55 protein-coding genes and 4 tRNA genes (2 of these 59 running past the window's edge) are annotated in these 56506 nt (G+C 58.8%); 48 read left to right on the top strand and 11 right to left on the bottom strand.

The genetic code is table 11. The annotated features are described in order from the left end of the window. The 9 genes from bamB to GTP41_RS20210 form a co-directional block, all read left to right on the top strand. Window positions 1-685: the 3' portion of an outer membrane protein assembly factor BamB gene (gene bamB / locus GTP41_RS20250; RefSeq protein WP_161027387.1), read on the top strand. It extends 473 nt beyond the left edge of the window; 685 of the gene's 1158 nt are visible here — the last part of the coding sequence; the start codon falls outside the window, past its left edge; it ends in the stop codon at window positions 683-685. Between the two features lie 7 nt (window positions 686-692). Next, window positions 693-2036 (top strand): ribosome biogenesis GTPase Der, encoded by a 1344-nt coding sequence (der, locus tag GTP41_RS20245; RefSeq protein ID WP_161027386.1) that lies wholly within the window; start codon window positions 693-695, stop codon window positions 2034-2036. Window positions 2037-2206: 170 nt separating this feature from the next. Continuing rightward, window positions 2207-2452 (top strand): RNA chaperone Hfq, encoded by a 246-nt coding sequence (gene hfq / locus GTP41_RS20240; RefSeq protein ID WP_161027385.1) that lies wholly within the window; start codon window positions 2207-2209, stop codon window positions 2450-2452. A gap of 10 nt (window positions 2453-2462) precedes the next feature. After that, window positions 2463-3608: a GTPase HflX gene (hflX, locus tag GTP41_RS20235; protein ID WP_161027384.1), complete on the top strand. Its 1146-nt coding sequence runs from the start codon at window positions 2463-2465 to the stop codon at window positions 3606-3608. 7 nt (window positions 3609-3615) lie between these two features. Further along, window positions 3616-4902: an FtsH protease activity modulator HflK gene (gene hflK / locus GTP41_RS20230; RefSeq protein ID WP_161027383.1), complete on the top strand. Its 1287-nt coding sequence runs from the start codon at window positions 3616-3618 to the stop codon at window positions 4900-4902. Next, on the top strand, window positions 4902-5777 hold the full coding sequence (gene hflC / locus GTP41_RS20225; RefSeq protein WP_161027382.1) for a protease modulator HflC: 876 nt from the start codon (window positions 4902-4904) through the stop codon (window positions 5775-5777). Before hflK ends, hflC begins: the two co-directional genes overlap by 1 nt. A 200-nt stretch (window positions 5778-5977) precedes the next feature. Continuing rightward, complete coding sequence (locus GTP41_RS20220) at window positions 5978-7138, top strand: ATP phosphoribosyltransferase regulatory subunit (protein ID WP_161027381.1); 1161 nt, start codon at window positions 5978-5980, stop codon at window positions 7136-7138. Between the two features lie 5 nt (window positions 7139-7143). After that, window positions 7144-8454 (top strand): adenylosuccinate synthase, encoded by a 1311-nt coding sequence (locus tag GTP41_RS20215; RefSeq protein WP_161027380.1) that lies wholly within the window; start codon window positions 7144-7146, stop codon window positions 8452-8454. A 15-nt stretch (window positions 8455-8469) separates the two neighbouring features. Continuing rightward, complete coding sequence (locus tag GTP41_RS20210) at window positions 8470-9015, top strand: phosphoribosyltransferase (RefSeq protein ID WP_161027379.1); 546 nt, start codon at window positions 8470-8472, stop codon at window positions 9013-9015. A 53-nt stretch (window positions 9016-9068) separates the two neighbouring features. On the opposite strand, the gene GTP41_RS20205 is transcribed toward GTP41_RS20210, so the two are convergent. Continuing rightward, window positions 9069-9512, bottom strand: coding sequence for an FKBP-type peptidyl-prolyl cis-trans isomerase (locus tag GTP41_RS20205; protein ID WP_161027378.1), 444 nt, complete (start codon window positions 9510-9512; stop codon window positions 9069-9071). Between the two features lie 118 nt (window positions 9513-9630). Between GTP41_RS20205 and GTP41_RS20200 the strand changes: the two genes are divergently transcribed. The 6 genes from GTP41_RS20200 to GTP41_RS20175 all read left to right on the top strand — a co-directional run bounded on the left by GTP41_RS20200 (window position 9631) and on the right by GTP41_RS20175 (window position 15773). Continuing rightward, window positions 9631-11646 (top strand): TonB-dependent receptor plug domain-containing protein, encoded by a 2016-nt coding sequence (locus GTP41_RS20200; protein ID WP_161027377.1) that lies wholly within the window; start codon window positions 9631-9633, stop codon window positions 11644-11646. A gap of 109 nt (window positions 11647-11755) precedes the next feature. Continuing rightward, a complete protein-coding gene (locus tag GTP41_RS20195; protein ID WP_161027376.1) occupies window positions 11756-12751 on the top strand; it encodes a hypothetical protein in 996 nt (331 codons plus the stop codon). Continuing rightward, window positions 12748-13344, top strand: coding sequence for a MarC family protein (locus GTP41_RS20190; RefSeq protein WP_161027375.1), 597 nt, complete (start codon window positions 12748-12750; stop codon window positions 13342-13344). Before GTP41_RS20195 ends, GTP41_RS20190 begins: the two co-directional genes overlap by 4 nt. Window positions 13345-13438: 94 nt before the next feature. Continuing rightward, on the top strand, window positions 13439-14728 hold the full coding sequence (locus GTP41_RS20185) for a TolB family protein (protein WP_161027374.1): 1290 nt from the start codon (window positions 13439-13441) through the stop codon (window positions 14726-14728). After that, window positions 14725-15042 carry a hypothetical protein gene (locus tag GTP41_RS20180; protein WP_161027373.1) on the top strand — a complete coding sequence of 106 codons (318 nt, stop codon included), beginning with the start codon at window positions 14725-14727 and terminating at the stop codon, window positions 15040-15042. Before GTP41_RS20185 ends, GTP41_RS20180 begins: the two co-directional genes overlap by 4 nt. A gap of 71 nt (window positions 15043-15113) precedes the next feature. Next, complete coding sequence (locus tag GTP41_RS20175) at window positions 15114-15773, top strand: peroxiredoxin (protein WP_161027372.1); 660 nt, start codon at window positions 15114-15116, stop codon at window positions 15771-15773. Between the two features lie 110 nt (window positions 15774-15883). Here GTP41_RS20175 and uvrB read toward each other — a convergent pair whose 3' ends face one another. After that, a complete protein-coding gene (gene uvrB, locus GTP41_RS20170) occupies window positions 15884-17950 on the bottom strand; it encodes an excinuclease ABC subunit UvrB (protein WP_161027371.1) in 2067 nt (688 codons plus the stop codon). A gap of 110 nt (window positions 17951-18060) precedes the next feature. On the opposite strand from uvrB, the gene GTP41_RS20165 reads away from it, so the two are divergent. From GTP41_RS20165 to GTP41_RS20140, 6 genes are all read left to right on the top strand, one after another. Then, window positions 18061-19263, top strand: coding sequence for an amino acid aminotransferase (locus GTP41_RS20165; protein ID WP_161027370.1), 1203 nt, complete (start codon window positions 18061-18063; stop codon window positions 19261-19263). A 36-nt stretch (window positions 19264-19299) separates the two neighbouring features. Further along, window positions 19300-19375, top strand: a tRNA-Asn gene (locus GTP41_RS20160). Between the two features lie 178 nt (window positions 19376-19553). Further along, window positions 19554-19928 (top strand): PadR family transcriptional regulator, encoded by a 375-nt coding sequence (locus GTP41_RS20155; protein WP_161027369.1) that lies wholly within the window; start codon window positions 19554-19556, stop codon window positions 19926-19928. A 1-nt stretch (window position 19929) separates the two neighbouring features. Then, window positions 19930-20490: an HAAS signaling domain-containing protein gene (locus GTP41_RS20150; RefSeq protein ID WP_161027368.1), complete on the top strand. Its 561-nt coding sequence runs from the start codon at window positions 19930-19932 to the stop codon at window positions 20488-20490. Window positions 20491-20495: 5 nt separating this feature from the next. After that, window positions 20496-21662: a metallophosphoesterase gene (locus GTP41_RS20145; RefSeq protein ID WP_161027367.1), complete on the top strand. Its 1167-nt coding sequence runs from the start codon at window positions 20496-20498 to the stop codon at window positions 21660-21662. A gap of 242 nt (window positions 21663-21904) precedes the next feature. Beyond that, window positions 21905-22438 (top strand): PEP-CTERM sorting domain-containing protein, encoded by a 534-nt coding sequence (locus GTP41_RS20140; protein ID WP_161027366.1) that lies wholly within the window; start codon window positions 21905-21907, stop codon window positions 22436-22438. A 96-nt stretch (window positions 22439-22534) separates the two neighbouring features. Here the strand turns inward: GTP41_RS20140 and GTP41_RS20135 are convergent, their stop codons facing one another. After that, complete coding sequence (locus GTP41_RS20135) at window positions 22535-23509, bottom strand: serine hydrolase domain-containing protein (protein WP_161027365.1); 975 nt, start codon at window positions 23507-23509, stop codon at window positions 22535-22537. A gap of 121 nt (window positions 23510-23630) precedes the next feature. Here GTP41_RS20135 and GTP41_RS20130 point away from each other — a divergent pair, with 121 nt between their 5' ends. The 9 genes from GTP41_RS20130 to GTP41_RS20090 all read left to right on the top strand — a co-directional run bounded on the left by GTP41_RS20130 (window position 23631) and on the right by GTP41_RS20090 (window position 30078). Beyond that, on the top strand, window positions 23631-24422 hold the full coding sequence (locus GTP41_RS20130) for a helix-turn-helix domain-containing protein (protein WP_161027364.1): 792 nt from the start codon (window positions 23631-23633) through the stop codon (window positions 24420-24422). Window positions 24423-24451: 29 nt separating this feature from the next. Beyond that, window positions 24452-25183: a hypothetical protein gene (locus GTP41_RS20125; protein WP_161027363.1), complete on the top strand. Its 732-nt coding sequence runs from the start codon at window positions 24452-24454 to the stop codon at window positions 25181-25183. A 182-nt stretch (window positions 25184-25365) separates the two neighbouring features. Next, window positions 25366-26055, top strand: a complete 690-nt coding sequence (locus GTP41_RS20120) for a DUF3334 family protein (RefSeq protein ID WP_161027362.1) — start codon at window positions 25366-25368, stop codon at window positions 26053-26055. Window positions 26056-26106: 51 nt separating this feature from the next. Next, a tRNA-Asn gene (locus GTP41_RS20115) sits at window positions 26107-26182 on the top strand. 62 nt (window positions 26183-26244) lie between these two features. Further along, the gene (locus tag GTP41_RS20110; protein ID WP_161027361.1) at window positions 26245-26490 is read left to right on the top strand and encodes a hypothetical protein; all 246 of its coding nucleotides are present in this window, start codon (window positions 26245-26247) and stop codon (window positions 26488-26490) included. Window positions 26491-26549: 59 nt separating this feature from the next. Continuing rightward, window positions 26550-26625: transfer RNA gene (locus GTP41_RS20105), tRNA-Asn, on the top strand. Window positions 26626-26897: 272 nt separating this feature from the next. After that, window positions 26898-27302, top strand: a complete 405-nt coding sequence (locus GTP41_RS20100; RefSeq protein WP_161027360.1) for a hypothetical protein — start codon at window positions 26898-26900, stop codon at window positions 27300-27302. 44 nt (window positions 27303-27346) lie between these two features. Beyond that, window positions 27347-27661 carry a hypothetical protein gene (locus tag GTP41_RS20095; protein WP_161027359.1) on the top strand — a complete coding sequence of 105 codons (315 nt, stop codon included), beginning with the start codon at window positions 27347-27349 and terminating at the stop codon, window positions 27659-27661. Window positions 27662-29154: 1493 nt separating this feature from the next. Continuing rightward, window positions 29155-30078: a hypothetical protein gene (locus tag GTP41_RS20090; protein ID WP_161027358.1), complete on the top strand. Its 924-nt coding sequence runs from the start codon at window positions 29155-29157 to the stop codon at window positions 30076-30078. Here GTP41_RS20090 and GTP41_RS20085 read toward each other — a convergent pair. The 3 genes from GTP41_RS20085 to GTP41_RS20075 form a co-directional block, all read right to left on the bottom strand. After that, window positions 30075-31151, bottom strand: a complete 1077-nt coding sequence (locus tag GTP41_RS20085) for an RES family NAD+ phosphorylase (protein WP_161027357.1) — start codon at window positions 31149-31151, stop codon at window positions 30075-30077. The two genes, GTP41_RS20090 and GTP41_RS20085, sit on opposite strands and share 4 nt — an antisense overlap. Window positions 31152-31249: 98 nt before the next feature. Further along, window positions 31250-31990 (bottom strand): DUF3800 domain-containing protein, encoded by a 741-nt coding sequence (locus GTP41_RS20080; RefSeq protein ID WP_161027356.1) that lies wholly within the window; start codon window positions 31988-31990, stop codon window positions 31250-31252. A gap of 726 nt (window positions 31991-32716) precedes the next feature. Further along, the gene (locus tag GTP41_RS20075) at window positions 32717-32989 is read right to left on the bottom strand and encodes a helix-turn-helix domain-containing protein (RefSeq protein WP_161027355.1); all 273 of its coding nucleotides are present in this window, start codon (window positions 32987-32989) and stop codon (window positions 32717-32719) included. A 221-nt stretch (window positions 32990-33210) separates the two neighbouring features. Here GTP41_RS20075 and GTP41_RS20070 point away from each other — a divergent pair, with 221 nt between their 5' ends. The 12 genes from GTP41_RS20070 (at window position 33211) to GTP41_RS20015 (ending at window position 45211) form a co-directional block, all read left to right on the top strand. Continuing rightward, the gene (locus GTP41_RS20070) at window positions 33211-33909 is read left to right on the top strand and encodes a hypothetical protein (protein ID WP_161027354.1); all 699 of its coding nucleotides are present in this window, start codon (window positions 33211-33213) and stop codon (window positions 33907-33909) included. A 165-nt stretch (window positions 33910-34074) separates the two neighbouring features. Next, window positions 34075-35247 (top strand): radical SAM protein, encoded by a 1173-nt coding sequence (locus tag GTP41_RS20065; protein ID WP_161027353.1) that lies wholly within the window; start codon window positions 34075-34077, stop codon window positions 35245-35247. Window positions 35248-35462: 215 nt separating this feature from the next. Then, entirely contained in the window at window positions 35463-36170 is a 708-nt protein-coding gene (locus GTP41_RS20060) for a hypothetical protein (RefSeq protein WP_161027352.1), read from the top strand. A gap of 90 nt (window positions 36171-36260) precedes the next feature. Then, window positions 36261-36839: a hypothetical protein gene (locus tag GTP41_RS20055; protein WP_161027351.1), complete on the top strand. Its 579-nt coding sequence runs from the start codon at window positions 36261-36263 to the stop codon at window positions 36837-36839. Between the two features lie 363 nt (window positions 36840-37202). Continuing rightward, window positions 37203-37364 (top strand): hypothetical protein, encoded by a 162-nt coding sequence (locus tag GTP41_RS20050; protein ID WP_161027350.1) that lies wholly within the window; start codon window positions 37203-37205, stop codon window positions 37362-37364. A 305-nt stretch (window positions 37365-37669) separates the two neighbouring features. Further along, on the top strand, window positions 37670-39034 hold the full coding sequence (locus GTP41_RS20045) for a VapE domain-containing protein (protein ID WP_161027349.1): 1365 nt from the start codon (window positions 37670-37672) through the stop codon (window positions 39032-39034). A 407-nt stretch (window positions 39035-39441) separates the two neighbouring features. Further along, the gene (locus GTP41_RS20040; RefSeq protein WP_161027348.1) at window positions 39442-39828 is read left to right on the top strand and encodes a hypothetical protein; all 387 of its coding nucleotides are present in this window, start codon (window positions 39442-39444) and stop codon (window positions 39826-39828) included. Between the two features lie 18 nt (window positions 39829-39846). After that, window positions 39847-41055, top strand: a complete 1209-nt coding sequence (locus GTP41_RS20035; RefSeq protein WP_161027347.1) for a site-specific integrase — start codon at window positions 39847-39849, stop codon at window positions 41053-41055. 169 nt (window positions 41056-41224) lie between these two features. Further along, on the top strand, window positions 41225-42595 hold the full coding sequence (locus GTP41_RS20030; RefSeq protein WP_161027346.1) for an AAA family ATPase: 1371 nt from the start codon (window positions 41225-41227) through the stop codon (window positions 42593-42595). Beyond that, window positions 42582-43418: a hypothetical protein gene (locus GTP41_RS20025; RefSeq protein WP_161027345.1), complete on the top strand. Its 837-nt coding sequence runs from the start codon at window positions 42582-42584 to the stop codon at window positions 43416-43418. Before GTP41_RS20030 ends, GTP41_RS20025 begins: the two co-directional genes overlap by 14 nt. Before the next feature lie 192 nt (window positions 43419-43610). Further along, window positions 43611-43680, top strand: a tRNA-Asn gene (locus GTP41_RS20020). Window positions 43681-43822: 142 nt separating this feature from the next. Beyond that, window positions 43823-45211 (top strand): tetratricopeptide repeat protein, encoded by a 1389-nt coding sequence (locus GTP41_RS20015; protein WP_161027344.1) that lies wholly within the window; start codon window positions 43823-43825, stop codon window positions 45209-45211. 167 nt (window positions 45212-45378) lie between these two features. Here the strand turns inward: GTP41_RS20015 and GTP41_RS20010 are convergent, their stop codons facing one another. Then, window positions 45379-45825 carry a nuclear transport factor 2 family protein gene (locus GTP41_RS20010; protein ID WP_161027343.1) on the bottom strand — a complete coding sequence of 149 codons (447 nt, stop codon included), beginning with the start codon at window positions 45823-45825 and terminating at the stop codon, window positions 45379-45381. A gap of 360 nt (window positions 45826-46185) precedes the next feature. Between GTP41_RS20010 and GTP41_RS20005 the strand changes: the two genes are divergently transcribed. From GTP41_RS20005 to GTP41_RS19980, 6 genes are all read left to right on the top strand, one after another. Next, on the top strand, window positions 46186-47472 hold the full coding sequence (locus GTP41_RS20005; RefSeq protein WP_161027342.1) for a tetratricopeptide repeat protein: 1287 nt from the start codon (window positions 46186-46188) through the stop codon (window positions 47470-47472). 130 nt (window positions 47473-47602) lie between these two features. After that, window positions 47603-47803 (top strand): hypothetical protein, encoded by a 201-nt coding sequence (locus GTP41_RS20000; protein ID WP_161027341.1) that lies wholly within the window; start codon window positions 47603-47605, stop codon window positions 47801-47803. 127 nt (window positions 47804-47930) lie between these two features. Beyond that, window positions 47931-48743 carry a substrate-binding periplasmic protein gene (locus GTP41_RS19995; RefSeq protein WP_161027340.1) on the top strand — a complete coding sequence of 271 codons (813 nt, stop codon included), beginning with the start codon at window positions 47931-47933 and terminating at the stop codon, window positions 48741-48743. A 12-nt stretch (window positions 48744-48755) separates the two neighbouring features. Continuing rightward, window positions 48756-51371: a TonB-dependent receptor gene (locus GTP41_RS19990; RefSeq protein WP_161027339.1), complete on the top strand. Its 2616-nt coding sequence runs from the start codon at window positions 48756-48758 to the stop codon at window positions 51369-51371. A gap of 81 nt (window positions 51372-51452) precedes the next feature. Beyond that, window positions 51453-52520 carry a sensor histidine kinase gene (locus GTP41_RS19985; RefSeq protein WP_161027338.1) on the top strand — a complete coding sequence of 356 codons (1068 nt, stop codon included), beginning with the start codon at window positions 51453-51455 and terminating at the stop codon, window positions 52518-52520. Between the two features lie 2 nt (window positions 52521-52522). Continuing rightward, window positions 52523-53314, top strand: a complete 792-nt coding sequence (locus GTP41_RS19980; protein ID WP_202419814.1) for a LytR/AlgR family response regulator transcription factor — start codon at window positions 52523-52525, stop codon at window positions 53312-53314. A gap of 2 nt (window positions 53315-53316) precedes the next feature. Here the strand turns inward: GTP41_RS19980 and GTP41_RS19975 are convergent, their stop codons facing one another. The 4 genes in view from GTP41_RS19975 to GTP41_RS19960 are tightly spaced (each overlapping or abutting the next) and all read right to left on the bottom strand, a layout consistent with a single transcriptional unit that may run on beyond the window. Next, the gene (locus GTP41_RS19975) at window positions 53317-54261 is read right to left on the bottom strand and encodes a hypothetical protein (protein ID WP_161027337.1); all 945 of its coding nucleotides are present in this window, start codon (window positions 54259-54261) and stop codon (window positions 53317-53319) included. Further along, entirely contained in the window at window positions 54248-54952 is a 705-nt protein-coding gene (locus GTP41_RS19970; RefSeq protein ID WP_161027336.1) for an outer membrane lipoprotein-sorting protein, read from the bottom strand. The genes GTP41_RS19975 and GTP41_RS19970 overlap by 14 nt, the downstream gene beginning before the upstream one ends. Continuing rightward, window positions 54945-56201: an ABC transporter permease gene (locus tag GTP41_RS19965; RefSeq protein ID WP_161027335.1), complete on the bottom strand. Its 1257-nt coding sequence runs from the start codon at window positions 56199-56201 to the stop codon at window positions 54945-54947. The genes GTP41_RS19970 and GTP41_RS19965 overlap by 8 nt, the downstream gene beginning before the upstream one ends. Further along, window positions 56191-56506, bottom strand: the 3' portion of a protein-coding gene (locus GTP41_RS19960) for an ABC transporter ATP-binding protein (RefSeq protein WP_161027334.1). It continues 383 nt past the right edge of the window; 316 of the gene's 699 nt are visible here — the last part of the coding sequence; its start codon lies off the right edge, out of view — the gene reads right to left on this strand; its stop codon occupies window positions 56191-56193. Before GTP41_RS19960 ends, GTP41_RS19965 begins: the two co-directional genes overlap by 11 nt.

Here is a 56506-nt window from a genome sequence, read left to right as displayed (position 1 = left end):
CGGCGACAACAAGGTTACCGCCTACGATGCGGCCGATGGCAAGAAACGCTGGTTCATCCAGCGCGTGACGCCGCCGCTGACCCTGCGCAATACGCCGGGCCTGGTGATCGCCAACGGCAACGTCTATTCGGCGCAGCCTGCCGGCCGCATCCTGGCGCTGGCGCTGACCAACGGCGTGCCGCGCTTTGAAGCGCCGCTGTCCGAGCCGCGCGGCGCCACCGAGCTGGAACGCGTGTCCGACATCAGCGGCACGCCGGCCGTGTACGAGGGCGACCTGTGCGCGGTGAGCTACCAGGGCAAGGTGGGCTGCCTGGACCTGGCCACCGGCGTGGCGCGCTGGAGCAAGCCGGCATCGTCGGACGTGGGCGTGGGCGTGGACCAGCGCTTCGTCTTCGTGTCGGACGAGAAGGGCGCCGTGCAGGCCTTTGCGCGCGAAGGCGGCGCCTCGGCCTGGAAAAACGACAAGCTGGCTTACCGCCGCTTGTCCGCTCCTGTCTCTTACGGCCGTTTCGTGGCCGTGGGCGACCTGGAGGGCTATGTGCACTTCCTGTCGCGGGAAGATGGCACGGTATTAGGTCGGATCGCCACCGGCGGCGGCGCCATCAAGGCGGCGCCCGTGGTGGCAGGTTCGAATGTGATTTTACAAACCCAGAATGGGACAGTGGCCGCTATCGCGGTCGAATAAAAACAATATGAAGCCGGTAATTGCACTCGTAGGTCGCCCGAACGTCGGGAAATCGACCTTATTCAATCGACTGACCCGCTCGCGCGATGCGCTGGTGGCGGACCTCCCTGGCCTGACGCGCGATCGTCACTACGGCGAGGGCCGCGTCGGCAATCGCCCGTTCCTGGTCATCGATACCGGCGGTTTCGAGCCGGTCGCCAAGGAAGGCATCATGTTCCAGATGGCCCTGCAGACCAAGCAGGCCGTGGCGGAAGCCGACGTGGTGGTGTTCCTGGTGGATGGCCGCCAGGGCATGACCCCGCACGACAAGACGATTACCGATTTCCTGCGCAAATCCGGCCGTCCGGTGCTGCTGGTGGTAAACAAGGCCGAAGGCATGCGCTACACCGCCGCCGTGTCGGACTTTTATGAACTGGGCCTGGGCGACCCGTACGCGATTTCCGGCGCCCATGGCGACGGCGTGCACGACCTGGTGCAGGAAGCGCTGGACAAGGCCTTTGCCGGCCGTCCGGCCGACGAGGAAGAACTGCTGCCGCAGGACCGCGGCGTGAAGATCGCCCTGGTGGGCCGCCCGAACGTGGGCAAATCGACCCTGATCAACACCCTGGTGGGCGAAGAGCGCGTGATCGCTTTCGACATGCCGGGCACCACCCGCGATTCGATCGAAATCCCGTTCGAGCGCGACGGCCGCCAGTACACCCTGATCGACACCGCCGGCATCCGCCGCCGCGGCAAAGTGTTTGAAGCGATCGAGAAGTTCTCGGTGGTGAAGACGCTGCAGTCGATTTCGGAAGCCAACGTGGTGATCCTGATGCTCGACGCGCAGCAAGACATCTCGGAGCAGGACGCCCACATCGCCGGCTTCATCCTGGAATCGGGCCGCGCCCTGGTGGTGGCGGTCAACAAGTGGGACGGCCTGCAGTCGGACGACCGCGACCAGGTGAAGATGGACATGGACCGCAAGCTGGACTTCCTGTCCTTCGCCAACACCCACTTCATCTCGGCCCTGCGCGGTTCCGGCATCGGCCCGCTGATGAAATCCGTGAACGGCGCCTACGCCGCCGCCACGGCCAACCTGCCGACGCCGAAGCTGACGCGCGCCCTGCAGGAAGCGATCGAGAAGCAGGAGCCGAAGCGCAAGGCCGGCACCCGTCCGAAAATGCGCTATGCGCACCAGGGCGGCCAGAACCCGCCGATCATTGTTATCCACGGCAATTCGCTGGATGCGATCTCCGAGCCGTACAAGCGCTACCTGGAGAAGCATTTCCGCGATACCTTCAAACTGGTCGGCACCCCGCTGCGCATTGAATTGCGTAATGGCAAGAATCCTTTCGACAAGCGCGAAGGCTGAAAAAGCGGGCATTCCGCTTTAAGCGGGGCTTAAAGAGGGGCCCGCCCCCCTTTAAGTTTCTGCAAAAATTGACAAAACAAGGTACAGTATCCTTGGAGCATCCCCAGCAGCACTTGAAATTTAGGCGCAGCGTCTCCATTTCGTACACAACAACATAAAACGGAGCTGTTATGAGCAATAAAGGGCAATTGTTACAAGACCCATTCCTGAACGCGCTGCGCAAAGAGCACGTTCCAGTCTCGATCTACCTGGTCAACGGCATCAAGCTGCAGGGCCATATCGAGTCTTTCGACCAGTATGTGGTACTGCTGCGTAACACCGTCACCCAGATGGTGTACAAACATGCGATTTCCACCGTGGTGCCTGCCCGCGCCGTGAACCTGAACATCGACAATTCCTCCGAGGCAGCGGAGTAAGCCCCAACGTATGCGTGCAGCTTTAGTCGGGGTAGATTTCGGTCAGGGCGACTTTGCTGCCAGTATCGAGGAGTTGATGCTGTTGGCCCGCTCAGCGGGCGCAGAGCCTGTCACCACCATTACCGGTAAGCGCTCGGCGCCGGATGCGGCGTATTTCGTCGGCACCGGCAAGGCCGACGAAATCGGCCTGGCGGTGCAGGACCACAAGCTCGAGATCGTCATCTTCAATCATGCGCTGTCCCCAGCCCAGCAGCGCAATCTGGAAAAACGCCTGCAAGTGCGGGTGCTCGACCGCACCAGCCTGATCCTCGATATCTTTGCGCAGCGCGCGCAAAGCCACGAGGGCAAGGTGCAGGTCGAACTGGCCCAGTTGCAGCACCTGGCCACGCGCCTGGTGCGCGGCTGGACCCACTTGGAACGCCAGAAGGGCGGTATCGGCCTGCGCGGCCCGGGGGAAACCCAGCTCGAGACCGACCGCCGCCTGTTGGGCGAACGGGTCAAGATGCTGCGCGCCAAACTGGCCAAGCTGCGCAAGCAGCATGAGACCCAGCGCCGCGCGCGCGGCCGCAACCATACTTTCTCGGTGTCCCTGGTCGGCTATACCAATGCCGGCAAATCGACCCTGTTCAATACGCTGACCAAGGCCGGCGTCTACGTGGCGGACCAGTTGTTCGCGACCCTCGACACCACGTCGCGCCGCGTCTACATGGGCGAGGAAATCGGCAATGTGGTCCTGTCGGACACGGTCGGCTTCGTGCGCGAACTGCCGCACCAGCTGGTGGCGGCTTTCCGCGCCACGCTGGAGGAGACCATCCACGCCGACTTGCTGCTGCACGTGGTGGACGGCGCCTCGCCCAGCCGCATGGAGCAGATCGAACAGGTCAACCTGGTGCTGCGCGAAATCGGCGCCGACCACATCCCGCAGATCCTGGTGTGGAACAAGATCGACGCGGCCGGCCTGGAGCCGACGGTCGAACGAAATGAATATGATAAGATTTCCCGCGTATTCATCAGCGCACGCACCGGGTCCGGCCTGGACCTGCTGCGCGAGGCGATCTGTGAGGCAGCACGGGATGAGCAGGAAGCGCTCGCCAACCCCAAAGAGGAGCTGGCGCCGGACAGTATTCTCACCTTTACCCAAGTAGGATCTCACTAAGAAAAATATGCCTTTTTCCTCTCTCAAGAAAAGACTAGGCCTGAAGCTGTCCTTGAACGACCATAACTGGGGCAACGACAAGGACAAGGACAAGGACAACCGCAAGGCCCAGGAAGGCAAAAAGCCCGGCGAAGGCCCGCCGGACCTCGATCAGCTCTGGCGCGACTTCAACCAGCGCCTGAACGGCCTGTTCGGCGGCGGCAAGAATCGCGGCAACGGCGGTGGCGGCGGCGGTGGCGGTGGCGACAATATGAAGGGCGCCGGCATCACCTTTGGCGCGGTCGCCTCGGTGGCGGCGCTGGTGTGGCTCGCTTCCGGCGCCTTCATCGTGCAGGAAGGCCAGACCGGCGTGGTGACCACCTTCGGCAAATTCAGCCACGAGACGCCGGCCGGCTTCAACTGGCGCTGGCCGTACCCGTTCCAGAATAATGAAACCGTCAACGTGTCGACCGTGCGCACGGTGGAAGTGGGTTATCGCGGCAGCGCGAAAACCAAGATGGCTTCCGAAGCGCTGATGCTGACCGAGGACGAGAACATCATCGACATCCAGTTCGCCGTGCAGTACAAGGTGAAGAAGGCCTTCGACTGGCTGTACTCCAACCGCGACGCGGAGGACACCGTGCGCCAGGTGGCCGAGACGGCCATCCGCGAAGTGGTGGGCCGCAGCAAGATGGACTTCGTGCTGTACGAAGGCCGCGAGAAGGTGGCCAACGACACCCAGGCCCTGATGCAGTCGATCCTGGACCGCTATAACTCGGGCGCGCAAGTGACCAATGTGACGATGCAGGGCGTGCAGCCGCCGGAGCAGGTGCAGGCCGCCTTCGACGACGCGGTGAAAGCGGGCCAGGACCGCGAGCGCCAGAAGAATGAAGGCCAGGCGTACGCCAACGACATCGTGCCGAAAGCGCGCGGCGCGGCATTCCGCCTGATCCAGGAAGCCGAAGCCTACCGCGCCCAGTCCGTGCAGAACGCGACCGGTAATGCCGACCGCTTCAAGTCCGTGCTGGCCGAGTACCAGAAGGCGCCGGCCGTGACGCGCGACCGCATGTACATCGACACCATGCAGCAGATCTTCGCCAACACCAGCAAGGTGATGGTGGACTCCAAGGCCGGCAGCAACCTGCTGTACCTGCCGCTGGACAAGCTGATCGCGCAAGTGGCCGCGACCGAGGGGCGCGCCGCCAGTGTGACCGCGCAGCCGCCGACCGCCGTGTTGCTGCCGGAACCGACTACCGACACGAGCCGCCGTGATAGCCGCTCGCGTGAATCGTCCCGTGACCGGGAGGGCCGTTAATGAACCGCTTAGTAACCATTCTGATTACGGGCTTTATCGCCCTGATGCTGCTGTCCTCTACGGTGTTCGTGGTGGACCAGCGCAAGTACGCCATCGTGTTCGCGCTGGGTGAAGTGAAGCAGGTGATTTCCGAGCCTGGCCTGCACTTCAAGCTGCCGCCGCCGTTCCAGAACGTGGTGTACCTGGACAAGCGCATCCAGACCCTGGACCCGAAAGAAGCCGACCGCTTCATCACCGCCGAAAAAATGAACATCCTGGTGGATGCCTTCGTCAAATGGCGCGTGACCGAGCCGCGCCTGTACTTCGTGTCCTTCGGCGGCGACGATAACCGCGCCGGCGACCGCATGCAGCAGATCGTCAAGGCGGCGCTGAACGATGAAATCACCAAGCGCACCGTGCGTGAAGTGATTTCGGGCCAGCGCGGCAAGGTGATGGAGTCGATCCGCAGCAAGGTGGTGGACGAGGCCAAGCAGATCGGCGTGGAAATCGTCGATGTGCGCCTGAAGCGCGTGGACTATGTTGAGCAGATCAACAACTCGGTGTACGAGCGCATGAAGGCCGAGCGCGTGCGCGTGGCCAACGAGGCGCGTTCCACCGGTTCCGCGGAATCGGAGCAGATCCGCGCCGACGCCGACAAGCAGCGCACCGTGATCCTGGCCGAGGCTTACCGCGAGGCGGAGAAGATCAAGGGCGAGGGCGATGCGAAAGCCTCCCAGATCTATGCCGAGGCCTTCGGCCGCAATCCGGAGTTCTACAAGTTCTACCGCTCGCTGGAAGCGTATCGCGCCTCCTTCAAGAGCAAGGCTGACGTGATGCTGGTCGATCCGCAGTCGGACTTCTTCAAGTACTTCAAGAACCCGGGCTCGGGCAAGTAAGGCTCTTAAACCCGGAAACCGGAAACCAGGGTCCGACCCGCAGGTCGTCCCCTGGTTTTCCGGTTTCCGGGTTTACTGTTCCAGCAGCCTCAAATTTCCACCTGCATTGCAGCAAATTCGCGTAAAATACGCGGTTTGGTTCTCCGGTTTTCGGGGCGCGCAGCCGCGCCTGCATTGTTTATATTTCAATAGCACCAACCATGCCGAATTGGCTTCTGCCTGAATACATTGCCGACGTCTTGCCGTCCGAAGCACGCAAGATCGAGGAGTTGCGCCGCCTGATGCTGGATAACTTCCGGCTGTACGGCTACGAGCTGGTCATGCCTCCGATGCTGGAGTACGTGGAGTCCTTGATGACCGGCGCCGGCGCCGACACCGACTTGCGCACCTTCAAGCTGGTGGACCAGATTTCCGGCCGCATGCTGGGCCTGCGCGCCGACATGACGACGCAAGTGGCGCGCATCGACGCCCACCTGTTGAACCGCGCCACGGTGACGCGCCTGTGCTATGCCGGCTCGGTGCTGCACACGCGCCCGTCCGGCCTGCACGCCACGCGCGAGCCGTTCCAGATCGGCGCCGAGATCTACGGCCATGCCGGCCTGGAAGCGGACGCCGAGATCCAGGAGCTGGCGCTCGGTTCGCTGGCCCTGGCCGGCTTCACCGAGGTGCGCCTGGACCTGACCCACGTCGGCGTGCTGCACGCGATCCTGGAGCAGGATGCGGCGGCGAAAAAAGACTACGACGCCATCGTGCAGCTGTTGCGCGCGAAGGATGTGCCGGGCCTGCAGCAGCAGACCGCCAAGTACAACGAAACGACGCGCGCCGCGCTCTTGGCCTTGCCAAGCCTGTACGGCGACGTGGACGTACTGAAGCGCGCGCGCGAAGCGTTGCCGGCGCTGCCGGGCATCACCCACGCGCTGGCCGAACTGGCGGCGCTGGCGGCATCGGCCATCGGCCGCGCCGACGTGGCGATCGACCTGGCCGACCTGCGCGGCTACCAGTACGAGAGCGGCGCCATGTTCGCGCTGTACGTGCCGGGCCTGCCGAACGCGGTGGCGCGGGGCGGGCGCTACGACCACGTGGGCGAGGCTTTCGGCCGCGCGCGTCCGGCCACCGGCTTCTCGCTCGACCTGCGCGAGCTGGCGCGCCTGCTGCCGACCGCCGAGCGCAAGCATTCGATCCGCGCGCCGTGGGGCAATGCGCCGGAGCTGAAGGAAAAGATCGCCGAGCTGCGCAAGGCCGGCGAGGTTGTGATCCAGTCCCTGCCGGGTCACAGCAATGAACAGGACGAGTTCGAGTGCGATCGCGCGCTGGTGCTCGACGAAAGTGGTAGTAACTGGATTCTCAAAAACTTAGGTTAATTGTGATGTCAAACAAAACTGCAAAGAACGTTGTTGTTATCGGCACCCAGTGGGGCGATGAAGGCAAAGGCAAAATCGTCGACTGGCTGACCGAACACGCCCAGGGCGTGGTGCGCTTCCAGGGCGGCCACAACGCGGGCCACACCCTCGTGATCGGCGGCGTCAAGACCGCCCTGCAGCTGATCCCTTCGGGCATCATGCGCCCAGGCGTGGCCTGCTACATCGGCAACGGCGTGGTGCTGTCCGTGCCCGACGTGCTGCGCGAAATCGACAAGCTGGAAGCGGCTGGCGTGGAAGTGTCTTCGCGCCTGAAGATTTCCGAGGCTTGCCCGGTCATCCTGCCTTACCACACCGCACTGGATGCGGCACGTGAAGCCGCGCGCGGCGCCGCCAAGATCGGCACCACCGGCAAGGGCATCGGCCCGGCCTACGAAGACAAGGTCGCCCGTCGCGCGATCCGCGTGGCCGACCTGCTGAACGCCGAGCGTTTCGCCGAGAAGCTGAAAGAGAACCTGGACTACCATAACCACGTCCTGGAAACCTACCTCAAAGCGCCGAAGATCGACTACCAGAAGACCCTGGACGACGCGCTGGCCTACGTGCCGCGCCTGCGCCCGATGGTGACCGACGTGTCGTCCGCGCTGTACGCCACCCACAAGGCCGGCGGCTCGCTGCTGTTCGAAGGCGCGCAAGGCTCGCTGCTGGACGTCGACCACGGCACCTACCCGTTCGTTACCTCGTCGAACTGCGTGGCGGGTAACGCCGCTGCCGGCGCCGGCGTCGGCCCTGGCATGCTGCACTACATCCTGGGCATCACCAAGGCCTACACCACCCGCGTTGGTTCCGGCCCGTTCCCATCCGAACTGCCGACCGATGCCGGCGTGGGCCACCACCTGTCGTCCGTGGGCCATGAGTTCGGCACCGTGACCGGCCGTGCCCGTCGTTGCGGCTGGTTCGATGCAGCGCTGCTGCGCCGCTCGGTGCAGATCAACGGCGTGTCGGGCATGTGCCTGACCAAGCTGGACGTGCTGGACGGCCTGGAAACCCTGAAGATCTGCACCGGCTACACCATCAACGGCAAGCAGGTCGACATCTTCCCGGTCGGCGCCGAAGACGCGGCCCTGTGCCAGCCGATCTACGAAGAAATGCCTGGCTGGACCGACAGCACCGTCGGCGCCAAGTCGATGGAAGCGCTGCCGGCAGCCGCGCGCGCCTACATTAAGCGTATCGAAGAAGTGGTCGGCGTGCCGATCGACATGGTATCGACCGGTCCTGACCGCGAAGAGACCATCGTCCTGCGCCACCCATTTGAATAAGAAAGAACCTAGAGCATGACCACTCCTGTATCCGACCAAAAACACCTGTGGGTTAGCTGGGACGAGTACCACCGCCTGATCGAGCGCCTGGCGCTGAAGGTCCATGAATCGGGCTGGAAGTTCGACATGGTGCTGTGCCTGGCGCGCGGCGGCGTGCGTCCGGGCGACGTGTTCTCGCGCATCTTCGACGTGCCGCTGGCGATCCTGTCGACCAGCTCCTACCGCGAAGAAGCCGGCACCGTGCGCGGCGACCTGGATATCGCCAAGTACATGACCATGACCAAGGGCCCGCTGTCCGGCAAGATCCTGCTGGTCGACGACCTGGCAGATTCCGGCGTGACCCTGACCAAGGTGATGAAGCACCTGAAGGAGAACTTCGAAGGCGTGACCGAGGTGAAATCGGCCGTGATCTGGACCAAGGGCTGCTCCGCCTTCAAGCCGGACTACCAGATGGAAGAACTGCCGCACAACCCATGGATCCATCAGCCGTTCGAAGACTACGACGGCCTGCGCCCGCACCAGCTGGCGGCATGGATCAAGAAAGGCGAGACCGGCGCTTAATTGCCGACGGTTCCTGTTAAAGAGCGGAAGGGCGCGAGCCCTTCCGCTTTTTTTTATGGGCGAACTTCCAGCAGTTCGACATCGAAGATCAGGTTGGAGTTGGGCGGGATCGGGCCGATGCCGTTGCTGCCGTAGCCCAGGGCGGCCGGCACCACCAGGGTGCGCTTGCCGCCGACCTTCATGCCCTGCACGCCTTCATCCCAGCCCGGGATGACCTGGCCCGCGCCCAGCTTAAAGTTGAACGGGCTGCGGCCGACCGAGGAGTCGAACTGGGCGCCGTGCTGCTGCGGCGAATTCGGCTCGTAAATCCAGCCGGTGTAGTTGACCACCACTGTCGCGCCGGCGACGGCTTCCGCGCCGGTGCCGGTCACGGTATCGATCTTTTGCAGGGGGAAGGCGGGGGCGGTGGCTGGCGCCGGCGCCTGGGTGCGTTCGCAGGCCGCCAGGGACAGGGCCAGGCTGGCGCCGATAATGCAGGAGGAAAGCAGTCGCTTCATCAATCTCTTTCTATAAAAGTGGACACGAGGCGCAGGGTAAGCGACTTGAGCGTTGCTAGCAATGGCGGAATGGCGACAAGCCTTTCCGCCGCATTGTTTTTATGGCTACAATGGGTTCATGACCTTGCCCCGCCAAGTTGTCGCACCCCTGATGCTGGCCTGTGCCGGTGTGGCCGCCGCCGCGCCGCCGCCCGACTCGTTCAGCGAGCTGTCGCTGGAGGAGCTGGGCCGCATCAACGTCAGCGCCGCCTCGCTGCTGCCCGCCAGCGTGCTGGATGCGGCGTCCACTGTGGCCTCCATCACGCAGGAAGACTGGCAGCGCCGCGGCGCACGGCGCCTGTTCGACGCGCTGGAAACGCAGCCGGCACTGAACGTGCTGCCGCATCTCGCGGGCAGCCAGTCGGTGGTGATGCGCGCCATGGTGCCGAGCGGTTCGCCGGCCGGCGTGGCCCTGACCTGGGACGACGCGCCGCTGACGGACCTGATGCGCTCCTCCACCCAATACATGTCGGGCCTGAACCTGGGCGTGCTGGGGCAGGTGCAGGTGATCCAGGGGCCGGGCTCGGCGATCTACGGCAGCGACGCCTTTCATGGCCTGGTGGCCCTGCGCAGTCCCGAGCCGGGCGGCGCGCCAGGCGGGGCGGGCGGCCGCGCCGGCTTGTCCGCGCGCAGCGACGGTTTCGGCGAGGCCTTCGTGCAGGATGGCCGCGTCCTTGATGGCGGCACGCGCCTGCGCCTGGCCGCCGCCGCCAACGTCCAGGCGGGGCAGGCGCTGCAGGCGCCTGCCGCTGCGGGCCTGCCGCTGCGGCGCGAGAACCGCCAGCGCGCCCAGAGCGCCGTGCTGCGCATGCTGTCCGACACCGAACAGGACACGACCTGGCAGGCCGGCCTGTACCTGCACCATTACCATATCAACGACAGCAACGGCATCGGCACGCGCGCGTCCGGCGGCCACGACATGGGCTGGTCGCGCACCCATTTCGCCATGCTGCAGGCGGGCCTGCGCCACAGCTTCAGCGTGGCGCGTTCGCTGGAAGTGAAGGGCTACTACTGGCGCGCCGACAGCACGATCGGCAGCGTGGTGGCGGGCGTGCCCAGCGTGCAGTTGCGCGACCTGCAGGCGGGGCAGCACCGCGCCGGCCTGCAGGCGACCTGGCGCGACGTGCTGCCGGCGCTGCGCACCGAGTACGCGCTGTCGGCCGGCATGGAAAAGCTGGCGGTGGACGAAGCCTATTCCGAGCTGCGCAGCCTGGACGGGCAATATCTGAGCCGCTTCGCCAACCCGACCGAGGGCGCGCGCCGCAGCGTGCGCCAGTTGACGCTGGAAGCCAATACGCGCTGGGCCGACGGCCGCTGGCGCCTGGTGTACGGCGGGCGCCTGGACCACTACTCCGGATTCGGCAGCCATGGCTCGCCGCGCGCGGGGCTGGTGTACCAGCCGGCGCCGGAAAACGCGCTCAAGCTGCTGTACGGCCAGGCCTTCCGCGCGCCGTCGGCGCAGGAGCTGGCCGGCACGCCGAACAGCATCCTGCCCAACCCCGGCCTGCAGCCGGAAATCATCGACACGCTGGAACTGGTGGCGGTGCATCAGGGTAGCCACCTGAGCGCGCAGGCCACGCTGTTCCGCAGCCAGTGGCGCGACGGCATCGTCTCGCAACTGCTGCCGGGCAACCGCCTGGTGCAGTTCGTGAACGCGGACCGCAACCAATCGCACGGCGTGGGAGCGAGCCTGCGCTACCGGACCGGCCGCCTGCTGCTGGAGTTCGACGGTTCCTATGCGCGCGGCCGCAACCAGCCCAGCGGACGTGAATTCCGTACCTTCCCGCGCGCCAAGCTGGTGGCTGGCGCGGCCTGGACGCTGGCCGACCCGGCCTGGCAGTTGATGCTGGAGCAGCACTGGCAGTCGGCGGTGAACGACGTGTCGGCCGGCGCCGCGTTTGCCGGGCAGGGCTTGCCGCACTACGTGCGCACCGATATCGGCCTGGGCAAGCGCCTGTCGCCGCACAGCGAGCTGGCGTTCCAGGTGCGCAACCTGGCGGACCGGCGCAATATTTACTCGTCGCCAAGCGGCGCGCGCGGCGGCATTCCCGATTCCGGCATCACCGGCGCCATCACCCTGCGCAGCATGTACTGATTCCACCACAAGCTGTCAAAAAAATAGCCGATAGTGGCAATTCGAGATATTTCCTTACGGAAATTACTCTACAATTCTTGGCATTGTTTTGCTGTTGCCGGGATTGTCGATGTTTCCTTCCTTGTTGTTGTCCTTATTGCTAGCCAGCGGCGCCCAGGAGCCGGGCAGCGCCGCCGCCAAGCCGCCGGTGCTGCAAAAGCAGTGGAGCGAACGTAAGTTCGAGGCGATTGAACGCGGCCTGCGCGAATGGTGCATGGGCGACGGCGCCGGCTTTGAAGCGCAGTTCGACAGCTATTTCCGCACCACGCAGAGCTGGGCGGCGGACCGTAGCGCCCTGGCCCAGTGGCGCCAGCAGGCGCCCGATTCCCTGGCCGGCGCGATGGTCGAGGCGATCTACTGGCGCGCTTACGCCTCGCAACTGCGCCTGGGCGCGATCGGCCAGATGCCGAAGGAAGCCATGGACTTCTACCAGGAGCAGCTGGGCTACGGCAAGGCGCGCCTGCAGCAGGTGAAGGCGCAGGCCAATGCCTGTCCGCTATGGCATAGCCTGAACATCAGCCTGCAGCTGGAAGGCGCGGTGTCGAACCGCAGCGCCGCACGCGCCTACCTGGACGCGGTGCAGGTCTTTCCGAACGACCCGCAGATCCACTTCGCCATGGCGCATGCCTACAGCCCGCGCCGGGGCGGCAGCCTGGTGCAGTTCGACCAGTTCGCGCGGCGCGCCGTGTTCTTCACCAGGGCGGTGGAGGGCGGCGCCATGTACGCGCGCCTGTACTGGCGCGAGGACGGCAACGGCAGCGACGCCATCCAGTTCCGCGGGCAGCGCGGCCTGCCGGAGTGGCGCATGGTGAAGACCGGTTTTGAAGACCTGTTACAGCGCAACCCGCACGACCTGCGCGGCCGCAACAAGTTCGCCTCCTTCGCCTGCCGCGCCAACGACCGCGAGACTTACCACAGGCTGCGCCAGGAACTGGGCGAGCGCATCGTGCCCGAATTGTGGCCCGACGTGGCCGACGTGGAAGCCTGCGACCGCAAATTGGGCAAGGGCGCGGCGGCGGTCGCGACTCCTGCTGCGCAAGCCAGTGGTGTAAACTCACGCTCATGACCCAAGACTTCCTCCAAACCTTTATCCTGCTGATGCTGGTCACTGACCCATTCGGCAACGTTCCGATTTTTGCATCGGCGCTGGCGACCGTGCCGCCCAAGCGGCGGCCCAAGATCGTGGTGCGCGAATGCCTGATTGCCTTCTTCGTGCTGCTGGTGTTCATGTTCTTCGGCAGCCACTTCCTCAAGGCCCTGAGCCTGTCGGAAGCATCGCTGCGCATCGCCGGCAGTGTGATCCTGATGCTGATCGCGATCCGCATGGTGTTCCCGCATCCGGACGGGGTGCTGGGCAAGCAGGAGGGCGGCGAGCCGTTCATCGTGCCGCTGGCGATCCCCGCCCTGGCCGGCCCGTCGGCGCTGGCCACCGTGCTGCTGTTCTCGCGCGATACCACGGGCGAAGTGCTGGTGCACATGGCGGCGCTGGGCGCGGTGGTGGTGGTGTGGCTGGCCGTGTTCCTGGGCGCCGAGCGCCTGCAGAAGGTGCTGGGGCCGCAGGTGATGACGGCCTTCGAACGCTTGATGGGTCTGATCCTGGCGGCGATGGCGATCGAGATGCTGCTGGGCGGCGTGCGGGAGTTCGTCAAGACGCTTTGACGCCAGGCGTGACTTTGCGTGACTTTTTCTGCCGGGCAATGGCTCTATAATCGTCGGCATTTGCCGCATTCGCGGTGCCTGGACGAGGGTGACCATGCATGTCCTGATAGTGTTGGGAATCGTAGTGCTGCTGGTGCTGGTGTTCTATAAGGCCACCAACCAGTATGTGCAGCCGGCCGGCGCGGCCGCTGCAGCGCCTGCCATGGGCGGCAACGCGCCGCCGCTGCAGGTTGGCTGGGTGTCGAACGGCAAGCTGTTCGTGCAGGGCGGCTACGGCGCGGTGCAGGAGATCAGCAGCCCCTACGCGCAGCAAGCCATTGACCGCGCGGAGCGCAGCCGCGAAAAGAACGCGTGGAAAAAGGACACCGCCTTCGGGGTCGCCGCGCAGGGCAATTATCGCGACTTTGAGCGCGACGCCGATCCGATCCTGATTTCCTCGGCGCGCTTCACGGGCGACGGCAAGCTGCTGTACTTCCAGGCCGACCATGGCATGGGCGGGCTGTTTTCCTATGACCTGGCGAGCGGCCATGAAGAGCGGCTGCTGCACCGCCAGCAATTGCGCCTGCAGGACATGGCCCTGTCGCCATCCGGCCAGACGATTTATTGCACCATGGAGTCGCGCGGCGGCACCAGCCACATAGCGAGCATGAGCGCGGGCGGCGACGGGCTGCGCGAGCTCACCGGCGGCGACACCATCGATGCGGCGCCGACGGCGGTGCCGGGCGCCGACGGCGTGGTGATCTACCAGTCGGCCGGCATCGGGCGCGACCAGCAGGGCGGCTGGGCCGGCATCGGCCACGTGACGCTGCAGGAACTGAATACGGCGACCGGCCGCATCACGCCGGTGCTGGAAGACCCGCGCTACGATTTCCTGGCGCCGCGCGTGGCGGCGGACGGGGCGCTGTTCTTTATCCGTCGGCCCTATGAGCCGCCGCAGTACAACGCCGGCAATGTGGTGCTGGACACGCTCCTGTTCCCGTTCCGCTTGCTGCGCGCGGTGTTCCATTACCTGAATTTCTTCTCGCTGATGTACTCGCGCAAGCCCTTGAGCGGCGCCGGCGGCATGCCGATGCAGGCGGACCTGAAGAACATTGTGCTGCAGGGCCGGCGCATCGACGCCGAGCGCGCGCTGCGGCGCGAAGCCAGCATCGGCGGCGTGCCTTCGCTGGTGCCGTCCACATGGCAACTGGTGCGCCGCACCCGCAGCGGCAGCGAATCCGTCGTGGCCAGCAATGTCAGCTCCTTCGATATCACGCAAAACGGCACCATCGTCTACAGCAACGGGCGCGGCATGTTCGCGCTCGATGCCCAGGGCCGTTCGTCGCTGGTGTCGCAGGGCGACCTGGTGGGCGCGGTGCTGGTGCAGGACCGGGCGGCGGCATGAGGGACGTTACGCCGAAATTCCGCTGCGCGGTCTGCAGGCGCGGCGTGTTGAACCGCGCCGTGGCGCGTTGCCTGTACTGCGGCGCCGACTTGCCGCAGGAGGTCAGGCTGGCGCCCGAGCTCGTGGCACAGCGCGAGGCCAATCTCGCGCGCGCTGAAGCGGCGCGGGCGCGCCTGGCGCAGCCAGCGCCGCAGCAGGCGGCGGAAGGGACGGGTATCGGTCCGCTGGACGTGATTGAAGGCATCGATGCGGCGGCTGGACTGGCCGACATGATCGGCGACGGCATCTCGGCCATCGGCGACCTCCTTAGCTGAAACATATTGCTTTGATAATGACGGCATGGCACGATAACAACCCACCCAAGCCAATCATTAAAGGAGTTGCCATGTCCCTGCGCATCAACGATACCGCGCCTAACTTCAAAGCCCAGACCACCCAAGGTGTGATCGACTTCCACGAATGGATTGGCGACAAGTGGGCCGTGCTGTTCTCCCATCCGAAGGACTTCACCCCGGTCTGCACTACCGAGCTGGGCTATATGGCCAAGATCGAGCCAGAATTCACCAAACGCAACACCAAGATCATCGGCCTGTCGATCGACCCGGTTGAGAACCACAGCAAGTGGGCGGCTGACATCGAGGAAACCCAGGGCGCAGCCGTGAAGTACCCGATGATCGGCGACACCGACCTGCAGGTGGCCAAGCTGTACAACATGCTGCCGGCGGAAGAAGGCGGCACCTCGGAAGGCCGCACCGCAGCGCTGAACGCGACCGTGCGCTCGGTGTTCATCGTCGGCCCGGACAAGAAGATCAAGCTGATGCTGACCTACCCGATGACCACCGGCCGCAACTTCGACGAAATCCTGCGCGTGCTCGATTCGATCCAGCTGACCGCCAAGCACCGCGTCGCGACGCCGGTGAACTGGAAGGATGGCGATGATGTGATTATTGCCGGCTCGGTCAGCGATGAGGAGGCCAAATCGATTTATCCGAATGGCTGGAAGGCACCGAAGCCTTATCTGCGGATTGTTAAGCAGCCTTCTTAAACCCGGTAGTGCGGGGGCAGACCCAAGGGTCTGACCCTGTACGGTCTCTCGGCCACGGGCGCTAGCGCTGACAGGGTCTGACCCTTGGGTCAGACCCAGGTTTACCGGGGTTAAAGAGCGTCGGCGCCGGGCGCGCCGAAGAGCTGCTCCTTGAGGTGGTGCAACTGGTCGCGTACCTGCGCCGCCTTCTCAAACTCCAGGTTCTTCGCATGATCAAGCATGAGCTTCTCCAGCCGCTTGATCTCTTTGCTGATCTGCTTCTCGCTCATGGCCTCGTACTTGGCCGCTTCCTGCGCCACTTCCAGCTGCTCGCGCGCGGCGGAGCTGTAGACGCCGTCGATCATATCCTTGATAACCTTCTTCACGCCGCGCGGGACGATGCCCATCTTCTCGTTGAAGGCCACCTGCTTGGCGCGGCGCCGCTCCGTCTCATCGATGGCGCGCTTCATCGAATCGGTCATATTGTCCGCGTACAGGATCGCCACGCCGTTCAGGTTACGCGCCGCGCGGCCGATGGTCTGGATCAGTGAACGCTCCGAACGCAGGAAGCCTTCCTTGTCCGCATCCAAGATCGCCACCAGCGACACCTCCGGCAAGTCCAGGCCCTCGCGCAGCAGGTTGATCCCCACCAGCACATCAAAAGTACCAATGCGCAGGTCGCGCAGGATTTCCACGCGCTCCACCGTGTCCACGTCGCTGTGCAGGTAGCGCACCTTGATGCCGTGGTCGCCCAGGTATTCGGTCAACTGTTCCGCCATGCGCTTGGTCAGCGTGGTGACCAGCACCCGCTCGTCCTTGGCAACGCGGTCGTTGATCTCGCCCAGCAGGTCGTCGACCTGGGTGCGGGCAGGGCGCACGATCACTTGCGGGTCGACCAGGCCGGTCGGGCGCACCACCTGCTCGACCACGGCGCCGGCATTTTTCTTCTCGTAGTCGGCCGGCGTGGCGGAGACGAAGATCGTCTGCCGCATCTTGCCCTCGAATTCCTCGAACTTGAGCGGCCGGTTGTCCAGCGCCGACGGCAGGCGGAAACCGTAGTCCACCAGGTTGGTTTTGCGCGAGCGGTCGCCGTTATACATGGCCGACAGCTGGCCCACCAGCACGTGCGACTCATCCAGGAACATCAGCGCGTCGCGCGGCAGGTAGTCCACCAGGGTCGGCGGCGGCTCGCCCGCCTTGGCGCCGGACAGGTGGCGCGAATAGTTCTCGATGCCTTTGGTAAAGCCCACCTCGGCCATCATCTCCAGGTCGAAGCGCGTGCGCTGTTCCAGGCGCTGCTCCTCAATCAGTTTGTTCTCGCGGCGGAAGAAGTCCAGGCGCTCGCGCAGCTCTGCCTTGATGGTCTCGATGGCGCGCAGCACGGTGGCGCGCGGCGTGACGTAGTGCGAGCCGGGATAGACGGTGAAGCGCGGGATCTTCTGTTTGACCTTGCCGGTCAGCGGGTCGAACAACTGGATGCTTTCCAGCTCGTCGTCGAACATTTCCAGGCGCACCGCCAGGTCGGCGTGTTCGGCCGGGAAGATGTCGATGGTGTCGCCGCGCACGCGGAAGGTGCCGCGCCCGAAGTCGACCTCATTGCGGGTGTACTGCATCTGGATCAGGCGCGCGATGACGTCGCGCTGCGAAACGCGGTCCTTGGCGCGCAAGGTCAGGATCATCTGGTGGTATTCGTTCGGGTTACCGATACCATAAATGGCCGACACGGTGGCCACGATCACCACGTCGCGCCGCTCCATCAGCGACTTGGTGCAGGACAGGCGCATCTGCTCGATGTGCTCATTGATGGACGAGTCCTTCTCAATGAACAGGTCGCGCTGCGGCACGTAGGCTTCCGGCTGGTAGTAGTCGTAGTAAGAGACGAAGTACTCGACCGCATTCTCCGGGAAGAACTCACGGAATTCGGAATACAGCTGCGCCGCCAGCGTCTTGTTCGGCGCGAACACGATGGCCGGGCGGCCCATGCGGGCGATCACGTTGGCCATGGTGTAGGTCTTGCCCGAGCCGGTCACGCCCAGCAAGGTCTGGAAGGACAGGCCGTCATCGATCCCCTCGCACAACGCTTCAATCGCGGTAGGCTGGTCGCCGGCGGGAGGGAAGGGCTGATGCAGGCGGTAGGGGGAGTCGGGGAACGTGACGACAGTCGGCGCCGGGGCGCCGGAATTTTGCGAATCAGACATGAATGCAGACCTTTGATAGAATATGCGATTGTCGGTGGCCCTGACCGGATATTCTTCGGGTGCCGGCAAGCTTCTGCATCGCCCCGCTCCCAAACGTTAATAATCTAATCATGACGAACCCTTCCGTTTTCAGCGCCATCGAGATGGCCCCGCGCGACCCGATCCTCGGCATCACCGAAGCCTTTAATGCAGACACCAACCCAGCGAAGATTAATCTGGGCGTAGGCGTCTATTATGACGACAATGGCAAAGTGCCGCTGCTCAAGTGCGTAGAAAAAGCGGAAGCAATCCTGATTGAACAGCACGCGCCGCGCACCTACCTGCCGATCGAGGGCCTGGCAGCGTACGACAAGGCGGTGCAAGAGCTGGTATTTGGCGCCGACAGCGCTGTAATTCAAGAGAAGCGTGCCGTCACCGTGCAGGCACTGGGCGGCACCGGCGCGCTGAAAATCGGCGCCGACTTCCTCAAGCGTTTCTCGCCGGATTCCGAGGTTTACATCAGCAACCCAAGCTGGGAAAACCACCGCGCCCTGTTCGAAAGCGCCGGCTTCAAAGTCAACAACTACGCCTACTACGACGAAACCACCCACGGCGTGAACTTCCCGGCCATGCTGGCTGCGCTGAAGGCCATGCCGCGCGGCGCCATCGTCGTGCTGCACGCGTGCTGCCACAACCCGACCGGCGCCGACCTGACCCAGGCGCAGTGGGATGACGTGATCGCGGCGGTGGTCGCTGGCGGCCTGGTGCCGTTCCTGGACATGGCTTACCAGGGCTTTGGCGCCGGCATCGCGGAAGACGGCGCCGTGGTACGCCGCTTCGCCGCCACCGGCGTGGCGCTGCTGGTATCGAACTCCTTCTCCAAGTCGTTCTCGCTGTACGGCGAGCGCGTGGGCGCCCTGAGCGTGGTGGCGGCATCCGCTGACGAAGCGGCACGCCTGCTGTCGCAGCTGAAGCGCGTGGTGCGCACCAACTACTCGAACCCGCCGATCCACGGCGGCAAGGTCATCGCAACCGCGCTGTCCACTCCGGAACTGCGCCAGATGTGGGAAGACGAACTGGCCGGCATGCGCGTGCGTATCAAGGAAATGCGCGAGACTTTCGTGCAGAAGCTGAAAGCCAAGGCGCCAGGCCACGACTTCGACTTCGTGCGCGAGCAGGTTGGCATGTTCTCCTACTCCGGCCTGACCAAGGAGCAGGTAGGCAAGCTGCGCGAGCAGTCGATTTACGCGGTGGACACCGGCCGTATTTGCGTGGCGGCGCTGAACTCGAAGAATATCGATGTGGTAGTTGACGCCATCGCCAAGGTTCTGTAATATCTTGGTCTCTGATCGCAACGCGGTCAGAAATGATCCCTGATAGCTCAGTCGGTAGAGCGACGGACTGTTAATCCGCAGGTCCCTGGTTCGAGTCCAGGTCGGGGAGCCAGAATTCTGCAGTATGCCAAAAACCCAGCCCTAATCCGGTTGGGTTTTTTGCATTTCCGGGCCTGTTTGTGTGGCACAGAAGGCCTGCAGGACTACGCAATCGCCCAAGCATATTGTTGACGGTCATTGTTTTGCATGATACCTTGCAATGCATAGTATGCTGTTAAGCAGGGTAACTTATGAATAGTGACGACAATCAAGACAAATGGCAGGTGCAGCTGCGGAAGGGCGCGCTGGAGCTGGTCATTCTTGCCGCCTTGCGCGGCGCTCCGGTCTACGGCCTTGAGCTGCTGCGCCATTTGCAGCAATACCCCACCACAGCGATCAGCGAGGGCACACTGTATCCCCTGATGGATCGCCTCAAGCGCGAGGAGCTGGTCAGCGCCGAGTGGGTACAGGATGGGGATACCCGGCCGCGCAAGTACTACCGGATTACGGCCAAGGGGGAGCGGAAATTCCAAGTGCTGGCCGCGTCCTGGCGCCAATCCATCACCGACATCAACGCTTTGCTGGAGCATCCCGCCGGAGCGCCAGCCGATACCAAAGGAGCCTGACATGACCTCCCGGAATTGGATCCGCGCATACACGCGCGAACTCTCGACCCATCTCAAGGTATTGGCCCCAGCCGATGCGCAAGAGGTGATACGCGAAATCGAAGGGCACCTGCATGAAGTGGCCGACCTGGCCGAGGAGCGCGGCGAAGACCTCGATGTCGCCGCTTTGCTGAAGGGATTTGGACCACCCGAAAAGCTGGCCACCCAATACATCGAGCACCTCCAAAACGGCGCGCCGCCACCGACTGGCTTCCGCGCGCTGCGGCGCGGCGTGACACGCGGGCTGTACTTCTCTATCGGCGGCCTTGGTTTCTCGTTCGCTCTTGCGCTGCTTTGCCTGGCGGTAGCCAAGCTGCTCGACCCGAATGCGGTGGGCGTCTGGTCGGTCGCGGACGGCAACGCCTATGTGATCGCCTGGTCGAGCGCGGCGCCACCGCAGGGGGAGGAACTGTTCGGATGGCCGCTGGTGCCCATCGCCTTGGTTGTGGCGTTGTGGTGCGCGGAAGTGACGCGTCGGGTGTTGCGGGTGCTGCGTCGCGGCCTGCTTGGCGGGCAGGGGTAGGCATCATGAAAACGCTATGGACTTTTACCTGGCACTTCCTGGTGGTGTTGATCGTACTGGCATGCGCCGCCCTCGGTATTGGATTGTGGTTCGGCGCAGACATGGATATTGGCGACAATATGACCGCATACAAAGTCGGCGACGAGGGCCCGCATGTTTTCCTGCAGGGCGAGCGCTGGGTGCAGCAAACCTTGCGCGGCAATCGTGAGGAAGGTTTCTGGATCGAGGAGAAGAGCCATGCCCTGGATGAAACGATGCCGCTGAACGTCACTTTCCCGCTCGAGAATAGCCACTTCAGCGTGCATGCCCGCGCCGAGTTCGTGACGCCGCCGGTACGTTACCAGGACGACCAAGCGATCCTTGCGATCTCGGACATCGAAGGCAATTTCAAGACATTTCGGGATTTCCTGATCAGCGCCAAGGTTATCAATGCGGACCTGGATTGGATTTTCGGTCGCGGCCACTTGGTGTTGGTGGGCGATTTTGTCGATCGCGGCGCCTCCACCACGCAGGTGCTTTGGCTGATCTATAAGCTGGAGCAAAGCGCTGCCGCACAGGGTGGTCGTGTGCATTACATCCTGGGCAATCACGAGATCAAGAACCTGCAAGGGAATTTCCAGGCCGCCCATAAGAAGTACTTTAATATCGCCGGCATACTTGGGCGGCAGCAGTCAGACCTGTTCGGCGACTCCTCCTTCCTTGGCCGCTGGCTGATGAGCAAGAATAGCATCGAGGTGATCAACGGCAGGGCGTTTGTACACGGTGGACTGCACCCGAAGTTGGCGAGCCTGCCTTATGGCCTGGAGGACATCAACCGGATAGTACGCAGCCGGTATCGGCAGATGTGGTACCCGAAACGCCAGCCCGCGCCCGAGGATTTTCTGCTCGATACCGTCAACGGGCCTTCTTGGTATCGCGGCTACTTTGAGGGCGACCTGACCCAGGACCAGGTCGAAGCCACCCTGAAGAAACTCGAGGCGAACGCCGTGGTTGTCGGCCACACGCCGACTGGCAAGGTTAAGTCCCTATTCGACCAAAAGGTGTTCGCCATTGATGTGAAGCACCCTTTGGATTACCGGGCAAGCTTACCGCTGCGCAGTTCGGAGGGCTTGCGATTCGAGGCGGACAAAGCCTGGCGCGTGAAGGAGGATGGCAGCCGGGCCGCGCTCTGAAATGTCGTCGGTTTGCGGCCCATCAGCCTGTTCGCGATCTAGGGCGCGTACAGGCTGATGGGCTTTTTGCTTTTCGGTGCCGCGCCCAAGCGGTAGTGTCGGAAAACTTTACAGTCCTTCCGGAAAGTAAATTTCTCTTAAAGAATAAGTTGTTGATTTAAATCATTATCTGCCCTGACGTGGTCACTTGGCACATAGTTTGCTTACATTGTTACTTTTGATTTAATATCATCTGACTACCCATGAAAGTACAAAAATATCTTCGCGCTATTGGTTTCGTTGCTGCATTTGCCGTCGCTGGCCTGGCCCAGGCCGGTGTGGTCGCGGTTTCGGTTGATTCGAGCGCCAACAGCATTGGTGGTGGCGTGGCAAAGGACAGCGGCATTGTGCTGGAAGCTGGTCAGTATGTAAAAGTTGACGTCGACGCTTCCCAGTTGTGGAACTTCAGTCATGGCGATTCCTGGTACGACACCAACGCGAACGGCAAGACCGAGCCAGGTTGGGTAATGACTGCGCTGAACCCGGACGGCACCTACTTCACCGGCGTGATCGGTAGCCTGGTTGGCCAGATCGGCAACGGCAACTTCTTCACCATTGGCACCCACTGGGAAGGCGCTGCCAATGCGAGCGGCAAACTGTCCCTGCATTACTGGGATTCCGATGCTTGGAACAACATCGGCAGCGTCAAGGCCAGCGTAACTGTGCCTGAGCCTGCTTCGATGATCTTGCTGGCCCTCGGCCTGCTGGCGCTGGCAGGCATCCGCCGCCGCGCATAATCCAGCGAAGACTCCGTAAAAAACCCAGCCTTGACCGGCTGGGTTTTTTTGCTTTTGCGCGAGCGTCCGACGCCAACTTTGCCGGCGGTCGCGCCGTTAGCGGGTCGCGATGGCGGCGATGTCGTTGGCGATTTCTTTGGCATCGACGATACCGCTGTCGCTATTCGTCAGCACCGCGATAAAGAGGCCGTGACCCGGCAGCCGCATAGCGTGGGTGGCGAATCCGTTAATGCCGCCGTCGTGCTCAAGCTTTGGGCTGCCATGCAAATCGCCCACATCCCAGCCATAGCCGTAGCCAGTGGAGCTGCCGTCGTTCAGTGTGTATGCGGTGAAGGCTTTGCGCCAGCTGGCTTCGGGCAGCAATTGGCAGGAGCTGATGGCCTGGTCCCAGCGCGCCAGGTCGTCCACAGTCGACACCAGCGCGCCGGCGGCGTAGGGCTGGCTCATGCTGAGTGTGTCGGCCGTGACAAAGTTTTCCTCATCATGGCTATAGCCGCGCACCTGTGTTACTGGATTGCGCTGGTGGCCCTCGTAAGCCGTATGCAGCATGCCTAGTGGCGTAAAGATGTTGTTGGCCAGGTAGGCCGCATAGCTCATTTCGGACACCGCTTCGATGATCGCGCCAAGCAGGAAGTAGCCGGAATTGCAGTATTCGAATCGTTCGCCTGGCGTGAATTCGAGCGGCAGGTCCTGGAAGGTGGCCAGCATGCCTTCCACCGTCATATCCGTGGCCATATTGGCCTCGTACTCGCCGAAGCCGGTAAAGCATGGAATGCCCGAGGTGTGCGTGAGCAGATGCTCGATTGTGATGCTGGTGCCCTTGTCCGGGAAGCCGGGCAGGTGCTCGCGAAAATCGTCGCGCACGTTCAGCTTGCCCTGTTCCACAAGTAGCAGAATGGCGGCGGCCGTGAACTGCTTGGTTATGGAGCCAAGGCGAAATGCCATGCCGGGATCTATTGGCTGATGGGTCGCCAGGTCGGCCAGGCCGTAGCCTTGGCGGAACATCGTTTTGCCATTTTTGGCGACCAGGACGGCAGCGCCAGGTGCGTCGGCATTAAACAGTGGCCGCATAAGCGCATCGAAAAGACTCTGCATGATTAAACGTTAATGTTGCGAATTTGCAATTAAAGTATAACGTGTCGCATTAAATTCATGCAAATTCATTAATATTCCTCTTCCAAGTCTTGCATGAATGACCAAGAATACGGTCATTCGGTTACTTCTTGGAAAGGTTGCAATGAATTTTGGCGAAAAACTCAGGCAGATTCGTGCTGAGCGTGGACAGACGCAGCCCCAGTTTGCGGAGGCGTTAGGGATCGAGCAGTCCTATCTTTCGAAGTTGGAAAACGATAAGTCGGTGCCGTCGGCTGAAATGTTTTCCACGATTATGTCCGGCCTGGCCATGGATGCGGCGACTTTCCTGAAAGACCTGGATAAGCAAGCCCTGGACACCACGCTGCGCCATATCCCGGCGGTCAACCAGTTCACCACCCAAGCCATCGTGGTGCAGGTCGATCATTCCAAGCGCTGGATGTATGGATCGGCACTGGCCTGGGTCCTCGGCTTTGCCATGATGCTGGCGGCAAACGATGGCATTTTCTTCCCGAACAAACTCTACAAGTACTCGTCGCCCGGCGTGATCCTCGCCGGGGAGCCGGAGAACGTTTTCGAGACGTTTGAGAGCGTCCTGCTGCTGCGGGTGTCCGCCAAGATCATGTCGCACGAAGAGTTTGCAAAGCAGATGGCGGACTTCAAAACCGTTCGCGTACGCCCGCAGGATATTGAAACGACCGAGAATCGGGGCGGCTTTTACATGGAACAAACAGATGTCGGCCAGCGCCGCTTTGACCTGGTCAGTACCGACCGCCTGCAAGCACCCGGCAACCGCATCCTGCAGTTCCTCGGCGCCGTTATCTTCGTCGGGGGCTTCGTCGGCATGTTCACCGAATGGCGCCTGCGTCGCCTGAAAAATAAACGCAATTAACCCCCACCCACAATAAAGAGGAGATTCATATGTCCCAGATCCGTACCTTCCTGTCCGGCGCCACCACCATGGCCGCCGCTCTGGCCGCAGTGTTCGCGCTGACCGCCGCCAAGACTGAAAAGAAGGAAAGCTTCGATGAGATTACCGTGGGCCGGATCAACATCGTCGAGCCGGACGGCACCAAACGTATCGTCATCTCGAACAAAGCCCAATTCCCGGGCGACTTCAAGGAAGGCAAGGAAGGCGCCCGCCCGGACCGTCGCTCCTTTGCCGGCATGCTGTTCATTAACGAGGAGGGCACGGAAAATGGCGGCCTGATCCAGAAGGGCAGCATCGGCGCCGACGGCAAGCTGTCGGCCGGCCTGTCGCTGACGTTCGATCGCTTCCGCCAGGACCAGACCCTGCAGCTCCTCAGTAACGACAGCGCGGCACACCAGATGACCGGCATCAAGATCAATGATGTGCCGAACTATAAGCTCACCTCGTTGGAGGATGTGACGCGCTTCGCCGAGGAGGCGCGCAAGCTGCCGGAAGGCGAGCAGGAAGCCTTCTACAAAAAGCTGAACGACGAGGGCCGCCTGAGCGCAAACCGCATCTGGCTGGGCAACACCCGCGACAAGGGCTCAGCGCTACAGCTGAAGGATGCCAAAGGCCGCGTACGCATGATGTTGCTGGTATCGGCCGACGGCAAAGCGCAAATCCAGATGCTGGACGAGCAGGGCAAAGTCGTGAAGTCGATCGAGCCCGCCACGCTGAACTAAGCACATTGTTAAATCGCATTGATCGTTCGGTGCGCCGCAAATCGCGGGCGATATCGCCGGGATGCTGTGGCGACAATAGCAAATTGCCGTTTTACATTTTTGCTTTTGCGACGGGATCAGTTATTCTTTGAGTATTCCGGCTTTTTGCGGCCTGGACGATCAATTGCGGAGCTATTTTAATAATGATTACAAAAGAAGAGCAGGTGGTGTACGGTACCGAGGACCTGCTGACGACCCTGTGCAGCTCTGTCACGCGCGTGCTGAATGTGGCATCGCAAAGCCGGATTACCTATTCGGCAATGGTTCAGCGTATTACCAAGATTGGCCTGAAACCCGACATCGGCTGCTTCGTGCTGTTCGATGGCGGCTTTACCGGCCTGGTGGTGCTGAACTTCTCGGCGGAAGCAGCGATGGAAATTTATGAGCGCTACATGCTCAGCATGGGCATGCCGAAGTCCGAGCTGGCCAGTTCCTTCACGTCCGACGAAGTGTCCAACATCATGGGCGAGCTGATGAACCAGATCGTCGGCGACTTCACCGGCAAGGTGCGCAGCGAGCTGCATACCAACATTACCCAGAACCAGCCGAAAATGCTGGTGCTGAACAAGCAGGTGATGTTGAGTGTCGATACCCCGCTCGACCGCCCGGAAATGCGCCGCGTGTCCTTCTTCACCGAGCGCAACAACATCTTCTACCTCGAGCTGGCGATCGATCGGACCGAGTTTATTAAACTGCACGATTTCGAGATCTCGGAAGACATCGACCCGGATGCACTGCTGGAGCGCGAGCAGGCCGCGAAGCCGGCTGCGGCGCCGGCGCAAGACAGCGCGTCGGACGATGCGGACGAGTTGCTGAAGTCCCTCGGCATGTAAGTAAAAAGGGGTTTGCAAATCCCAAAGCGGCAGATATAATGTTGCCTCTTTTCCCTGATAGCTCAGTCGGTAGAGCGACGGACTGTTAATCCGCAGGTCCCTGGTTCGAGTCCAGGTCGGGGAGCCAGAATTTTCAAGCGAGAAGCCCAGCCTATAATGGTTGGGCTTTTTGCATTTCGGAGCACGCATATGGAAAACATCGATCAGCGCTACATGGTTCAACAGAACAAAATCGGCGACGCGGAAAAGCCGCCAGTCTTTGCCCGTGTCATGCGTAGCAAGGAGGGCGTGTTCGAGGGCGTCTCCTTTATCAAGAACAAAGAGAAGGCGACCGTGATGACCAAGGCGCAAGCAGAGGAAGCGGTGGCGTGGGCCAAGAAGAAGAAATCCGCCGCCCACGAGTACGCGACCAAGATCATTTGCGTGAGCGAGTAATGCGGGTGTAAATTAGCACTAGCGAAAAGCCGCTGTCCTGTATAAAATGCTGCCTCCTTTCCCTGATAGCTCAGTCGGTAGAGCGACGGACTGTTAATCCGCAGGTCCCTGGTTCGAGTCCAGGTCGGGGAGCCAGAATTTGTAGTATCTCGAAAACCCAGCCCTAACCCGGTTGGGTTTTTGCGTTTCAGGGCCTGTTTATTTGCGCATAGTGGTCCGTGGTGAGGTCGTTGGCAGGTGGGGATGGCCCACCCCTACGGTTGGGCTTCGCGGGCACAGGGGGGGGGCAACAAGCAAAAACGGCCCCTCACACTTGGCACTCCTTTGATATATGAAGACAATGTTTGCGCCGAAGGTGTGCTTCCGATAGAATCGATAAATGGGAAATCGATTTTATCGGAGGTGAGATGACTGACCCAACAAGACCTGGATACGAAGCGCTGGCTGAGAGTCGTATGATGACTCGCTCTGAAGTCGCAGCCGCCAAGCGTAGCATTAGTGAACTGAGCAAGTCACTTGACCAGATCCAGCGCCAGCTTATCAACACTCCGGTTGCGAAGACCAATGCGCACGAGGTTGCTGAGAAGTTGCTGGCAGCATCGGCATTAAGAGAATCTTTGAATAGGCATGAAGCGCAAGTTTTGTCTGCTCTTCCCCAATCGAAGGGCGGGAAGTTGTCAGATCGTGAGCGGAAAGAAATTTCTGGCTACTACTCGACTGGTCATTTTACGCAGGGGGCATTAGCAGAGCAGTATGGCGTAAGTCAGTCAACAATCCATGAGATTGTTGCGACAAAGCGTGGTGATGATTAGCGTGTTCTGTTTAAATTTTTCAATATAGTAAGGAAGGTAGGTCTATGAAAATTTCAATTCCATGCGCTGACGGGACTGATCGTCATTGCTATAAAGTTATTGGCACGACCTTGCCGTTTCCAATGCTCGAAGAGCATATGGTTACGGTTTACGAGGACAACCCTAAAAATGTCATTATTGAAATTGCTCCGAGTCCCGATTGGATGAAGCGTTTTGCAAAAGACTATCTCACCGCTTATCAGATTGAGTGCGTGACTTCGGATGGTTACTTTGAGTATGATCCCGAGGAATCCGTTTGCGATGCTTGTGGCTCTGACCAAGACTATGACGATGAAGGAAATAATATCACTGGGCTGTAATACTAGGACCTTGGGAAAACTCTAATATTTTTTCGAGTTCAGGTCGATGAACCAGAATTTAGCAGCATGCCCAAAACCCAGCCCTAACCCGGTTGGGTTTTTGCGTTTCAGGGCCCGTTTATTTGCGCCTAGTGGTCCAGGGTGAGGCGACTTGGCGGAGGGGATGGGCTGACCCATGGGGCCGGGCCTGTGGGCACAACGGGGCTGTTAGCGGGGCACTCGGATTCCTGCATAATGGGCACTTGCTGCACTCCCGCCTGCTGGAATGTATATCGGTGGAAGCGCGACGTTAATCGTTACTGTCCATGGCTAATATTTTGCTGTGGATGAGTATGTGGATACCCCTGTATGTCGCTTCGAAAATATTGGAGGCTGCTCCTTCGTAAGTACTCCTAGGTCAGTTGTTTCCTCTATCCGGCGCCAGTCGAACCATTTTTCGCATTCAATGGCAACTGATCGGCTTTTGGTGAACCAAGCGTGGGCCTTCGCAAATTGATCGGGCTTCATCCACCTCTCAGCAGCTTGAAGCTCGGATTGCTTAATGTTTGGCTCATACCATTTGAAACACCCTCGCTCCCAACCGGAAGCACAGCGCCAGTAGGCTACTCCCAGCCCGCTTGTATCCCCAAGGATTGTAGTTACCCTGTCCTCCATGCTCCGTGCGATCATGGCATGCCCTTTAATGGCGCGAACGACGAAATGTGCGAGGATAAACGAGCCCTCGAAGGTAACTGCTGCAATATAGAAGGTCTGATCGGAAACAACGGGACGAATCGGCAGTGGAGGTTTCCAATATCCTAAGTTTCTTTGGACTCCTGTTGAGTCATCATCGTCCACAGAATTTGCGGAGCCACCGCGCGACGACTCATACGCAGAATTGTTCGGATTCATTTGATTCGAGCGGTTATCTCGATCTGACTTTGAAGACATGCCTTCCCCCTTCCTGGCAGTTCATTGTTGTTGCAAAATACTAATCAACATAGTTCGTTGATGACGACTTTGCAAGCCAGGTTTGACGCGAGAGTCCCGATGTGATCTGCGTGAGACCCGGTTCAGCTTCTCTGGTCAGAGCTAGGGAGCCAGAACATAGCAGCGTGCCAAGAACCCAGCCCTAACCCGGTTGGGTTTTTGAATTGCGGGGCCCGATTACTTTCGCATAGTGGGCCGAGGTGAGGTGCTTGGGCGGTGGGGATGGGGGAGGTCATGGGGCTGAGCGCGTGTGGCACAGGCGGGCACTCTGCTGGCCGGTCGATGGTGGACCGGGACGCGAGTGTAGGGTGGTCCACTGTGAAAATATTGGGAAAATCAACACAAGTAACTTGCACTTCATTCAGATGTCTGGTTATGTCGAATGAACATAATCGATTAGATCGTTGCATGCAGGTATTTGCTATGTAACAATATTCTCACGGGCAATCTTCCGAAAATCGTTATCCCTTGCCCGTCCCTTTACGATTTCAGTACCTCACCTCCTTTCTTGGATCCATCGCGACATGACTAAAAAGACTTTGATAAAGCCCGAAGGTGTTTGCGCTTTGACAGGACGAACCGGTCGCTATGTTGCGTCGCATATCATCCCAAAGGCTCTAACTAATCTTTCCGCTTCGGGCGAAATGAGGCTGGAGGTAGGCATGAATTTGCCTGTCAGGAAGCGTTACGACAGCTGGTATGACGAAAGGCTGGTGATTCGCAATGGCGAAGACATCCTCAGCGAAATAGATAATGAGGCGATTAGATCGCTGCGATTCCATAAGCTGATCTGGAGTGGATGGAAAGGTAAGGGACTCCTGGATGAGAGTCTGGAACAAGTTGAAGGCTATGGAATTCGTTCGTTGGAAATTTCGGCTCCGACTCTTCAGTTGTTCTTCCTAAGTTTGTTATGGCGCGCTGCGGCTTCTAGTAGGGCGGAATTCAGAGATGTGCGATTATCGCCGGATGTGCTGGAGGACTTGCGATTGCGCATTCTTATGAAACAGCCTGGTGATTTGCGGGATTACCCAGTTCAGTTGGTTCAGCTCACAACGCTCGGTGATTTGCATAACCGCACACCATTGCTCGAAGAGTGCGAGCTCCCTATTGAAGGATGGGCCGGCATCAAGGTACCTTACGTTCGATTCTATTTTGATGGGTTGGTGGCGCGTGTGCATCTGCCATCTCCACGCCAACTGCCTGAGGATTACCTGAAGACATGCATGGGATTGGGCCATGACGACCAGACGTTGATTGTATGTATTCCCTACGAGGATTCACGTGCCTTCTCTAACCTCAAGGAGTCGATTCAAGCTTCCTCTAAGCCTGAGCGACCCAAGTTGAAGGTGTTAGCATTGGCTGCGAAACACTACGCAAATTCTTACCCAAATGCAGGCGGAGCGTCAGAAATTCCGGTCCCCAAGCTGCAATTTTATTGCACTGGTTAATATTCAACTGGCCCGAAATGTCCTAGATAACCTATCTGCGTGAGAATTAGTCGATTAATGCATTCAGCGCGGACCAAACCATCTTCCAGCGGGCGCCCGAATAGAGCGAAGTTGGGAATGGTATATGCCTCAGCGTATTGCTCCCGTTGTGGAGCAAAACGGCGAACAGATAGGCCATAAGCCGTTTCAAAAGGATAGCCACCTGTACGAATTAGGCTAAAGTAGGACGGGTAGATTACTCCGTCAAAGCCTTCGTTCTTTGCCTTCAGAGCAATTGCTCGGGAAATGTCATATGAATGAGACCGGGCTAGGAACAACATGTGTACTGCCATATCGAGGCTTTCGAATTCTGATCCATCCTCTTCCAGTACATGAGTTAGGTCTAAGAGGCGCAATTCTTTCTGCGTTTTGAGAGTGGCCACATATAGATCATCGTCAATAGAGGCACGACATTCATGGATGCAGATGTCGAGATCCTGCGAACCATACATGACTGGAAAACCTGCGGAGTCCAAACGGCCTTTGCCAGCTAAATGGATTGGCGGACTGTCATACTCTGACGGGGCTGCAGGTTGCTGCGGGCTTATCCGAAGGCGGTAAAATTTCGTATTCTTTTCTATTACTCGGACAGGATATTCTGCAAGTATGCGCTTAATGACCTGATTCCGCGTTGCAGAATCCTGCAAAGCTTTGAGCGGTTCTACCTCGCCGATCATCCATAGACGCGGTCCGTAATGGAAAAAGCCCACCTTCACAGAATTCTCAATGAGCTTGAGGTCATTCTTAAGCCACTGTGACGGTGTTATAGTACTTTCCCCGTAATGGTGCTCATTGCACTGGATTATTGGAGCTCCACCGTATTCGTGTCGAACAATTGTCCCCCTGACAAAGAAGCGGTGCGCAAGGGCTTCTATTTGGTTTTCCATAAGCTTTCGACCTTCCGTACTTTTGCATTGAGGGCATTCGTCGGAGTTTTCAAGGCCGAGTTTAATTGCATCGATTCGAAGCCCTTCATCTGCAAAGCAGTTTGAGCAAAGAATGATCTGATCATTATTAGAGTCAATGCCGGTCATGGTGGTCTGGAACAGTTAGTGCAAGGGGTGCGGAGTTCTGATATTGGGATTAGGGTCATGCTCCGGTGGGAGAACTCAAAGAAAGGTTGCCGCAAGCTTTACCAGACGCATCCGAAATACATTGAATCAAATGTTGCCTCTGCCGCTTTCCTTAAGTTTTCATTCAATTGAGGGGAAAAAAATGCACCATATCCGGCGAGCTTAAAAGACCAGTCATCCCCCTTGATCTCTTCAATCCTTCTTTCTTCGACAAAGAAGTGGCGCCGAAAATCTGTACGCAATATCCAATCTAGTTCAACCTCCTCGCCAGCCACCGGGTACGGTGCATCGTGTGAAATGAGGATTTTTTTCGAGGTTCCCGAAAGAGCGCACTTGAGTAAGTAGGAGCAATGATAGGCAATGAAATCCGCTAGCTGAATTCCCGGAACCTTTCGAGAGTCACAGTTTGAAGTTAGCTGAATAAATTCGGGAATCTTTCCTTTCACACTGATGCCTTCATCTACAAACATCGCTTGCGGCTTATCCAATCCATTCACTTGAACAATCTTCGCTGCAGACTCAATGATCGCCGTTCCTAGAGCGGGGCGCTCGTGGATAGCTGCAATGTAAACTCCGATCTTGCACCTCTGCAAAACTATCTCATAAACTGAGTCTCTTAGAGATTTTCGTTCGCTGGAGCCCTCCATGCGGTAGCCACTTTTATACTCATCGATTCCCGGTGTTAGACCAGCGAGTGCAATTGCTTCATTAACGAGTGTGTCCGGTGTCTCAGTGCAATAAGCAAAGCCAACACAAATATAGCCGAGTTCATTTTGAATACTTTCGTCTACGAAGATCATTGATTAATTTCTTAAAGGGGTAACCTTGCAGGCGGCGCTTCGACAAATTTGTTGCGTGCGCTAAAAAATGAGCTCATTTAAGACTTGCAGGTATAGATGTAAGCAAGTGAGGCTTTCATTGTTGAATCATGCAGTCGGCTGCGAACCAAGGCTGGTCTGTGAGCATGAGAATATCACCTTGCTCGGTCGCAAAATACGCGAAATCTCACCTTTTGCAAGCCAGTAGTCTAGACTTCTGCAAGCGAGAATCGGTGCCGCGATGCTCCGGGTGGCCTGGAAGCAACGTGGCTAAAAATGATCAGCATACCGGCCCCAGGGACACCGCTGAGGGGCGGCCATCACAAGGGTCTCGGGGCGCGTATGCGTGGTGCCTGTAGTACTATCTATGCCGTGGTCGAATCGGTGGCGGTCGATAACTTGGAATAGTGTAAAACTCAGGTTACAGTTATCGCCGTCCTAGGGGAGTGCCATTCTCAGTGCATTTTCCTTACAAGGCACAACCATACATATGCCCACCTCGCAGCTCTTTGGCGAGTGATGTCATTAGATGCCTCGGCAAAGCGTTCCAGTGCCAGGCTTGAGCGGCACCTTGCGTAATTTACTTTCGAGAACTTCTTTGAGCTGAAGCAGACCATCTGCTGATAATGCGCTGCTTTTCGGGCCTGGTCTTGAGAAAGGTCAAGGATGCTTGAATCCAGTAGTCATGAGCTAGTGGCGCAGCGGCCATTAGGAGCCCTTTTTCTGCTCCCTATGGATTATCGCGTCCAAGCTGAAATCCGGATGAAGCACTTCCCATAGCTCCAAATTCAGTGCTTGAGCGACACGTTCGGCGGCGTCCAGCGTCGGTGTCACGTCACCACGTTCGATCTGCCCGACGTAGGTACGATGCAGATCAGCTGTCTCAGCGAGCTTTTCCTGGGAAAGATTTTTCACGCGACGCACCAAGCCGATGTTCTGGCTAAACGTGTCTTTGGCGCTGGTTGGGACGGGCTTTTTCATCCCCTAAGCATCCCGGAGGGGTGTGCATCTATCTACAGATCATATTATTTAAGATGATGACTATATGCATCTATTTGGTGATTAACTGCAATATTTTGAGTAAAATCTTTAGCCAATTTGGCAAGGGGGAATAGCCAGCAATCTTAAACCCGGTAGCGCAACTTCATCAAAAACATCGCCCTGGTAGTCAGGGCCCCAGTTCAAAGGACTCTATGAAAAGAATGGCATACGCATTGATAGCGGTGGGCATCCTAGTGGTACTGATCGCGTTCAACCTAGATGTAACTGTGGGGGAGACGAGCATTGTCAACATGGACATGATGGCCCAGCGCCAAAACTTGCTGATTGTCGGCTGCGTCGGCTTCCTGGCTGGTGTTGTGATATTCGTTGGGGCGCAACAGCAGAAAGGTTTGGACTCAAGTTTGGGACGAAACGAAAACCTGACGGAAGCGATTCAGGGCATGGGAGCAAAAACGCTTTCGATCGTTGACTCGGGTGTCTCGCTCGTTCGCGAAAGTCTATTGCGAGGCGAGACAGGTACTCAGTTTTGGGCTAAGGCTTTTGGGGGAGGGATAGCAGCGGTTGTGGGAGCAGTATTGGCGCACAAAATTGTTCGCTCGTTATCGGCGTTTGACTTCATTCCTTTCGAGCTGGAAATGGCCGTTTTGCGTAGTACGTGGATTTTTTATGTTCCAGTGATGCTCCTGATCTTTGTGGCAGCGATGAAAAAAGGCTTCCCGCTGCTACTTAAAATTCTTTGTGTCGAACTGTTCTTGTCCATCGCGTGGCCGCTTTTCTTTATAGCCTTGGGCGCAAAGTGGGCAGCCTTGCTGTATTTCATGGTCGAGGCAGTTGTTTGCTTGATGGGTATCGGGTTCCTGAGGTTTGTTGCCAACAAACGACTGACGGCCACAGAGTAGCTATCCCTGGCATCACTTCATGAATACCTAGCAACGACCCGGATCCTAGAAACTACCCCCGGCGAAATTTCACTTCCCGCAATCAGCAGTAGCAACTTCGAATTGGCCTTCTCGCCGACTGGTGGGAGGGCCATTTTTTTTATCCAAGAAAGGAATGTCACCAATATGCCCAACACCAAGCACGTCAACTTCACGATTATCGTCAACTGGAAGGCGAGGGGATTCGGATGCTCAAAGGTATGTGCATACTGCAACTGGCGCGGTTCTCCTTTGCTGCCTCAAGGAGCTCAGTCGGAAGCCGAAGTAAGGGAATTTATTCGTAAATGTGATAAATCGTTTATAACGATAAGTGGCGGCGGCGATCCCCTTTATCGCTTCGAGGAAAACTTCCCGGCATTGCTGTCGATGTCGGACACCATCAAGGAGGAAGGCTACAAGGTCCGAATCATTACCAGGGAGGTTCGGCATGTGGCGAAGCTGAAGGGCATTGCGGATCATGTCTCGATCTCCCTGGACGACGATGTGCTGCAACTGCTCGATAACCACCAGCGAATTTGGGATCTTCACCAGCTTGATATTGAATTCTCCTTGGTGCTGCCTCCATTGCCAATGGCGAACCTGCTGGAGTTGAAGCCTCAGTACGCGGCATTGCATAAGCGGCTTGGGCGTCGGCTGGTGCTGCGCGAGAACTTCAATAGCATCTTCTCGCTTGAAGCAGCAAGTATGTCATTCGGCCATGGCGGGATCGTGTTCGTGCCGAAGTCGTTGTGCCTGAATAGCCGGTATCTCTCGGCGATTGACTGCACAGGGCATGAGATTGTGCAAGACAATGCAGCATTGGCCGGCTTCTTAATGGCGAATCCTGATGCATATCTTTTCGGCGGCTTCGTCAAGCACCTGCTAGACCCCGTTGTTCATCTTGAATACAGCGACATCGACGTCATCGCACTCAATACAGGTGTGATGGATGCCTTGGTCCAGCAGTTCGGCTTCACATTCAAGGACGTATCCCCGGAAGGTGCATATCCCCGGTATTTCATGGGCAAGTCGGTGAGGGCAGGGAAGTCGATTCAACTGATCCTGATGGACTCGGATGCGGACGCCAAGAGATTCATCTTCAATGCTCAGTTTGCCGTTGATCGTGCCGGGTTCAACCAAGGCTTCTTCTTCGATCCCATGATTGGCGAAGATGCGATACACGAAGCCATCCACAACAAGGTCGCTCAGACAGTGCCAGGTACGCGCAGCATGGATCTATTCCAGCCTGATCGTCTGTTAGTCGAGCAGCGGCACAAGTCCCAGTTAATCAAGAAAGGATTCCTGATCTCCCGTCTGTAGCAGCAGTATGCAGTAGTAACCGCACATCACAAGCCCTTTAGCGGCGTCCAAAGTCTCCCTTCCTCGCCACGCAGCAGTAGCCTGTATATCCGCAGCATTTCAGGACTTCAGCATTCCGGCTTTTCAAAATCCCCGTAGCGCCAGCATTCCAGCAGCACCCGTCACACCAATCCAGCAGTCCCCACCAACCAATCATTTCACTATGAGGAGTACCTATGCAAGCAACCATTTACGTCTCCAGCGACGCTTATCAGACCGCACAGGCGATCAAGGACTTGGACTACTATGATCGACTCAACCTGAGCGACGAGATACCTGATTTCGACAAGCGGCCTGGCTACCACTTGAAGAACGCCAACGTGTTCAAGCTGGCCGTGCTGCCTGATGATGCAATGGTCATTACCCCTGACGCTATCGGGCATACGCTCTCAATGTCGGCTCCTTCGAACCTTCGTGGCTGCATCTTTGACGGTGCTCCCAACCTTCCTGACATGTATGCAGAAATCATTGGCTACTGGTCTGGGCCGAGCATCAATCTTAGTTCGTCAGGCGCGGCGTACTTTCAATGCCCATTGAACGAATACATGGTGAACCTCGGGCCCGATCCAATAGGTGAACCAGTGGTCAATGATCGGCTTCTGTCAGAAGGCACTGTCATTCTGATCTCCGGATTATCGAAGGTGCTGCAAGGCTTGTCCTCAGACTGCTATATCCAAATCAGTTTCCCCATTGATCCCGCAATGGTTGGTAATGAGCCCGATGACTTCCGGTCGACCAAGGACTATTCGATGCAGCGCGAACAAGGTCAGCACTTCGACCAAGTGTTCCTGAAGGTGTCCGATATTTTGCATTCACCTGACCCGGATCGGATCTACATCGAGCTGCTGCGAAACGAGCTTATCGATTACGGCTATTGGTACTGACATCCAGCTACAGAAGGGCCTTTGCGATCTTTTAGCCATCTTATATGAAGGCGCGATTTGCTTTCTACATTCTAACCACAGGAGAACCATATGCAAGATTCCATCAACCACGATGCAGAAATTAAGGTGCTGAAGGAGGCAGTGTGTCCGTCGCTGTCTGGGCGATCGAGCTTGACGTACCACATTGGATGCAGAGCCGACCATCTGGGCAAGGATGGTTCGGAGTTCAACGAGGGCATTAGCCTTCGCATCCACCACAACTCTGGTAGCGGTCTTTTCAGTAATCAATGGGTGCCGATCGCGTCGTTGAAGCCCGTATTCGACAAGGAAAAATCGCAGGACGCCGTTACGTCATCGTCGTTAAGTTCGGTCTTTGCAGGATCGTCCGTGAACACGGCTGGTTTCATCCTGGCCGTGCTGAAAGCGGAAGGGCTGGTGGTGCACATGCCGGAAAAGCGGCGCTACTACCAATGCACCAGCACGGAGCAGTTCTTCATAGATCTCAAGGCGTTATGTGGGGCGATCGCTGACGGTGCTGATATGGCGATTGCTTCCGATGTCACGGATTTACATGCTGCTGCCAATGGTGAGGGGCCTGATATGGCGATTGCGAACTCCGAAGCATCAACCGCCAAGCCTATGGCGATTGGGAAGTCCAAGAAGCGATAGATGGTAGTGACGGAGTTGTAGTCCGCAGGTCGGTCGGGACTTTGGCGCAGGAATGCTTGAAGCTAAAGGAAGTCTTCAGTCCAGACCTTCGGCCACCGGGAATTCCGAAACATAACCGACCGACACCGGCAACTGGTTTTCATAGATGACCAATCACCATAAAGAAAGGATTTCTATTGCTCGCATCCGCGACTTCCGTAGCCCTAATTTGCATAGTCGGACTTGCCTTCCCCAGCACGCAGCAAAGTGCAATGGCGGGACTGCTCGTTCTGCTAATCATCTGTCCCAAGGCCATTTTTATGGCCTTTCTTTTTATCTTGATCCTGCTGGCGGTGGGATCGAAGCTCGACTAAGGAGTGCTGAATGTCTATTTGTGACGTCATGATTGATGCTGTCGAACAGGTGCTGTTCTGGGAGATTCCTGATCGTGATGTGGGAAGGGTGGCGAGCTACCAAGCGGCGTTGATGGCGAAGGTGCATCCGGAATGGATCTACTCGAACCACCTGGATCAAATGGAGTTGTGACAACCGGGCTTCGTTAGGAGCAAGGTTTGGGCTTTGTGTCGGGGCGTCATGTGCGGGAAGTACCTGCCGACGCTCCACATTTTTCTGAATTATTTAGTGGGCCAGATCGATACAAAACAATGCAGTAGTGAGGATTGAAATGGGAGGTGACATTAGGCCATGCACAATCGCGCGTAGCTGTTACTTGCGTTTTCTGGGGTGTGTAGGGATGAGCGATGAAGCGGCTGTTGCCTAACTTTTCATCAAAAAAGTTGCCTTTGAGAACCCGTTCTCTTATCCCTATATGCCCCAGAAAGTAGCAAGCAATGCGAACACCGGAAGATGTAAATAATGCAACATGTGCTATTGCCGTTTCGCCAGCCAATGCAATCGATCTCGATCACGCAAAGCGGCTGGAATTTAGTTCATTTCCAAACTTACCCAATAGTGGAGGCAATCCACCATGTACCATCCCCAATATCAAACACCTCTTGGATAGCTACCAAATCCGGGTGCGTTATAACCTCATCAGCAAACGCGTTGAGATCAATTTGCCGGGCCATTCTAGGCTTGGAAGTGCGGACAATGCTGAGAACGTCAGTAGCTCGCAGATTGTTAGCCTGGCAGCGCTGAACGGAATTAACACAGCGCGTGTTTCTGAATTCGTTTATACGATCGCAGATCGGAATCAATACAACCCTGCGAAGGACTGGATAGAAAGCAAGCCCTGGGACAATACTGATCGCCTTGAAGAGTTCTACGGAACACTGACGGTGCGGGAGGGATACCCCCTGGTGCTGAAAAAGGCGCTCATGAAGAAGTGGATCTTGAGCGCGGTGGCATCGGTTTTGACACCAAACAACTTCCGCACAAGAGGTGTGCTTACTTTGCAAGGTCCTCAATCCATCGGGAAGACGTCTTGGATTCGTCGCTTAGTGGATGGAGAGGGTAGTGAGAATTTGGTCAAGCTCGACCAGCATATCGACGCGCACAACAAAGATACGCTGCTAACCGCTATCGCCCATTGGATTGTCGAAATCGGCGAGTTAGATAGTTCGTTTAAAAAGGACATCGGAAGTCTGAAAGGCTTCCTTACTCGTCCTGAAGACAAGCTCCGTCGCCCCTACGCCAAGGAGGATTCGTCTTATCCGCGCAGGACCGTCTTTTGTGCATCGGTGAATGACGACAATTTCTTGGTCGATAACACTGGGAACTCGCGCTGGTGGACGATCCCCGTTATTGAGATCAAGTACGACCATAGCATCGATATGCAACAGGTTTTTGCTCAACTCGCAGTTGAGTGCAAAGCTGGGGCGACATGGTGGCTGACGCCAGAGGAAGAGGAAATGCTGGGTGCGCAGAACAAAAACTGTGTAGTGCTCAATGCGATCCATGAACGTATTCGTGATGGGATCGACTGGAGCCGAAAAGGCGAAGAAGGGCTTCCGGCGATGACGCCAACCAAACTGCTCGGCAAGATCGGAATTGATCGCCCGACGAACACTCAGTGCAAGGAAGCTGCATCGTTCTTGAGGGAGAATTTTGGCGACCCTAAGCGCATCAATGGCAGCTATGTTTGGCGCATACCGCTGCTGCCAGATTCCGCAGGATTCGAAGTGGTGCCATCCACGAAGGTATCCGTGAAAAGCCTTCCTGTGTTGCCTCCGAGGCGTTCCGACGATGATTTTTAATGACGTCGAAGCCATTGGTTACACCTATTGCCAGTCCTGTCGGATGGGGGAGGTGGTAGCAGATTCTGAAAAAGGTAAGGGACAAATCCTAAGGATCATCCTTTCAGTAATTTCAGGCCTCCCACCAAGCCCGTACTTTAGTGCCTAGCCTACTGGTGGTGGGTGGTGGTAGCAGTTTTTTCAAATGAATTTATGCATAGAGAGTAGGTAGGGTGCGTAGAAACTTTCGATGCATCCATCCACCTCCCCCCACTGTCCACCCTAGTATCAAAAATCTGTGTCACGCCCAAAGCGTCTAGCTGCTGCAAGCATGGTGCTGGGGTTTGTGCCGCCGTTTTCCCGTAGTTCACAACAAATTCTCGCCACACCTTCGTGGCATCAAACTCATACATTTAAGGAGCCAAGATATGGCCTCAGTACGTTCAACCAAGGCTTTCAAATCGCTGCAACAGATCTACGTGGAGGGCAAGGGTGTGTGCAAACAGGATGCTCGATCTGTATTTTATGAGCAACTGCGTATGGAAATCGTGTCGCGACTACCCACGCTCCCCAATGACGTCCTTCTAACCCTAAGCAGGATCTGCTCGCCAGAGCTATGGCAAAGCCTCAGTGCAAATGAGCGCTGTACTGCCGGAGCTTATTTTCGCAGGATGGTATGGAATGGCGAGTTCTATGGAACCAGCGAAGAAGTGATTCTCCAAGTAAGCGGGAGCAAAACAAACTGCTATTCCATTCATGACGGTCGGAAAAAAGAGGGGCGAATTTTCCGCCCTGTATTCAAAGCGTCGTTTTAATGTTAGAGAGGAGAAGATATGCCGCCAGCAAAACTAACCGAAGCGTTCATTGCAAATCGCCTGACGTGTCCGGGTCGTCATACCAAAATCGAATACTGTGATATAGACTTTCCTGGCCTATACATCGAGGTCCGCGCCACCAGTCCCGGCCAAGGCACGTATTATCTGCGCTACAAGAACGCTCAGGGCAAGACCGCGCACCAGAAACTTGGGCGTACCACCGAAATCAATTTAGCCGAGGCTCGGAAGAAAGCCAAGCAGGAAAAGGCGAAGATCACAATGGGTGCCGATCCTCGTGCGGAAGAGCGTGCTCGGAAGGCCGTCATGACCTACTCGGAATTTTTCAACGACCACTACATGACACTGAAAAGTAGCAAGCGGTCGTTGAAGCGCGATGAGCAATTATTTCGACTACGTATCAAAGACGTCTTCGGTGATAAGCGTCTCAACGAGATCACTAAGCAGCAGATTCAAACCTTTCATGCTCAGGTAAAGGCCGAGGGCTTGTCTGCGGCTAGTGCTGATCATCACCTCAAGCTGTTGCGCCATTCGTTGAACATCGCTTTGGAATGGGAATTGGTGGCGAAGAATCCTGCGACGGGCATCAAGCAGTTTAACGAAGACAATAAGGTGGAGCGTTACCTTGACGATGCGGAGCTGGAAAGGCTGGTGTCTGTTTTGCGTGCTGATGATCCTCCAATGGTGTGCCGGGTCGCCTTGTTTCTGCTGTCTACTGGGGCTAGGTTGTCGGAAGCCTTGAACGCAGACTGGGATCACATCGATAGAAGGTCTCGGGTGTGGACTATTCCTGCGACAAACTCTAAGTCTAAGCGGTTGCGCTCGATTCCGTTGAATGACCATGCATTGGAAGTATTGGGCCGCTTGGGTACCGAGGGGAACTCGAAGCACCTGTTCATCAACCTGCAAACAAGGGGGCGCCTAACTGTTGTAAATAAGGTCTGGGGAAGGTTGCGGATCAAGGCTGGACTTCCGCATCTCCGGCTGCACGATCTTCGCCATCAGTTCGCATCGTTCTTAGTTAATGATGGCCGCACTTTGTATGAGGTTCAGCAACTTCTTGGTCATGCGGACTCCAAGGTGACTCAGCGCTACTCGCACTTATCGCAGAAGACATTGGAGCGGGCTGCAAATAGCGCGTCCAGTGTGTTGATGGGGGCTGGTCGGGGAGTGGAGGTGACAGAGCAGCAGGAGTTGGAGGCGGCGTAAAAGAGCAAGTGAGGCGGTGCTTGTTGAGGCCGCCTCAATTTATCGATGAAAGTCTTGTTCTTCTTGTGGCATGTCACTATCGACGTTATATTGTGGAAAAACCATTAATTTATTAGGTGGAACTGTGTCGGAAACCAAATTACCCAAATTGCGACTTAGAAGTTTTTCTGTGGACGGCTTATTCGGCCTATATTCCCACTCATTTGACTTAGATTCGTTCGAGCGTGTGACAATTTTGCATGGTCCGAACGGAGTAGGTAAGACAGCTGTCTTGCGACTCCTTTTTTCGCTTTTTGCAGGGCGAACTTTTCAAGTTTTTTCAGCGAAATTTGATTCGTTGAGACTTGAGTTTGAAAGCGGTGAGCTGTTGGAGATAAGACGAGTGTGGTCGGAACACCAGCGTGAAACCGAGCATGTGCTCGTCACTAAAAGTGGCCCTCTTGGATTGGAGGAACGTTTTGAGGCATACGTTGACAACCGTGTCTTAATTAAGATGGCTTCCTCAATCGCTCGGCGAGCACCCTGGCTTGAGCGTATCGACGACGATCTTTGGATGGATAGGCGTTCACTTGAGAGACTTTCCACTGCCGATTTGCTGTCGAAGTTCGATGACAATGATGCTGACCTTCGACTGGCACGGATTTCCGTTGGTGAGAATATTCGCCCATTGGTGCAACTGCATCTGGCCCTGCAGGAGTTTAGTAGGCAAATTGACGTTCACTTCATTGAAACACAGCGCTTGCTTAGCAAAAATAAAAAAGGGGAAAAGTCTAAGTTTTCACAGAGGGATGAAGGTGACTCTGAGGTTCGTACTACTGTAACAGAATGTGCAGATGAGCTCCGGCAGCGAATCAGTCAAAGTCTTTCTGGGTATGCGCGAGAGTCCCAAAAACGTGATCAAACGTTCCCGATTAGGTTATTAAATTTGGCCGCTCATCCAGTTGAGACAGTGGATTTGCAGGAACAATTGAGGTCGATAGCTGAAAAGCGATCGCAGTTGGCTCAAGTTGGATTGTTAATTGAAAAAACTGATCCCTCGACAATGAGTCTAGATCGTCTGGATTTATCTAATGCCGATCAGGCGCAACTCCGTGTGATTGAACTATTCGCCGAAGATGCGGCTTGGAAGTTGAAGACTCTTGATAGCGTACTAGATGTAGCGAGCCTGTTCTTTGGTGTGGTAAACACTCGCTTCCGCCATAAACAGCTTGCGCTCGACTTTGAAAAGGGGCTTGTTGCTACAAGTGAAACGCAAGGTTCGATAAATCTTGAAGCGCTATCCTCCGGCGAACAGCATCAGTTGGTTTTATTCTTTGATCTAATATTCCGTGTACAGCCTGGATCAATTGTCCTGATTGATGAGCCAGAATTGAGTCTGCATGTTGCATGGCAGAAATCAATGCTAGATAGTCTTATTGAGATTGCGGCAGTGAATAGTTTAGATATCATTATAGCGACGCATTCACCTTACATTGTCGGTGATCGCTATGATCTTATGCGCAACCTCAGTTCCCCAGATGAGTCTCATGATCTTTTCTAAAACAGCCGGTGTCGTAATTTCTGAGATGAAGATGCTGCGGGCTAACGGACAGTCGGGGGCATTTGCGCTTGTTGAAGGGCCTGACGATTTGCGTTTTTGGAAGATGCATCTTAAGGTGCCACGCGAGTGCATTGTAGTTGCTGACGGAGTGATAAATCTGCGTGGTTGCATGCAAGCTCTTCCGGTTGATTTGTTGGGTAGCGTTGTCGCAATTGCAGACAAGGATTATGAGAACTTTCTAAATCCCAGCCCGTTTGCCAGTTGTGTCGATACATTCTTTTATGACGAAGGATTTTTAGAGACATTCATCATCAATACTGTGGCGTTGCGGAAGATTTTGCGACTCCATGCTGATGATGTACGCCTTGAACGCTTCCTTGCGAGTCACCCTGGGGTCACAATTTACTCGCATCTTAGGAGGATCGCTGCTGTTTTTGGTCGATTGAGGGTGTTAAATTCGAGAATGGGGTTAGGAGCCTGTTTTTCAAAAACATTTACTCCCTATAGATACGTATGTTCTAGATCATGGATTCTCGATGAGCCACGGCTATTAACAGATTTTTCCACCGCAGTTGGCTGGACAGCTCAGCAGCTGCAATCAGCTATGCAAGCCCTTCCTAAGGGTTCAAGTGTTCAGCTAAGTCACGGACATGATATTATCAAGATACTTGTAATTGGTTTGAAGGCGCCAATTGGAAGCGCAAGTGTTGGCGAGGATTCGATATCTAAAGAATTGGCAATTGCATTTGAGGGGGCTGCTTTGAAGCATAAGCGCCTTTATCAAAATCTGAATTTATGGGCAGGTGCTAGACGATTGATCTGATTAATTTTTTTTCTGGGTGGCAGTGCACGATCTCGGTCCTAGTTCGGCGTTCGGTAGCCGCAAGCCCTTGACCTGACTCAACTTTCTGACAGGGATGCCACGGCAGCAGGTATACTGTTTCGGTATTAGGTCGGCTTTCAAGGGACTTCGCATTGGCGGCCAGGAAAGCCGTTACGTTTCTTCGACTTGGTGCCCATAGATTTGCAGGATCGTCGTTCTGTTAATCCGCAGGTCCCTGGTTCGAGTCCAGGTCGGGGAGCCAGAACATAGAAAAACCCAACCTTAATCGGTTGGGTTTTTTGCATTTCAGGGAACGCCAGGTCAATGTAGGGACAGCCTCCAGTGCGCAGAAATAGTTATTAAATGCAATACAATGCATTTTTAATCACTTTTTCGGGGGGCTGATGCGTTTAATCACGAGGATGCTGGTGTTTGCCGCGCTGGTGAGCTGCCAGGCGTGTACATCGGGGGCCGAATCGTCACTGTCTTCCCTGGAGCAATCACTGCTCGATAAAAGATACGACCAGTTCCAGCCCGCAGCCAAGGCCGCTGCCGCGAAAGGGGATGCGGAGGCGCTTTTCTTACTAGGCAAGGCTTACGCGCTCGGGCTTGGGGTGGCGCAGGATCTGGAGCTGGGGCGCAGTTATTATGAGAAGGCGGAAGCACTTGGCTACGTGCGCGCCATCCATAACCTCGGGGTGATGGATTTGGACGAGAAGCAGCATGAGAGCGCGATCCGCCGCTTCGAGCTGGCGCTGGAGAAGGGGTTGCAAATGCCTACCCTGCTGAATCTCGGTTATGCGAACAAGCCCCCAGATGGGGGCAACATCTATGCGGCACGTGCCTTGATGGCGCAGTCGCAAAAGTCGGCGGGCTACTTTACACGCGCTTTTGAAATTTCGGGAGACGCGGAGGCTGCCGCATTGGCTGGGCGGATGTATGTGCGCGCATTCGATTACGCGCGCTTTGCAGTGTCGGCTGGCCAGCTGGAAGATAAGGAGTTGCCGGTGCACCGTGCCCGGGCCGTGGAATGGCTGGAAAAGGGGATGAAGCTGGGCTCCGCAAACGCCTCAACCAACTATGGCGCGCTGTTGTTCATGGAGAAGGACTTTGCCGGATCGCGTGCCGCCCTTGAGCGCGGTGCGAAGGCGAACAATGCGGTGGCGCACCAGTACCTGGGCATGCTCGATGAGCGCGATGGGGGCGATGCACTGCAGTCTGCGGTGGCGCACTACGAGCAGGCCTTGGCCCTGGGCCATGAGCCAGCGCGCGAAGATGCGTCGCGTGTGCTGCACGCTATCCTGAAGGATGAGGAAGACCTGGACGTCCTGCTGCAAGGGATCAAGCGGCTCCAGGCATTGCAAGGGGATGGCGGACACGACTATGAGTTCAGAGAGCTTGTTAAACGATACAATTGGCTCGGGCTTAAAGCTTCTGACCAGCAGCGCGGGCGGACGGTGCCCGACCTGCCGATTTTCCTGAAGGCTTGCGAGCTCGCGAAAAAATACGACCCAAAAGGGCATCACGAGTTTCATCGCGGGTCACATTGGGCGCTGCGATCGCTTGGCGGCAGCACCTCTATTTCGTTCATGTTCCAGGGCGATATTGATCGCGCGGGGTGCGCTACCCTTGCCAAGCCCTTGCCTCCGGCTGTCCGGGAAATCCTCAATAGCGGCGGTATGACCTTCCTGACCTTTGCGACCAGCTCTCTGCTGCTTGATTGGGAGGTGCATGGGAAGCGGGTCTACCTGGTGCCGCGGCGACTGGAAGACCAGATAGAGATTCCGCGTTGAACCGGGCGAGGCAAGCGATCGTTGTCATCTCAGCGATCGCAGCAAGCATTGGGGCCAGCCGATGCTGGCGCCCGATTTCCGTCACAGAGTGCTCATGCTTGAGGCCGCCAGGGGCGTCGTTCTGTTAATCCGTAGGTTCCTGATTTGGTTTCAGGTCGGGGCGCCGGTTAGTGGCCGTAGCTGACCACCCGCGCCAGCTTCCAGCCATCTGCCGTGCGTTTCCAGATTTGCAGGAATTTGAAGGTGCCGCAGTCGTTCTTTCCGTTTTCGATGTGGCAGAAGGTGTGCTGGCCGGTTTGGATGGCGCCGTAGTCTTTTACGGGGTAGACCTCCATGCTGCCGGGGACCAGTTCCCGCTTCAGGTGCAGGTTGCGCGCGAACAGCTTGCGGGTGGCTTCATCGTTCTGCTCGTAGTTTTGTAAGCCGCCCATGTCGTGAAAGAATTCAAGGTCGGTCGAGAACACGGCTTTGACCCCGGCGGCATCCTGGCGGTTGAATGCGTCGAACAAGACCTTATCCATCGCTGCAATTTCTTTGTACAGGGGCGTTTGCTCCTGCGCTTGCACTGGGATGGACAGGCTTGTAAAAAGAGCCGCCAGAATTAGGGTTTTCATTACCGTCCTTTGTTGGGTCACCTGGGAACCTGGATTCTCTTCCCGTTACGGTGCATAAACCAGTCCGATCCGACGAATGGTTGTTTTGAAGGGGTTAATGGTCAGCAAACGAAGGCAATGATCGAAAGCGTGAAGCTTGGGGCGATCGCTCGACGCCTTGATTGGTGAGTTGATAACTTTCCCGGCATTTCCTGCAGGGCATGGATGTGTTGCTAATTAATATAGAATATATTTTTTATCACACTTCGGGATGCTCTTTTGCCGCAAATTCTTCGCTCTCTGGTTGGCGCACTGCTTTCGATGTGCGTCGTGTCTTCGGTCTGGGCTCAGGCTCCACTATCGCCGCTTGAGCAGTCGCTCGTGGATAAGCGCTACAGCGAGTTCCAAAAGAACGCGGCGGAGGCTGCAGGGCGTTCCAATGCCGAAGCCTTGTTCTTGCTTGGGAAAGCGTCGGCCCTTGGTTGGGGCGTTGAGCAAGACCTGAATCTTGCGCGCAGCTTTTACCTGAAGGCGGAGGCCTTGGGCTCAGTGCGTGCGACGCACAATCTGGGAGTACTTGCCTTGGATGCGGGCGAGACTGAGGACGCCATCAGCTATTTCCTCAAAGCGCTGGAAAAGGGCATCCGTATGCCTACGCTGTGGAACCTGGGCCGCGCCTATGCTAAAAGCGCGGAGCAGAGGGATTTGCCGTTGGCAGGGAAAGTCGATGCCGCAACGAAGTCGGCCCAGTACTACACCCAGGCCTTCGACGCCACGCAGGATGTCGCATATGCCGAGAGTGCGGCTGCGGAGTTTCTGCGCGCTTATGATCTCGCGCGTACCGGTAAGCTGCGTGGCGTGCTCAAAGTGGTGGATTTGCCGGCGTCACGTGCGCGCACGGTGACGTGGCTGAAAAAGGCCATGGATATGGGCTCGGCTCGCGCGTGGTCGAATTGGGGTGGCTTGCTTTATGTGGAAGGTGACCTCAAGCAGGCGCGCAAGGCGTTCGAGCGCGCCGCAAAAGGCGACGTTCCGCAAGCCTACCAGTACTTGGGGAAACTGGCGGAGAGCGATCATCCCGATGCCCCGCAAACTGCGATTGCGCATTACGAGCGCGCTTTCGAGTTGGGACACCCCGAGGCGCGCGCTGCGCTTAAACGCTTGCTGCTTGGTTCCCTTAAATACGAGAAAGACCTGGATGTTGTCGGGCGCGGGATCAAGCGCTTGGAGATGCTTCAGGGCGATGCCGAGGCGGACGGCGAGCTGGTGGATCTTGTTGAAGACTATGAGTGGCGTCGTTTCCTGGCACGGGAAAAGGCCCGGGATCGTCGCGTGCCGAATCTTCCCATCTATCTGAATGCCTGCAATCTCAACGAGGCCTTTGCACCGAAAGGTTTGAAGCAGTTTTTCCCTGACTCGTACTGGAGCCTGGGCGGCGTCGGTGTGGATTTTGTCGAGCCTTTGCCCATAGATGGGCGGTTGGATGGCAAGGGCTGCGCGAATCTTTCCGACCCCTTGCCGGAGAATGTACGCGAGATGCTGAACAAAGGCGGCATGATGTTCCTGCGTTTCCAGGGCACTGGGCGTTTCATGCTCGATTGGGAGGTGAAAGGTAAGCAGGTCCACTTGATTCCGCGCCCAACTGGCGCTTTGAAAATTCAACTGTGAGGTCATAGGCGAGCTGTTTGGCTGTTACCCTGCTGCTGCCGCAGCCGATGAGCGAGCAGCTCGATCCCAAAGATTGAGGCGCTGCGCCGGCAGCAGGTATACTGCCTGCATATTCAACTGAAAGCGCAAGATGGCAAAGAAGAAAGAAGAGCTGGACCCGGAAACCCTGGAGCTGATCCACTGGTGTATTGAAGTAGAAGGTTTTCTGGTGCAGGGCGGCGCCACGGTGGAGCAGGCGCAGGATCATATCGAGGAGCAGATCGAATGGTTCACGGACCTGTTCTATGATGGTTTGACGCCGGAAGAGGCAGCGAAGGAAGCCTTGGCCTGACCGCCAGGAGCAAAAAGCCAACCCCACGGGTTGGCTTTTTGCTATGTAACTTTTGTGCCACGCGGGCATATCCTGGCGCTTACAGGTCGTGTACGATCCCTGACTGTAGATCCCAAAAAAGTGCGCCATGCGAAGCAAGATTTTCGCGATCGTTGCGATCGTCCTCCTACAGATATTTGCTCCCGCCCGCGCGCAAACCCCATTGCTATTGAAAGTAGCAATGTCGGAAGCTTTGCCGCCCATCAGCCATGCGACAAACGGCGAGCCTGATGGCCTGCTGAAGGACCTGCTGGAGGAGCTGTTCCGCCATGTGCCAGGTTATCGCCTTGAGTTCCATGCATTTCCATGGACGCGCGCCCAGCGCCTGCTTGAAGTGGGGCAGATGGATTTGATGGTGACCTTTCCATCCAACAGCCGCAAAAGCTATGCGGTGTTCTCCGAGGCTACCCTGTATACGATGGACTATGGCAACCTGGTATACGACAGCCGGAATAACAAGGCGCTGCAGCTCGACGCCGCGCGCAGTTTCGAAGACCTGCGCGGAATGGTTTTTATCAGCCAGGAAGGCGTCGCGTGGGAGGACGAGAATGTCCCCGCCTTTATCAATCGCTATAAGGTCAATGCGCCGCGCGCCATGTGGCATATGATGTTCCAGCGCCGCGCCGGCGACTTTTTCATCATGACGGAGGAGCATGCGCTGTACAGCGCTAGCCGCTACGGCTATCGCGAGCAGCTGCGCATGAAGAAGGTTGATTTCATCCCCAACAGCCAGGTCGAGTTCCATATCGGTTTGCGCAAGAGCCATCCGAGGCGGGCGGCCCTGATGCGGGCCATTGATGCGGCGATGGCGCATCCGGATTTCATGGCGCGGCGTAAGGTCATCGAGCGCAAATATCGCAACCTGGCCCGGACTGCGACGAATACAGATCCTGCCGGCTGAAAGGAAACTACCATGCTCCTGACCCACGCCCTGGTGTTGATGTTGGCCACTGATGCGGATAATGCGATGGAGCGCGTGCAGGTGACAGGTAGCCGCATCAACCTGCGCCAGGAGCAGTTGGCGGGCGTCGGCCCGGTGGCGGTGATCGATCAGGATGCGATCCTGCGCTCCGGCGCAACGTCGCTGGAAACCTTGTTGCAGCAGCTGCCTGCGTCGGCCGGTGCGGCCGGCAACCAGGGCAATGCTTACTGGACGGCGAACGGCTATGGCACCGCGCAAGTCAACCTGCGCGGACTGGGCATCAACCGCACCCTGGTGCTGTTGAATGGGCGCCGCCTGGTCGTCGGCGGCACCGGCGCGAACAGCTCGGTGGATTTGAACATGATCCCGCTGGCGCTGGTTGAGCGCATCGAAGTGCTGAAGGATGGCGCGTCCGCCGTGTACGGCGCCGATGCGCTGGCGGGGGTGGTCAACATCATCACGCGCAAAGCCGGGGAGGGCAATGAGCTGGCGCTGCGCAGCGGCGCGACCACACGCGGCGACGGCGACAGCCATGCGGCCGACGGCACGCTGGGCTGGCGCACGGCGCAGGGCGCGTGGACGGCCGGCCTGCACTTTTCGCGGCAGGAATCGGTGCCGATGGCGTCGCGCGCGCCGTGCCCATTGGCGGCAAACGGGATGCAGCTCGTGTGCTCCGGCAGTTCATCCACGGCGGGCGGCCGTGCGCGCCTGGCCGATGGCCGGCGCGTGAACTTCATCGAGGGTGGGCTGTATGAGCCCTATGACGTGCTGAAGCACGGCTTTAACAGCAACACCCTGCTGAATGCCGTCAATCCGGTGCGGCGCCTGGGCGCCAGCCTGTTCGGCCAGCAGGCGTTGGCGCCCGGCCATGCCTGGTTTAATGAACTGCTCTACGTTGAGCGGCGCTCGGAGCAACTGGCTTCGCCTGGAACGCTGGGCGTGTTCCGCCCGATGGCGATCGCTGCCGCGCATCCGACCAACCCGACCGGCCAGGACCTGGTGCTGGAGCGGCGCCGGGTAGCGGAGGCCGGCCCGCGCGACTTTTTCCAGCGTACCCGGACGGCGCGCATCGTTAGCGGCTTGCGTGGACGCTTCGAGAACGGATGGGAATGGTCGGCCTCGCTGAATTGGGCGCGCAATACCGGCATAGACGGCTCAACCAATGTCATTAACCTCGACCGCGTTGCGGCGACGCTGGATGCCGCGAACTGCGGCCGCGCCGGCGCGGCGCCATGCGGCAATTACCTCGGCCTGAATTCCCTGGCGCCAGCTGTGCTGGATTACCTGCATACCACCATCCGCGACGAGGGCGGCAATGCGCAGCGCAGTTTCCAGGCCAGCTTGAGCGGCGAGATGATGCAGTTGCCTGCCGGTGCGATCGGCTTTGCCGCAGGGGTGGAAGTGCGGCGCGAGCAGGGCTGGCGCGATCCGGATCCGCTGGTTGTGGCGCGGGTGGCCAATCTCAACGCGCAGGACCGGGTGGCGGGAAAGTACCTGGCGCGGGAGGCCTATGCGGAGCTGGCCGTGCCCGTGCTGGCGGCGTTGCGCGTGAATGCCGCCGGCCGCTACTCGCACTATGATTTGTTCGGGGCGCAGTGGACTTACAAGGCGGGCCTGGATTGGCAGGTGGCGGGGCCGCTCAAGCTGCGCGCCAACCGGTCACGCGCGTTCCGTGTGCCCACCGTGCCAGAACTGTTCGGCGGAGTGATGACGCAGGCCCTTACCACCAGCGACCCTTGCAACCGGTGGGACAGCTTGCCGGCCGATTCGGTGGTGTACCGCAATTGCCGCGCGGACGGGGTGCCTGCCGGTTATCGTCAGTTGGGGAACACGACCCTGACCACGGCAGGTGGAAACCTGGCGCTGCGGCCGGAGCTGGCGCAGAACAGGAGCGCGGGACTGGTCTGGACGCCTTCACGCCGGGTGACGTTGACGGCGGATTATTTCGACATTCGCATCGACAACGCGATCGAGGCCGTGCCCGGTTCGACCAAGCTTGCCATCTGCTACAACACGCCGGAACTGGCGCACGTATTCTGCGGCGCCGCCAGCTTTACGCGCGATCCGGCCACCGGCGATATCGATTTCCTCTCGTCGCAGCCGGAGAACGTGGCGCAGCAGCGCATCAGCGGCGTGGACCTGGGCGCACTGGTCGATTTCTCGCTGGCCGATTGGCGCATGTCGCTGGCGCTCGATGCGACGCGGCTACAGCGCTTTGAAGTCACGCCATATCCCGGCGGCGCGACGATAGCCTATGCCGGCAAGATCACCGGCGGCCGCGGCAGCTTTGCGCACTGGCGCTCGAGCGCTGTGCTCAGCGCCGGCAAGGGCGCTTGGTCGGGCAGCTATGGCCTGCAATTGATCGGCAAGGCGGACGATATCAACGGGGTGGCGGCCAACGCCGGTGCCAGCGCCCCCAGCGTGGTTTATCACAATGCCAGCCTGCGTTATGCAGCCAGCGCGGCGCTGACGTTGTCCCTGGCGGTGGAGAACCTGTGGGACCGCAAGGCGCCGTTCATCCAGAGCTGGATCGACGGTAATACCGACACCATGACCTATGATTTGCTGGGCCGGCGCTGGCAGTTGCGCCTGGCTTACCGCTTCTGAGCAGGCGTTTTGCGCCTTGAAGGGGCTTTTTCGTCGCATGGATGTTGCCAGGCAAGGGCCGTTAAGGCGACAATTCTTGGCATGCAGACAATTACCCGGCAATTCCATTTCCCCCTGCGGCGCATGGCCACTGATGGCCTGTATGTCGCGGTCTTTAACGTCCTGTGCGCGGTCCTGATCACTTTTGTGTTCGGCAGCGGGCGCCAGTTCGGCGTGAATCTCGTGGTCTCCATGTGCATCGGCATCATCACCTGGTTGCTGATCGATGCGACGCGCCTGTCGATTTGGGGCGAACAGCGCAAAACCAATTGGTTCTTGTTCGTGCCGGTGCTGGCGGCTGGCGTTGTGGCAGGCGTGTTCCTGGGCTCCCACCTGGCGGCGTGGCTGCTTGGGATGCGGATCAACATTACGAATTCGTTCAGTGGCGAGCGTGGCACCAGCGCTTTCCTGTTCACCATTTTTGCCACCGGGGCGGCGACCGTGTTCTTTGCGGGCCGCGACCGGCTGTTGCAGGCGCGCGCCGAGGCGGCGATGGCAAAGGCGCGGGCGGAGGCGGTTCAGCGCCAGGCTTTGCAGGCGCAGTTGCAGCTGCTGCAGGCCCAGATTGAGCCGCATATGCTGTTCAATACCCTGGCCAACCTGCAGGGACTGATCGCGCTCGACCCGGTCCGCGCGCAGGCCATGCTGGACCAGTTGATTACCTATTTGCGCGCAACCTTGAGCGCCGCGCGCGCTGAACGCACGACATTGGGACAGGAGTTTGCGCTACTCGATGCTTACCTTGGCTTGATGTCGGTGCGCATGGGCGCGCGTTTGAGCTATGGGTTGGAGCTGCCGGATGGCTTGCGCGATCTTGAACTGCCGCCGATGCTGTTGCAGCCGCTGGTGGAGAATGCGATTGCCCACGGCGTGGAGCCGAACGTGGCCGGCGGCCATGTGCAGGTGACAGCACGTGCGGTGGATGGCGGCCTGGAACTGCTGGTGTCGGATACCGGACGCGGGCTCGATGCCGGCCCGGGCAAGCCAGGCACGGGGCTTGGCCTCGTTAATATCCGCGAGCGCTTGCTTGGACTGTATGGCGAGCGTGCTTCCCTTTCCCTTGACGCCGCGCCGCAGGGCGCGCTTGCACGAATTTTCCTGCCTGCCTGACCATGACGACCGCACTGATTGCTGAAGACGAACCCATCCTCGCTGCTACGCTGGCGGCTGCTTTGCAGCGCCAGTGGCCTGGCCTGTCGATTGTGGCCAATTGCGCGAACGGCATCGATGCGCTGCAGCAGGCGCTGGCTTTGCAGCCGGAGGTGCTGTTCCTCGATATCAAAATGCCCGGCAAGTCCGGGCTGGATGTGGCGGCGGAACTGGCGGATGCCTGGCCCGGGCCGGCGCCTTTCCCGCAGGTGGTGTTCGTAACGGCGTACGATGAATTCGCGGTGCAGGCGTTTGACCGTGAGGCGGCCGATTATGTGCTGAAGCCTGTCAGCGATGAACGTCTGGGCCGCACGGTGGCGCGCTTGCAGCAGCGGCTGCAGGATAAGCCGGCGGGCGGCGCGGCAGCGCTGGAGGTGCTGGCGGGGCAACTGCGCGCGCTGGGTGTGCCGATGGCGGCGCCGCCGGCGCAGCGCCTGACCGTGATCCGCGCCGCCGTCGGCAACCAGGTGCGCATGGTGCCAGTGGAGGACGTGGTGTACTTTGAGGCGGCGGACAAGTATGTGAATGTGGTGACGGCGGATTGCGAGCTGCTGATCCGCATGAGCCTTAAAGAACTGTTGCCGCAGCTCGATGAACAGTTGTTCTGGCAGGTGCATCGCGGCACCATCGTCAATTCGTCATGCGTACTGAGCGCGTTGCGCGAGGAGGGCGGCAAGTTGTCGCTGGCCTTGCGCAGTCGGGCGGAGAAGCTGCGCGTGTCGCCCTTGTACGCGCACCTGTTCCGCCAGATGTGAAGTCAGAAGCCGCGCTGGAGGCTGGCCAGGGCGGTGTCCTGTATATAGCGCCCGGCCAGGCCGCCGTAGCGGCGGTAGCTGGCGGACAGGGTCCAGGGGCCGGTCTTCCAACTGGCCGACAAAGTGCCGATGCGGCTGCCCGTTTGCGGCTGCCATAGCACGTCGGCCGATATCTCCACATCATCGATATACTGCGCGGCGCGCAGCATGCGGTTGCGCTGCTGGCCGGGTGCTGCGCTGCGGTCGGTCCACATTTCGCCGACGATGGAGAGCTTGCTTTCCGTGGTCCAGGTGAAGCCTGCCATTGCCTTGCCGCTGTGCGCGGGGCGCTGTTGCCAGAGCACAGAGGCGTGCAGTTCCAAGCCGTCGCTGGCGACCTGCGAGAACGATGCGCCGGCTTCGATGCCGTTGCGGCGCGACAGGCGCAGCACGGCGTATTCGTCGCGCGCGCCGCGCTGGCGGTAGTGGCGGATGGCGAGGGCTTCGTCGTCGCGCTGCTGGCCGGCGCTGGTAGCGCGGCCTTGGGTGGGGTTGGCCCAGACGATGGTGGTGGCGCTGTCGGCGTCAAAACGTTCCCAGGCGAGCATGGGAACGCCTTCCAGCGCCAACGGATTGAGCGCGCGGCGGTCTTCGCGCTGCACCACGTCCAGCGGGCGGAAAGCGTAGCCGACGTCCCAGCTCATCACTTTTTTGCCGGCGGTGAGGAAGCCGCTGCCCAGGGCGCGGTCGTAGCTGAGTTCATTGAGGCGCAGGCGCACGTTGCCGCCGTCCACGCGCGTGGCGGTGAGCACGCCGCGCAGCGCGCCGTCGGACCAGCGCAACTCGCCGGCTTGCAGGGATTGGCTGCCAAGTTGCGCGCGCACGTTGGCCGCCAGCTCGCCGGCATGGGTAGCCGGCGGCAGGGCAAGCGCGCACGCCAGCGCAAGGGGGAACTTATGGCGCGGCATCGGAACGGCTCAGGAACATGGGGTTGAACAATTCGTCGCCGAACTGGCGCGGTTTGCTGGACAAGGTCGTGATGACGGTTTCGCGTCCGCTCTGGATTTCGTCCACCAGCACCATGCGGTTCTGGCTGAAGCGCGCTTGCTTGAGCCGTTTATTGGAGCTGGCGTACAGGTCCGCGTGCACTGGGCGGTGGTCGGCCTTGGCCACATGCAGCACCAGGCGTTGGTAGCTCAGGTTTTTGCGTGTGGCGGCCAGTTCCAGTTCCAGGCAGGGCACACCGTTGATCTCGACCTCACGCGTGATGCTGCCCTGGTAGTCGCCGGACCAGGTCATGTTGGTGATGTCGGCGGTCGATGCGTCGCCCAGCAGCTTTTGCAACGGCGTGATGCGGATAGGCCGCGCGCTGGCGGGCAGCAGCATCCAGAAGTCATCGCCGGACATCAGTACCTTCTGCCCGGTCTCTCCGGGAGAACGGAACAGCACCAGCGATTTGCCGCCGGGCCGCACCAGCACCTGGTAGCGCTTTTCCTTATCCAGCTTGCCGTCCTTATAGGTTTGCACCAGGGTCTCCAGTTGCGAGGACGCTTCGCGCAGGCGGTAGGTGTCGGCTTTGCGCAGGATGGCTTCCACATCCTGCGCGGCGGCGCTGCCGCAGGCGGCCAGCAGCATGGCCGCGATCGTGGTCTTAAACATGGGCGAGTGCTTCCACAACGGATTGATTGGCAGCCTTGCGGCTGACGAGCAGCGAGGCGAGTGCCGCCAGTACGGTGACGGCCAGCGCGGCGGCGGCGTACAGGGCAGGCGATACGGTGACGACCAGCGGATAGCCGGCGGTGCGGCCCGGTGGAGGGGGCATCTGGATGCCGGACTTTAGTAGTGCCAGCGCCACTCCGGCCGCCAACGCCATGCCCAGGGCGGCGCCGCCGCTGCCCAGCACCAGGCCTTCCAGCGTGAACAGGCGGGTGACCTCGCCGGGTGTGGTGCCCATGGCGCGCAGGGTGCCGATCTCGCGGGTGCGTTCCAGCACGGCCATCGACAGGGTATTGGCGATGGCGAACAGCACGATCACCAGCACGATTACGCCGAGGAAGCCGAAGATGCGGTTGTACAGGCCTTTCACGCTCTGGTAGAACACCGCCTGGTCCAGCCAGGAGCGGATTTCCAGCTTGCCGGCGTATTGGCTGCGCCAGGTTTGGCCGACGGCGTCGCTGTGTGCGAGTTCGTCGAGGTAGACGCTCAGGTAGCTGACTTTGTCCGTCACCAGCAGGTTCTGCGCGGTGGACAGGTCCACCATGGCGAGGCGCTTGTCGATATCGGCGACGCCGCTGCTGACGATGCCGGTCACGGTGACGTCGATGGCGTTCAGGCTGCCGGCGGTGGTGGTGGACATGAGGGTGAGGGAGCTGCCCGGCTTGGCGTTGAGGATGCGCGCCAGGCCTTTGCCGAGGACGATGCCGGGGCCGCGCGCGGCTGCCGCGGCGCCGCCGCTGCTGTCGTTGCCGTCGTCCAGCAGGGCGCCGTCTTCCACCTGCATGAACGGGCCTTTGACCAGGAACTCCTGGCGCGCATCGACGCCGGTGCCGAGGAAGATCTCGCTCTTGTCGCCATTGCTGACCAGGCCGGAGAACTGCAAGCGCGGCAGCACGCGCGTCACCTGCGGGTGGGTCAGCAGCTCGCGCGTCAGTTCGCTGCGGCCCGCCAGGCCGTGCTCCAGCGGCATACTCTCGATGCCGGCGAAATGGCCAGGTGCGGCGAGCACCAGGTAGCCGGTATCGCGCGCGCTGGCCTGCGCCAGCGATTCGTAGGTATGCAGCGCAAAGCCGCCGCCCAGCAGGGCCGCTGCGGTGCCCGTGGCGGCAATCGCCAGGGTGACCAGGGAGCGGCGCCGGTTGCGCATGGCGTTGCGGCAGGCCAGGGAAAGCCATTTGAAGTCAATGAGCATGGATGCCTCCCTGCAGGACGCCGTCGTCCAGCATGAGCGAACGGTCGCAATGCGGCAGCATGCGCTCGTCGTGCGTGGCGACCAGGAAGCTGGTGCCGTCGTTATGCGCCAGGGCGCGCATCAGGCCGACGATCTGGGAAGCGGTTTGCGCGTCCAGGTTGGCGGTTGGTTCGTCGGCGATGACCAGGCGCGGGCGCTTGACGATGGCGCGCGCAATAGCCACGCGCTGGCGCTGGCCGCCGGACAACTGGTCCGGCTTGTGCCCGCCCAGGTCTTGCAGGCCGACGCGCGCCAGCGCTTCCTGC

This window comes from Pseudoduganella guangdongensis, from assembly GCF_009857475.1.
Taxonomy (GTDB): domain Bacteria; phylum Pseudomonadota; class Gammaproteobacteria; order Burkholderiales; family Burkholderiaceae_D; genus Rugamonas; species Rugamonas guangdongensis.
This window is presented reverse-complemented; position numbering and strand designations above follow the sequence as displayed.

Coding starts and splice junctions, on each gene's coding strand:
- GTP41_RS20135 (WP_161027365.1), bottom strand. CDS start 23,509: ATGCGGCCACTGTTTAATGCCGACGCACCTGGCGCTGCCGTCCTGGTC.
- GTP41_RS20075 (WP_161027355.1), bottom strand. CDS start 32,989: ATGAAAAAGCCCGTCCCAACCAGCGCCAAAGACACGTTTAGCCAGAAC.
- GTP41_RS20185 (WP_161027374.1), top strand. CDS start 13,439: ATGCATGTCCTGATAGTGTTGGGAATCGTAGTGCTGCTGGTGCTGGTG.
- GTP41_RS20140 (WP_161027366.1), top strand. CDS start 21,905: ATGAAAGTACAAAAATATCTTCGCGCTATTGGTTTCGTTGCTGCATTT.
- GTP41_RS20190 (WP_161027375.1), top strand. CDS start 12,748: ATGACCCAAGACTTCCTCCAAACCTTTATCCTGCTGATGCTGGTCACT.
- GTP41_RS20095 (WP_161027359.1), top strand. CDS start 27,347: ATGAAAATTTCAATTCCATGCGCTGACGGGACTGATCGTCATTGCTAT.
- GTP41_RS20055 (WP_161027351.1), top strand. CDS start 36,261: ATGCAAGATTCCATCAACCACGATGCAGAAATTAAGGTGCTGAAGGAG.
- GTP41_RS20065 (WP_161027353.1), top strand. CDS start 34,075: ATGCCCAACACCAAGCACGTCAACTTCACGATTATCGTCAACTGGAAG.
- GTP41_RS20110 (WP_161027361.1), top strand. CDS start 26,245: ATGGAAAACATCGATCAGCGCTACATGGTTCAACAGAACAAAATCGGC.
- GTP41_RS19975 (WP_161027337.1), bottom strand. CDS start 54,261: ATGCCGCGCCATAAGTTCCCCCTTGCGCTGGCGTGCGCGCTTGCCCTG.
- GTP41_RS20195 (WP_161027376.1), top strand. CDS start 11,756: ATGTTTCCTTCCTTGTTGTTGTCCTTATTGCTAGCCAGCGGCGCCCAG.
- GTP41_RS20070 (WP_161027354.1), top strand. CDS start 33,211: ATGGCATACGCATTGATAGCGGTGGGCATCCTAGTGGTACTGATCGCG.
- GTP41_RS20220 (WP_161027381.1), top strand. CDS start 5,978: ATGCCGAATTGGCTTCTGCCTGAATACATTGCCGACGTCTTGCCGTCC.
- der (WP_161027386.1), top strand. CDS start 693: ATGAAGCCGGTAATTGCACTCGTAGGTCGCCCGAACGTCGGGAAATCG.
- GTP41_RS20150 (WP_161027368.1), top strand. CDS start 19,930: ATGACCTCCCGGAATTGGATCCGCGCATACACGCGCGAACTCTCGACC.
- hflX (WP_161027384.1), top strand. CDS start 2,463: ATGCGTGCAGCTTTAGTCGGGGTAGATTTCGGTCAGGGCGACTTTGCT.
- GTP41_RS20120 (WP_161027362.1), top strand. CDS start 25,366: ATGATTACAAAAGAAGAGCAGGTGGTGTACGGTACCGAGGACCTGCTG.
- GTP41_RS19995 (WP_161027340.1), top strand. CDS start 47,931: ATGCGAAGCAAGATTTTCGCGATCGTTGCGATCGTCCTCCTACAGATA.
- hflK (WP_161027383.1), top strand. CDS start 3,616: ATGCCTTTTTCCTCTCTCAAGAAAAGACTAGGCCTGAAGCTGTCCTTG.
- GTP41_RS20100 (WP_161027360.1), top strand. CDS start 26,898: ATGACTGACCCAACAAGACCTGGATACGAAGCGCTGGCTGAGAGTCGT.
- GTP41_RS20060 (WP_161027352.1), top strand. CDS start 35,463: ATGCAAGCAACCATTTACGTCTCCAGCGACGCTTATCAGACCGCACAG.
- GTP41_RS20215 (WP_161027380.1), top strand. CDS start 7,144: ATGTCAAACAAAACTGCAAAGAACGTTGTTGTTATCGGCACCCAGTGG.
- GTP41_RS20040 (WP_161027348.1), top strand. CDS start 39,442: ATGGCCTCAGTACGTTCAACCAAGGCTTTCAAATCGCTGCAACAGATC.
- GTP41_RS20000 (WP_161027341.1), top strand. CDS start 47,603: ATGGCAAAGAAGAAAGAAGAGCTGGACCCGGAAACCCTGGAGCTGATC.
- GTP41_RS19985 (WP_161027338.1), top strand. CDS start 51,453: ATGCAGACAATTACCCGGCAATTCCATTTCCCCCTGCGGCGCATGGCC.
- GTP41_RS20155 (WP_161027369.1), top strand. CDS start 19,554: ATGAATAGTGACGACAATCAAGACAAATGGCAGGTGCAGCTGCGGAAG.
- GTP41_RS20175 (WP_161027372.1), top strand. CDS start 15,114: ATGTCCCTGCGCATCAACGATACCGCGCCTAACTTCAAAGCCCAGACC.
- GTP41_RS20145 (WP_161027367.1), top strand. CDS start 20,496: ATGAAAACGCTATGGACTTTTACCTGGCACTTCCTGGTGGTGTTGATC.
- hflC (WP_161027382.1), top strand. CDS start 4,902: ATGAACCGCTTAGTAACCATTCTGATTACGGGCTTTATCGCCCTGATG.
- GTP41_RS20010 (WP_161027343.1), bottom strand. CDS start 45,825: ATGAAAACCCTAATTCTGGCGGCTCTTTTTACAAGCCTGTCCATCCCA.
- GTP41_RS19970 (WP_161027336.1), bottom strand. CDS start 54,952: ATGTTTAAGACCACGATCGCGGCCATGCTGCTGGCCGCCTGCGGCAGC.
- GTP41_RS19965 (WP_161027335.1), bottom strand. CDS start 56,201: ATGCTCATTGACTTCAAATGGCTTTCCCTGGCCTGCCGCAACGCCATG.
- GTP41_RS20045 (WP_161027349.1), top strand. CDS start 37,670: ATGCGAACACCGGAAGATGTAAATAATGCAACATGTGCTATTGCCGTT.
- GTP41_RS20180 (WP_161027373.1), top strand. CDS start 14,725: ATGAGGGACGTTACGCCGAAATTCCGCTGCGCGGTCTGCAGGCGCGGC.
- GTP41_RS19980 (WP_202419814.1), top strand. CDS start 52,523: ATGACGACCGCACTGATTGCTGAAGACGAACCCATCCTCGCTGCTACG.
- GTP41_RS20025 (WP_161027345.1), top strand. CDS start 42,582: ATGATCTTTTCTAAAACAGCCGGTGTCGTAATTTCTGAGATGAAGATG.
- GTP41_RS20125 (WP_161027363.1), top strand. CDS start 24,452: ATGTCCCAGATCCGTACCTTCCTGTCCGGCGCCACCACCATGGCCGCC.
- GTP41_RS20090 (WP_161027358.1), top strand. CDS start 29,155: ATGACTAAAAAGACTTTGATAAAGCCCGAAGGTGTTTGCGCTTTGACA.
- uvrB (WP_161027371.1), bottom strand. CDS start 17,950: ATGTCTGATTCGCAAAATTCCGGCGCCCCGGCGCCGACTGTCGTCACG.
- GTP41_RS20210 (WP_161027379.1), top strand. CDS start 8,470: ATGACCACTCCTGTATCCGACCAAAAACACCTGTGGGTTAGCTGGGAC.
- GTP41_RS20050 (WP_161027350.1), top strand. CDS start 37,203: ATGTCTATTTGTGACGTCATGATTGATGCTGTCGAACAGGTGCTGTTC.
- GTP41_RS20035 (WP_161027347.1), top strand. CDS start 39,847: ATGCCGCCAGCAAAACTAACCGAAGCGTTCATTGCAAATCGCCTGACG.
- GTP41_RS20080 (WP_161027356.1), bottom strand. CDS start 31,990: ATGATCTTCGTAGACGAAAGTATTCAAAATGAACTCGGCTATATTTGT.
- GTP41_RS20130 (WP_161027364.1), top strand. CDS start 23,631: ATGACCAAGAATACGGTCATTCGGTTACTTCTTGGAAAGGTTGCAATG.
- GTP41_RS20200 (WP_161027377.1), top strand. CDS start 9,631: ATGACCTTGCCCCGCCAAGTTGTCGCACCCCTGATGCTGGCCTGTGCC.
- GTP41_RS20205 (WP_161027378.1), bottom strand. CDS start 9,512: ATGAAGCGACTGCTTTCCTCCTGCATTATCGGCGCCAGCCTGGCCCTG.
- GTP41_RS20015 (WP_161027344.1), top strand. CDS start 43,823: ATGCGTTTAATCACGAGGATGCTGGTGTTTGCCGCGCTGGTGAGCTGC.
- GTP41_RS20165 (WP_161027370.1), top strand. CDS start 18,061: ATGACGAACCCTTCCGTTTTCAGCGCCATCGAGATGGCCCCGCGCGAC.
- GTP41_RS19990 (WP_161027339.1), top strand. CDS start 48,756: ATGCTCCTGACCCACGCCCTGGTGTTGATGTTGGCCACTGATGCGGAT.
- hfq (WP_161027385.1), top strand. CDS start 2,207: ATGAGCAATAAAGGGCAATTGTTACAAGACCCATTCCTGAACGCGCTG.
- GTP41_RS20085 (WP_161027357.1), bottom strand. CDS start 31,151: ATGACCGGCATTGACTCTAATAATGATCAGATCATTCTTTGCTCAAAC.